At 58.3% G+C, this 57,671-nt stretch carries 47 protein-coding genes (1 of these 47 running past the window's edge); 32 read left to right on the top strand and 15 right to left on the bottom strand.

Annotation, left to right across the window (positions count from 1 at the left end; genetic code table 11):
• The 11 genes from J0X15_RS16715 to arsB form a co-directional block, all read left to right on the top strand.
• On the top strand, nucleotides 1-1,933 hold the 3' portion of the coding sequence (locus J0X15_RS16715) for a mechanosensitive ion channel domain-containing protein (protein WP_206943190.1). It extends 365 nt beyond the left edge of the window; the window shows 1,933 of its 2,298 coding nt (coding positions 366-2,298); its start codon lies beyond the left edge, outside the window; it ends in the stop codon at nucleotides 1,931-1,933.
• A 316-nt stretch (nucleotides 1,934-2,249) separates the two neighbouring features.
• Entirely contained in the window at nucleotides 2,250-3,743 is a 1,494-nt protein-coding gene (glpK, locus tag J0X15_RS16710; protein ID WP_206943181.1) for a glycerol kinase GlpK, read from the top strand.
• Nucleotides 3,744-4,060: 317 nt separating this feature from the next.
• A complete protein-coding gene (locus J0X15_RS16705; protein ID WP_206943172.1) occupies nucleotides 4,061-5,665 on the top strand; it encodes an ABC transporter substrate-binding protein in 1,605 nt (534 codons plus the stop codon).
• Nucleotides 5,666-5,782: 117 nt separating this feature from the next.
• A complete protein-coding gene (locus J0X15_RS16700) occupies nucleotides 5,783-6,790 on the top strand; it encodes an ABC transporter permease subunit (RefSeq protein ID WP_206943170.1) in 1,008 nt (335 codons plus the stop codon).
• Nucleotides 6,791-6,882: 92 nt separating this feature from the next.
• Nucleotides 6,883-7,737: an ABC transporter permease subunit gene (locus J0X15_RS16695; RefSeq protein WP_231710477.1), complete on the top strand. Its 855-nt coding sequence runs from the start codon at nucleotides 6,883-6,885 to the stop codon at nucleotides 7,735-7,737.
• Between the two features lie 4 nt (nucleotides 7,738-7,741).
• Nucleotides 7,742-8,578, top strand: coding sequence for an ABC transporter ATP-binding protein (locus J0X15_RS16690; RefSeq protein WP_206943166.1), 837 nt, complete (start codon nucleotides 7,742-7,744; stop codon nucleotides 8,576-8,578).
• Nucleotides 8,578-9,414, top strand: a complete 837-nt coding sequence (locus J0X15_RS16685) for a dipeptide ABC transporter ATP-binding protein (RefSeq protein WP_206943164.1) — start codon at nucleotides 8,578-8,580, stop codon at nucleotides 9,412-9,414. Before J0X15_RS16690 ends, J0X15_RS16685 begins: the two co-directional genes overlap by 1 nt.
• A 164-nt stretch (nucleotides 9,415-9,578) precedes the next feature.
• A complete protein-coding gene (locus tag J0X15_RS16680; RefSeq protein WP_206943161.1) occupies nucleotides 9,579-10,076 on the top strand; it encodes a hypothetical protein in 498 nt (165 codons plus the stop codon).
• A gap of 88 nt (nucleotides 10,077-10,164) precedes the next feature.
• Nucleotides 10,165-10,524 carry an ArsR/SmtB family transcription factor gene (locus J0X15_RS16675; RefSeq protein WP_206943159.1) on the top strand — a complete coding sequence of 120 codons (360 nt, stop codon included), beginning with the start codon at nucleotides 10,165-10,167 and terminating at the stop codon, nucleotides 10,522-10,524.
• 34 nt (nucleotides 10,525-10,558) lie between these two features.
• Nucleotides 10,559-11,047: an arsenate reductase ArsC gene (locus tag J0X15_RS16670; protein ID WP_206943157.1), complete on the top strand. Its 489-nt coding sequence runs from the start codon at nucleotides 10,559-10,561 to the stop codon at nucleotides 11,045-11,047.
• Nucleotides 11,048-11,117: 70 nt separating this feature from the next.
• Nucleotides 11,118-12,158, top strand: a complete 1,041-nt coding sequence (gene arsB, locus J0X15_RS16665; RefSeq protein WP_331461937.1) for an ACR3 family arsenite efflux transporter — start codon at nucleotides 11,118-11,120, stop codon at nucleotides 12,156-12,158.
• A 72-nt stretch (nucleotides 12,159-12,230) separates the two neighbouring features.
• On the opposite strand, the gene J0X15_RS16660 is transcribed toward arsB, so the two are convergent.
• Nucleotides 12,231-12,887 (bottom strand): GntR family transcriptional regulator, encoded by a 657-nt coding sequence (locus J0X15_RS16660; RefSeq protein ID WP_206943153.1) that lies wholly within the window; start codon nucleotides 12,885-12,887, stop codon nucleotides 12,231-12,233.
• A gap of 242 nt (nucleotides 12,888-13,129) precedes the next feature.
• On the opposite strand from J0X15_RS16660, the gene J0X15_RS16655 reads away from it, so the two are divergent.
• The 8 genes from J0X15_RS16655 (at nucleotide 13,130) to J0X15_RS16620 (ending at nucleotide 21,199) form a co-directional block, all read left to right on the top strand.
• A complete protein-coding gene (locus J0X15_RS16655; RefSeq protein ID WP_206943151.1) occupies nucleotides 13,130-14,371 on the top strand; it encodes an NAD(P)/FAD-dependent oxidoreductase in 1,242 nt (413 codons plus the stop codon).
• Between the two features lie 17 nt (nucleotides 14,372-14,388).
• Nucleotides 14,389-15,420 carry a 4-hydroxyproline epimerase gene (locus tag J0X15_RS16650; RefSeq protein WP_206943149.1) on the top strand — a complete coding sequence of 344 codons (1,032 nt, stop codon included), beginning with the start codon at nucleotides 14,389-14,391 and terminating at the stop codon, nucleotides 15,418-15,420.
• Between the two features lie 130 nt (nucleotides 15,421-15,550).
• Nucleotides 15,551-16,525, top strand: coding sequence for an MliC family protein (locus J0X15_RS16645; RefSeq protein WP_206943147.1), 975 nt, complete (start codon nucleotides 15,551-15,553; stop codon nucleotides 16,523-16,525).
• Between the two features lie 233 nt (nucleotides 16,526-16,758).
• Nucleotides 16,759-17,514 carry an autoinducer binding domain-containing protein gene (locus tag J0X15_RS16640; RefSeq protein WP_206943137.1) on the top strand — a complete coding sequence of 252 codons (756 nt, stop codon included), beginning with the start codon at nucleotides 16,759-16,761 and terminating at the stop codon, nucleotides 17,512-17,514.
• Between the two features lie 230 nt (nucleotides 17,515-17,744).
• Complete coding sequence (locus J0X15_RS16635) at nucleotides 17,745-18,503, top strand: siderophore-interacting protein (RefSeq protein ID WP_206943135.1); 759 nt, start codon at nucleotides 17,745-17,747, stop codon at nucleotides 18,501-18,503.
• Between the two features lie 131 nt (nucleotides 18,504-18,634).
• Complete coding sequence (locus J0X15_RS16630) at nucleotides 18,635-19,759, top strand: ATP-dependent DNA helicase (protein WP_206943133.1); 1,125 nt, start codon at nucleotides 18,635-18,637, stop codon at nucleotides 19,757-19,759.
• A gap of 106 nt (nucleotides 19,760-19,865) precedes the next feature.
• Complete coding sequence (locus J0X15_RS16625; RefSeq protein WP_206943131.1) at nucleotides 19,866-20,420, top strand: sigma-70 family RNA polymerase sigma factor; 555 nt, start codon at nucleotides 19,866-19,868, stop codon at nucleotides 20,418-20,420.
• On the top strand, nucleotides 20,417-21,199 hold the full coding sequence (locus J0X15_RS16620) for an anti-sigma factor (protein ID WP_206943129.1): 783 nt from the start codon (nucleotides 20,417-20,419) through the stop codon (nucleotides 21,197-21,199). The genes J0X15_RS16625 and J0X15_RS16620 overlap by 4 nt, the downstream gene beginning before the upstream one ends.
• Nucleotides 21,200-21,422: 223 nt before the next feature.
• On the opposite strand, the gene J0X15_RS16615 is transcribed toward J0X15_RS16620, so the two are convergent.
• The gene (locus J0X15_RS16615) at nucleotides 21,423-21,995 is read right to left on the bottom strand and encodes a fasciclin domain-containing protein (RefSeq protein ID WP_231710468.1); all 573 of its coding nucleotides are present in this window, start codon (nucleotides 21,993-21,995) and stop codon (nucleotides 21,423-21,425) included.
• Nucleotides 21,996-22,316: 321 nt separating this feature from the next.
• Between J0X15_RS16615 and J0X15_RS16610 the strand changes: the two genes are divergently transcribed.
• The 4 genes from J0X15_RS16610 (at nucleotide 22,317) to J0X15_RS16595 (ending at nucleotide 29,190) form a co-directional block, all read left to right on the top strand.
• A complete protein-coding gene (locus tag J0X15_RS16610) occupies nucleotides 22,317-24,401 on the top strand; it encodes a putative bifunctional diguanylate cyclase/phosphodiesterase (RefSeq protein ID WP_206943127.1) in 2,085 nt (694 codons plus the stop codon).
• A gap of 164 nt (nucleotides 24,402-24,565) precedes the next feature.
• Nucleotides 24,566-27,025, top strand: a complete 2,460-nt coding sequence (locus tag J0X15_RS16605) for a Tex family protein (RefSeq protein ID WP_206943125.1) — start codon at nucleotides 24,566-24,568, stop codon at nucleotides 27,023-27,025.
• Nucleotides 27,026-27,337: 312 nt separating this feature from the next.
• A complete protein-coding gene (locus J0X15_RS16600; protein ID WP_206943123.1) occupies nucleotides 27,338-28,339 on the top strand; it encodes a fatty acid desaturase in 1,002 nt (333 codons plus the stop codon).
• Nucleotides 28,340-28,356: 17 nt separating this feature from the next.
• Entirely contained in the window at nucleotides 28,357-29,190 is an 834-nt protein-coding gene (locus tag J0X15_RS16595; RefSeq protein ID WP_209015414.1) for a phosphate/phosphite/phosphonate ABC transporter substrate-binding protein, read from the top strand.
• Between the two features lie 7 nt (nucleotides 29,191-29,197).
• Here J0X15_RS16595 and J0X15_RS16590 read toward each other — a convergent pair whose 3' ends face one another.
• Together J0X15_RS16590 and J0X15_RS20315 are read right to left on the bottom strand one after the other, a co-directional pair.
• Nucleotides 29,198-29,920: a hypothetical protein gene (locus tag J0X15_RS16590; RefSeq protein ID WP_206943121.1), complete on the bottom strand. Its 723-nt coding sequence runs from the start codon at nucleotides 29,918-29,920 to the stop codon at nucleotides 29,198-29,200.
• 232 nt (nucleotides 29,921-30,152) lie between these two features.
• A complete protein-coding gene (locus tag J0X15_RS20315) occupies nucleotides 30,153-30,278 on the bottom strand; it encodes a hypothetical protein (RefSeq protein WP_269439429.1) in 126 nt (41 codons plus the stop codon).
• A 195-nt stretch (nucleotides 30,279-30,473) separates the two neighbouring features.
• Here J0X15_RS20315 and J0X15_RS16585 point away from each other — a divergent pair, with 195 nt between their 5' ends.
• Nucleotides 30,474-31,391, top strand: a complete 918-nt coding sequence (locus J0X15_RS16585; protein WP_206943119.1) for a LysR family transcriptional regulator — start codon at nucleotides 30,474-30,476, stop codon at nucleotides 31,389-31,391.
• A gap of 48 nt (nucleotides 31,392-31,439) precedes the next feature.
• Nucleotides 31,440-32,486 carry an ABC transporter ATP-binding protein gene (locus J0X15_RS16580; protein WP_206943117.1) on the top strand — a complete coding sequence of 349 codons (1,047 nt, stop codon included), beginning with the start codon at nucleotides 31,440-31,442 and terminating at the stop codon, nucleotides 32,484-32,486.
• 22 nt (nucleotides 32,487-32,508) lie between these two features.
• Here J0X15_RS16580 and J0X15_RS16575 read toward each other — a convergent pair whose 3' ends face one another.
• On the bottom strand, nucleotides 32,509-34,284 hold the full coding sequence (locus J0X15_RS16575) for an ABC transporter permease (RefSeq protein WP_331461935.1): 1,776 nt from the start codon (nucleotides 34,282-34,284) through the stop codon (nucleotides 32,509-32,511).
• 221 nt (nucleotides 34,285-34,505) lie between these two features.
• Nucleotides 34,506-35,480: an ABC transporter substrate-binding protein gene (locus tag J0X15_RS16570; protein WP_206943115.1), complete on the bottom strand. Its 975-nt coding sequence runs from the start codon at nucleotides 35,478-35,480 to the stop codon at nucleotides 34,506-34,508.
• 231 nt (nucleotides 35,481-35,711) lie between these two features.
• Here J0X15_RS16570 and gndA point away from each other — a divergent pair, with 231 nt between their 5' ends.
• Nucleotides 35,712-37,145 carry an NADP-dependent phosphogluconate dehydrogenase gene (gndA, locus tag J0X15_RS16565; protein ID WP_331461934.1) on the top strand — a complete coding sequence of 478 codons (1,434 nt, stop codon included), beginning with the start codon at nucleotides 35,712-35,714 and terminating at the stop codon, nucleotides 37,143-37,145.
• A gap of 92 nt (nucleotides 37,146-37,237) precedes the next feature.
• Here the strand turns inward: gndA and J0X15_RS16560 are convergent, their stop codons facing one another.
• Nucleotides 37,238-40,159 carry a calcium-binding protein gene (locus tag J0X15_RS16560; protein ID WP_206943113.1) on the bottom strand — a complete coding sequence of 974 codons (2,922 nt, stop codon included), beginning with the start codon at nucleotides 40,157-40,159 and terminating at the stop codon, nucleotides 37,238-37,240.
• Nucleotides 40,160-40,439: 280 nt separating this feature from the next.
• On the opposite strand from J0X15_RS16560, the gene J0X15_RS16555 reads away from it, so the two are divergent.
• A complete protein-coding gene (locus tag J0X15_RS16555) occupies nucleotides 40,440-41,477 on the top strand; it encodes a zinc-binding dehydrogenase (protein WP_206943112.1) in 1,038 nt (345 codons plus the stop codon).
• A 19-nt stretch (nucleotides 41,478-41,496) separates the two neighbouring features.
• Here J0X15_RS16555 and J0X15_RS16550 read toward each other — a convergent pair whose 3' ends face one another.
• Nucleotides 41,497-42,672 carry an alpha-D-ribose 1-methylphosphonate 5-triphosphate diphosphatase gene (locus tag J0X15_RS16550; protein WP_206943110.1) on the bottom strand — a complete coding sequence of 392 codons (1,176 nt, stop codon included), beginning with the start codon at nucleotides 42,670-42,672 and terminating at the stop codon, nucleotides 41,497-41,499.
• A gap of 63 nt (nucleotides 42,673-42,735) precedes the next feature.
• Complete coding sequence (locus tag J0X15_RS16545; protein WP_209015413.1) at nucleotides 42,736-43,341, bottom strand: TetR/AcrR family transcriptional regulator; 606 nt, start codon at nucleotides 43,339-43,341, stop codon at nucleotides 42,736-42,738.
• 139 nt (nucleotides 43,342-43,480) lie between these two features.
• Between J0X15_RS16545 and J0X15_RS16540 the strand changes: the two genes are divergently transcribed.
• Complete coding sequence (locus J0X15_RS16540; RefSeq protein WP_206943108.1) at nucleotides 43,481-43,876, top strand: RidA family protein; 396 nt, start codon at nucleotides 43,481-43,483, stop codon at nucleotides 43,874-43,876.
• A 57-nt stretch (nucleotides 43,877-43,933) separates the two neighbouring features.
• Here the strand turns inward: J0X15_RS16540 and J0X15_RS16535 are convergent, their stop codons facing one another.
• From J0X15_RS16535 to J0X15_RS16525, 3 genes are all read right to left on the bottom strand, one after another.
• The gene (locus J0X15_RS16535) at nucleotides 43,934-44,752 is read right to left on the bottom strand and encodes a sugar phosphate isomerase/epimerase family protein (protein WP_206943106.1); all 819 of its coding nucleotides are present in this window, start codon (nucleotides 44,750-44,752) and stop codon (nucleotides 43,934-43,936) included.
• Between the two features lie 114 nt (nucleotides 44,753-44,866).
• Entirely contained in the window at nucleotides 44,867-45,829 is a 963-nt protein-coding gene (locus J0X15_RS16530) for a 2-hydroxyacid dehydrogenase (protein ID WP_206943104.1), read from the bottom strand.
• Nucleotides 45,826-46,239 (bottom strand): VOC family protein, encoded by a 414-nt coding sequence (locus J0X15_RS16525; RefSeq protein ID WP_206943102.1) that lies wholly within the window; start codon nucleotides 46,237-46,239, stop codon nucleotides 45,826-45,828. Before J0X15_RS16525 ends, J0X15_RS16530 begins: the two co-directional genes overlap by 4 nt.
• Before the next feature lie 505 nt (nucleotides 46,240-46,744).
• Here J0X15_RS16525 and J0X15_RS16520 point away from each other — a divergent pair.
• The 3 genes from J0X15_RS16520 to J0X15_RS16510 all read left to right on the top strand — a co-directional run bounded on the left by J0X15_RS16520 (nucleotide 46,745) and on the right by J0X15_RS16510 (nucleotide 49,745).
• Nucleotides 46,745-47,740 carry an ABC transporter substrate-binding protein gene (locus J0X15_RS16520; protein WP_206943100.1) on the top strand — a complete coding sequence of 332 codons (996 nt, stop codon included), beginning with the start codon at nucleotides 46,745-46,747 and terminating at the stop codon, nucleotides 47,738-47,740.
• 96 nt (nucleotides 47,741-47,836) lie between these two features.
• Nucleotides 47,837-48,721, top strand: coding sequence for an ABC transporter permease (locus J0X15_RS16515; protein WP_206943098.1), 885 nt, complete (start codon nucleotides 47,837-47,839; stop codon nucleotides 48,719-48,721).
• On the top strand, nucleotides 48,714-49,745 hold the full coding sequence (locus tag J0X15_RS16510; protein ID WP_206943096.1) for a quaternary amine ABC transporter ATP-binding protein: 1,032 nt from the start codon (nucleotides 48,714-48,716) through the stop codon (nucleotides 49,743-49,745). The genes J0X15_RS16515 and J0X15_RS16510 overlap by 8 nt, the downstream gene beginning before the upstream one ends.
• A gap of 104 nt (nucleotides 49,746-49,849) precedes the next feature.
• Here J0X15_RS16510 and J0X15_RS16505 read toward each other — a convergent pair whose 3' ends face one another.
• The 3 genes from J0X15_RS16505 to J0X15_RS16495 form a co-directional block, all read right to left on the bottom strand.
• On the bottom strand, nucleotides 49,850-51,184 hold the full coding sequence (locus J0X15_RS16505; protein WP_206943094.1) for an HlyD family type I secretion periplasmic adaptor subunit: 1,335 nt from the start codon (nucleotides 51,182-51,184) through the stop codon (nucleotides 49,850-49,852).
• Nucleotides 51,185-51,251: 67 nt separating this feature from the next.
• The gene (locus J0X15_RS16500) at nucleotides 51,252-53,429 is read right to left on the bottom strand and encodes a peptidase domain-containing ABC transporter (RefSeq protein ID WP_206943092.1); all 2,178 of its coding nucleotides are present in this window, start codon (nucleotides 53,427-53,429) and stop codon (nucleotides 51,252-51,254) included.
• A 22-nt stretch (nucleotides 53,430-53,451) separates the two neighbouring features.
• The gene (locus J0X15_RS16495; protein WP_206943083.1) at nucleotides 53,452-55,239 is read right to left on the bottom strand and encodes a peptidase domain-containing ABC transporter; all 1,788 of its coding nucleotides are present in this window, start codon (nucleotides 55,237-55,239) and stop codon (nucleotides 53,452-53,454) included.
• 191 nt (nucleotides 55,240-55,430) lie between these two features.
• Here J0X15_RS16495 and J0X15_RS16490 point away from each other — a divergent pair.
• The coding region (locus J0X15_RS16490; protein WP_206943072.1) for a cadherin repeat domain-containing protein at nucleotides 55,431-57,671 on the top strand (2,241 nt) is incomplete at its 3' end.

The raw sequence follows: 57,671 nt of genomic DNA, 5'->3' as shown, positions 1-57,671 counted from the left end.
GATTGCCCAGGGCGACGTAACCCTGCGCTGGAGCCGGTTCTCCGATGCGTTGTGGCAGGTCGTGCAAATCATCGCGGCGGCTTCGCTCAGTTTCTGGGTTCTGCAAAGATTGGTTGCGGTGCTGTATCGCAAGATCGCTCCCAAGGGTGTCGGGCGCGGGATTATCTGGCGCTTGAAGTATCTGGTGCCGCTGACGCTTCTGGATGCGCTGACTCTGGCGCTTGCAACGCTCGTAGGTGTGACCGTCGCCTTCTATCGCGAATTCGAGCTGAACACGGAGCTGACCAATTTCCAGACGTTTGCTCTGAATGCGTTCTTTTTGACCCATCTGTTCGTTATTGGATTGCGCCTGATCTTTGCGCCGGCCCGGTCCGGGCTGCGTTTGCTGCCTGTCCAGGACAGCACGGCAACCTATTGGAGCCGTCGCCTCGTCGCCGTCACTTTGTGGTTGGGCTATGGCGTCATGCTGGCGGTGCCGATTGCCAATGTCGGCGTGTCCTTTGTCGTTGGAAATACCGTCAAGTTCGTCGTGGTCTTCGGCGTGGTGATCTATCTGCTCGGTCTGATCCGCAGCAATCGCGGGCCGGTGCGACGCGGCATGAAAGCCTATGCGCAAAATATGTCGAGCGAGATTGCCTCGCGGGCACTGGATGGGGTAGCGCGGATCTGGGATCTGCTGGCAATGCTTTATGTGCTGACCGTGTTCGGCATCTGGCTGTCGCGTCCGCTTGATGCTTTCACCATCGCCATTCAGTCGACAGGATTGACGCTTGTCACCGTTGCAGCCGGTTTCCTGCTTTCGGCTGTGGCAACGCGTGCAATTGTCGGCGGGGTTCGCTTGCCGGAGGAACTTCGCGTCAAGCTGCCCGCCCTGCAAGGTAGGATCAATGCCTTCGTGCCGCGTATCCTCAAGATTTTCCGGTTCCTGGTGGCGTTGGTAACCATCCTGTTGCTGCTGGATATCTGGGGTGTCGTGTCATTCATCTCCTGGGTGTCGAGCGCCGGCGGGCAGCTTTTCCTGGGGCGTTACTTCTCGGCCTTCCTGGTGGTGATCGTCGCTTTCTGCATCTGGCTGGCGGTGATGGCCTGGATCGATCTGCGTCTGCGGGAACACTCCGGCTATGTGGTGACGGCTCGGGTGAGGACGCTGTTCCAGCTGTTCCGCAATGCCTTTACAGTGATCATTCTGGTGATGGGCACGCTTTTGTCCCTGTCGGAAATCGGCGTCGATATCGGGCCGTTGATCGCTGGTGCCGGTGTCGTCGGTCTGGCCATTTCGTTCGGTGCGCAAACGCTGGTGAAAGACATCATCACTGGAGCCTTTATCCAGATTGAAAATGCCATCAACGAGGGCGATGTGGTGACTGTCGGCGGAACCACCGGTGTGGTCGAACGGCTGACAGTCCGGTCGGTGCGGTTGCGCGATCTTGATGGGGTTACCCACATTGTGCCGTTCTCTGCTGTCGATACCGTTTCCAATTTCATGCGGGACTTTGCTTTCCACGTCGCCGTAATCGGGGTGTCCTACGACACGGACATCAAGCAAGCAAAGGCAGCCATGACAGAGGCCTTCAACCGCTTGAAGGCGAGTGAGCTTGGGGTCTCGATCCTGGAGGACCTGGAAATGCACGGGGTGACGGAATTTGCCGACAGCTCTGTCAATATTCGGGCGCGGATCAAGACGTTGCCGGGCGATCAGTGGAGCACCGGACGCGCCTACAATGAGTTCGTGAAGGAGGTCTTCGACGAGCAGGGAATCGAGATCCCGTTCCCGCAGGTAACTTATCACTCAGGAATGCCGCCGGCTGTGGTCGAGAGCTCTTCGAAAATGGCCAAGGCGCATGACGATGTGGACATGGGCGAGAGCGATGCGGCACCAACAGGCGCCCAAAGCAAGCCTGATACGGACATGCCCGACGGCTCAGAGGATTGAGCGTCTGAGCCTCGTCCGGTCTGAAAAGATGATAGTGAAGTGTGAAAGGCGACCCCGGGGTCGCCTTTCGTTTATGCGTATTCGAAAGAATTGTATTTCGATTGGTTTCGTAATAGCTTCGTTTTTCTGGATTGAGTGGCGGCTTTCAGGGCTTTGGTTGGCTACGCGCCAGTGCGATGAGGTTTTGGTGTTGACCTGAGGATGCTCTTGCGTGGGCAGCCCTGGTCGCCGCATAGATAGACGAGGTCAGGAACCGGCGGACACGGGAGAGGACGCCGGTTTCTTCAAGAACAACAAGATTGATTGGGAGGAACCAATGGCGGGATTCATTCTAGCCATCGATCAGGGGACGACCTCGAGCCGGGCAATCGTATTCGACAAGAATATGGAAAATTGCGGTGTCGGGCAGGAAGAGTTTCCGCAGCACTTTCCGCATTCCGGCTGGGTGGAACATGCGCCGGATGATCTCTGGCAAAGCACGCTTCGGGTCTGTCGTGCCGCGTTAGAGGCCGCAAGCCTCGAAGCGAGCGAAATCTCAGCTATCGGCATTACAAACCAGCGTGAAACCGCTGTGGTTTGGGACCGTAAAACCGGCGAGCCCGTCTACAACGCCATTGTCTGGCAGGATCGCCGCACGGCGGCCTTTTGCGAGAAGCTTCGTCAGGATGGGCGCGAGCCCCTGGTGTCGGAAAAGACCGGGCTGCTGCTTGATCCTTATTTCTCCGGTACCAAAGTTGCCTGGGTCCTCGACAATGTGAAGGGCGCGCGGGCGCGCGCGGACGCTGGAGAACTGGCGTTCGGCACGGTCGACAGTTGGTTGATCTGGAACCTCACCAAGGGGGCGAGACACGTCACCGATGCCACCAATGCCTCGCGAACATTGCTCTTTAATATTCACAGCAACAGCTGGGACGAAGAGCTCTGCGGATTGCTTGGCGTTCCAATGTCCCTGCTGCCAGAGGTGCTGGACAGCGCTGCGGACTTCGGTACCAGTGTCGAGAGCCTGTTTGGCGCGCCCTTGCCCATTTGTGGTGTTGCGGGCGACCAGCAGGCTGCCACCGTGGGGCAGGCGTGTTTTGCGCCGGGCATGGTAAAATCGACATACGGAACCGGGTGCTTTGCACTGCTCAACACGGGCTCTGAACCGGTTGCCTCAAGCAATCGGCTTTTGACCACCATTGCCTATCGGTTGAACGGTGAGACGACCTATGCTCTGGAAGGCTCGATCTTCGTGGCGGGTGCTGCGGTCCAATGGTTGCGTGACGGGCTTGGAGTGATTGGAGCGGCGAGTGACACGCAGGCTCTGGCCGAACAGGCCGCTGATCGTGATCCGCTGTATCTCGTGCCGGCCTTCGTCGGGTTGGGGGCGCCGCATTGGGATCCGGACGCACGTGGCGCGGTTTTCGGACTGACCCGCGACAGCGGCCCGTCGGACTTTGCAAGGGCTGCGCTGGAGAGTGTTGGCTATCAGACACGGGATCTGATCGACGCCATGCAGGCCGACTGGGCTGCGGACGGTGAGACCGTCTTGCGGGTTGATGGTGGTATGACGGCGTCGGATTGGACCATGCAGTTTCTCTCCGACATTCTGGCTGCTCCCGTGGACCGTCCGGAAGTTCTGGAGACCACGGCACTAGGGGCTGCCTGGCTTGCAGGCCATCACGTCGGAGCCTGGCCGGGGATGGAAGAATTTTCCTCCCACTGGCGCTTGCAGAAACGCTTTGCTCCAGGGATGCTGCAGGATAAGCGGGAGAAGCTGCTCAAGGGGTGGCGAGAGGCCGTTTCCAGAACCCGGAAATCGCTGTTTTAAACACCGAAAAACAAGTGCCCTTTCGTCATGTTTGAGACAAAAGCAGTGGCGGCGGAAGGTACTTGGCTGGAAAGTGTTTCCTGATATATCTGCAGGCTCGCTCTAGGAATGGTTTTGCGTTGGGTAAACCCTTTGAACTTTTTGAATATCTCAATGGCAGGAGTGCTGAGAAAGAAATTCCCTGAATCAACAAAATTAGGAATGTTTCGCCTATTGATTTAGGCGAAAAAACGGACTTAGTGTGGCGTGCCCGGGTAAGAAAGCTGCCCTCAACTGGAGCGGCGCTCCGGGCGTTTCATCAAGGGGAGAACAGTTTGATGAATACTCGCAAGTCCCTAAAGGCCGCCCTTCTCGGTGTCAGTCTGGCCGTGATCGCTGCATCCGGCGCATCCGCCAAGACGCTGGTTTACTGCTCAGAAGGTTCGCCAGAAGGTTTTGATACCGCGCTCTACACCGCCGGTACGACATTCGACGCTTCTTCCAAGCCTCTGTACAACCGCCTTGTCGAATTCAAGCGCGGCACGACTGAAGTGCAGCCTGGCCTGGCCGAAAGCTGGGATGTTTCCGAAGATGGTCTGGAATACACCTTCCACCTGCGTGAAGGCGTCAAGTTCCATACAACCAGCTTCTTCACGCCGACGCGTGAGCTCAACGCTGATGACGTCATCTTCTCGTTCGAGCGTCAGCTGGATTCATCCAGCCCTTGGTATGAGTACACACCAGGTGCTGCTTGGGAATATTTCAACGGCATGTCAATGCCGGACCTGATCAAGGAAATCGTCAAGGTTGACGACTACACGGTCAAGTTCGTGCTGAACCGTCCGGAAGCTCCGATGATCGCCAACCTGGCAATGGACTTCGCTTCCATCTTGTCCAAGGAATACGCGGACACGCTGGATGCATCCGGCACCAAGGAAATGTTGAACCAGGAGCCTGTTGGCACCGGTCCGTTCTCCTTCGTCGCTTATCAGAAAGATGCGGTCATCCGCTATGCAGCGTTCGCTGACTATTGGGATGGCAAGCAGCCGATCGACGACCTGGTCTTTGCCATCACTCCTGATGCAGCCGTCCGTCTGCAGAAGCTGAAGGCTGGCGAATGTCATGTGATGCCTTACCCGGCACCGGCCGACATTGCGTCCATCCAGGCTGACGACAGCCTGTCGATTGAAGAGCAGCAGGGTCTGAACGTCGGTTATCTGGCGTATAACACCCAGATGGCACCGTTCGACAAGCCTGAAGTTCGCAAGGCTCTGAACCATGCGATCAACAAGCAGGCCATCCTGGATGCCGTGTTCCAGGGCTCGGGCATTGCTGCCAAGAACCCGATTCCGCCGACGATGTGGTCCTACAACAAGGCTGTTGAAGACGACGCCTTTGATCCGGAACTGGCCAAGAAGATGCTGGCTGATGCCGGCGTTGAAAACCTGTCCATGAAGATCTGGGCAATGCCAGTTCAGCGTCCGTACAACCCGAACGCACGCCGCATGGCGGAAGTGCTTCAGGCTGACTTCGCTGAAGTTGGTGTTGAGGTCGAGATCGTTTCCTACGAATGGGGTGAGTATCTCTCCCGCTCGAAGGATAAGGACCGTGATGGTGCCGTGCTCCTGGGTTGGACCGGCGATAACGGTGATCCCGACAACTTCCTTGCCGTTCTCCTTGGCTGTGATGGCGTTGGTGGTTCCAACCGTGCGCAATGGTGCAACGACGAGTTCGAAGCTCTGATCCAGAAGGCCAAGGTTGTCTCCGACAAGGCTGAGCGCACCAAGCTTTATGAAGAAGCTCAGGTTGTGTTCAAGCGTGAAGCTCCTTGGGCAACCATCGCTCACTCCACGGTCTTCATGCCGATGTCGTCCAAGGTTTCGGGCTACGTCATGGACCCGCTGGGTGGTCATTGGTTTGACGGCGTGGACATCGCGGAGTAAAAGCTCCCCCAAATTGGACGCCGGCGAGATCCTCGCCGGCGTTCTTCCTTTTACAGCCGGCGGAAACCCTAGGTAGATCTTACGGGTTACGCTGGTTATTCGTATCCGGACCAGAAAATGTTTCGTTTTCTTATCGGCCGTCTCGGCCTGTTGATCCCGACCTTCTTCGGGGTCACGCTTGTTGCCTTCAGCTTTATCAGGCTGCTTCCTGGCGACCCGCTTGATCTGCTTGCCGGCGAACGGGGGATCGACCCTGAGCGCAAGGCGCAGCTGATGGCACAGATGGGCTTTGACCAGCCCCTGTGGCACCAGTATTTCGACTATCTGATCGATATCTTCCACGGTGATCTTGGAATTTCCTTCGCTTCGAAGAAGCCGGTCCTGACCGAGTTTCTCACCCTGTTTCCCGCCACGGTGGAGCTGGCGCTTTGTGCGATCATTCTGGCGGTTTGTCTCGGCATTCCGGCGGGTATCTTCGCGGCGGTCAAGCGCGGATCGGTCACCGACCAGGCCATCATGGGCACGGCTCTCGTGGGCTACTCCATGCCGATCTTCTGGTGGGGGCTGCTGCTGATCATCCTGTTCTCGGGCATTCTGCAATGGACGCCGGTCTCGGGTCGGATCGGGATCTTGTACTATTTCCCGCAAGGCACGGGCTTCATGCTGATCGACAGTCTGATGTCGGGACAGAAGGGGGCGTTCACCTCGGCTGTCAGCCATCTGGTGCTGCCATCCATCGTTCTGGCGACCATCCCGCTTGCGGTGATCGCGCGTCAGACCCGGTCGGCCATGCTGGAAGTGCTGGGTGAGGATTATGTGCGGACCGCACGGGCGAAGGGGCTGTCCCCGTTCCGGGTCGTCGGCCTCCATGCCTTGCGCAATGCGCTTATCCCGGTGGTGACGACGATTGGTCTTCAGGTCGGTGTGTTGCTTGCGGGCGCTATCCTGACGGAGACCATCTTCTCCTGGCCAGGCATCGGCAAATGGCTGGTCGACAGCATTTCGCGGCGTGACTACTTCGTGGTTCAGGGCGGTTTGCTGCTGATCGCCGGTATCATCATGCTGGTGAATCTGATCGTGGATCTTCTCTACGGTCTCATCAATCCGCGTATCCGCCACAACTGACGCGGGGAGACAATAAAATGACAAAAACATCTTCGGTCGACACGGCCAAGACGACTGCCGTGGAGAAAGAAAGCCGCAACGCCACCAAGGCGATGCTGGTTGAATTCTGGTACTATTTTTCTCAGAACAAGGGGGCTGTTCTCGGGCTGGCGCTCTTCGTCCTGCTGGTGAGCGTGGCAATCTTTGCCCCTCTGGTGGCTCCGCATCATCCCGACATGCAGTTTCGTGATGCGCTTCTGTCGCCTCCCTTCTGGGAAGCTGGTGGCAGTCTTACCTATCCTCTGGGCACCGATGCGGTTGGCCGGGATATCCTGTCGCGCCTGATTTTCGGGGCGCGATTCTCGCTGTTTATTGGCGTGGTCGTCGTAACCATCGCGCTGGTCGGTGGCATCGTCATCGGTCTGGTGGCTGGCTACGTCGGTGGTGCGGTCGATACGTTCATCATGCGTATCATGGACATCATTCTGTCGTTCCCGTCTCTGCTGCTGGCCCTTGTTCTCGTCGCCATTCTGGGGCCGGGACTGATGAATGCGATGATCGCGATTGCAATCGTGCTGCAGCCGCATTTCGTCCGTCTCACCCGCGCTGCGGTCATGGCGGAGGTTAATCGGGACTATGTGGTCGCCGCACGTGTGGCAGGTGCCGGCCATTTTCGGTTGATGTTCAAGACCATCCTGCCGAACTGCCTGGCACCGCTGATTGTTCAGGCCACCCTGTCTTTCTCGAATGCCATTCTCGATGCGGCCGCCCTTGGCTTTCTCGGCATGGGCGCACAGCCACCGACGCCGGAATGGGGCACCATGCTTGCCGAGGCACGTGAGTTTATCCTCAGTGCGTGGTGGGTCGTGACCTTCCCGGGTGTTGCTATCCTGGTCACGGTGTTGGCGATCAATCTGGTCGGTGATGGTCTTCGTGACGCACTCGACCCGAAGCTGAAGAGGAGCTAAGCCCATGCCGCTTCTTGAAATTCGTAACCTCAAGGTCGAATTCGCCACTGCCAAGGGCCCGTTCAAGGCGCTTGATGGGGTCGACTACACGGTCGAAGGCAGTGAAGTTCTGGCCATCGTTGGCGAGTCCGGCTCGGGCAAATCCGTGGCGATGCTTGCCGTGATGGGGTTGTTGCCTGATACGGCAACGATCACCGCCGACAAGATGGAGTTCGAGGGACGTGATTTGCGCACCCTGTCGACGCAGGAGCGTCGGAAGGTGATCGGCAAGGACATCTCGATGATCTTCCAGGAGCCTGTCGCAAGTCTGAACCCGTGCTTTACAATCGGTTATCAGCTGAATGAAACGCTGAAGACCCACACCAATCTCTCCGGCAAGGGGCGCAAGGCGCGGGTCATCGAACTGATGAAGTCCGTCGGCCTGCCAAAGCCAGAAGAGCGGGTAAATGCTTTTCCGCATCAGATGTCGGGTGGTCAATGTCAGCGCGTGATGATCGCCATGGCAATTGCCTGCTCGCCGAAGCTGCTGATCGCCGACGAGCCGACAACCGCGCTTGACGTGACGATCCAGAAACAGATCCTCGATCTACTGGTTCAGCTGCAACAGGACAGTGGCATGGGGCTGATCATGATTACCCATGACATGGGCGTTGTGGCCGAGACCGCCGATCGGGTGATTGTCCAATACAAAGGCAACAAGATGGAAGAGGCGGATGTTCTCTCCCTGTTTGAAGATCCCAAGCATGCCTATACGCGGGCGCTGCTGTCGGCGCTGCCGGAGAACGCCGATGGCGACCGGCTGCCGACTGTCAGTGACTTTGCATCGGAAGGAGGCTTCTGATGAGCGATATCATCCTGAAAGTGCGTGATCTCTACCGCACCTATGACATCAAGGGCGGGCTGTTCAAAAAGCCGGGCAAGTTCACCGCCGTCAAGGGCGTCAGCTTTGATGTGGAACGCGGTTCGACCCTGGCCATCGTCGGTGAATCCGGCTGCGGCAAGTCAACCCTTGCACGTATGCTGACGATGATCGATGCCCAGTCCGAAGGCGGGATCGAGATTGACGGCTTGCCGATCGATATTGCCAAGACCGGGATTTCGAAAGACATGCGCCAGAAGGTGCAGATTATCTTTCAAAACCCCTATGGCTCGCTCAACCCGCGCCAGAAGATCGGCCATGTGCTCGAAGAACCGCTGCTGCTCAATACGGACATGGGAGCGGCCGAGCGTCGCGAACTGGCTCTGGAAATGCTGCAGAAAGTCGGCTTGCAGCCGGAGCATTACGGGCGCTACCCGCACATGTTCTCCGGTGGCCAGCGCCAGCGCATCGCCATCGCCCGTGCGATCATGCTGAAGCCGAAGCTGCTGGTGCTTGATGAACCGGTGTCGGCGTTGGATCTTTCGGTTCAGGCGCAGATCCTCAATCTTCTGAAGGACCTTCAGGACGAAATGGGCCTGACCTACATCTTCATTTCCCACGATTTGTCGGTGGTGAAGTATCTCGCCGACAAGGTGATGGTGATGTATTTCGGCGAAGTGGTGGAATACGGCACGCGCGACGAAGTCTTCGACGCCCCGCAACATGCCTATACAAAGACGCTGTTTGCGGCGACGCCACGCGCTGATGCGGACAGCATCAAGAAACGTCTGGCGGCCAAAGCAGCAAGCGCTGCCTGAAGCATTGCCGGGTGCAGAGTTTGAACAGGCGGGGCGCTCGGCGCTCCGCCTGTTTTCGTTGCGTCATTTTCCGGGACAAAATCGCCGATACAAGCTAAAGTTACTTGCTTTTGATATGTAGACTTTAAGTATATTCCGCTTTGGGTGTCGAAAGGAGGTTGCTTATGGATATTGATCCCCTGTGGTTTGCGGGAGGGCTGCTGATGTTGCTCGCCGCCCTGACCATTCTTTTCAAACGGGACATCTCCTCCGGCCAGGCTTTGATTTTTGCCTTTGGCGGGGCTTTGATCGCACTTCCACAAGTTGCTGATTTCCAACTTACCGACGGTGGGATCAAGTTCACAACCCGCGAGGAATCAGGGCAGCTGACGGAGGAAGTCGCTTCAGTCACCGATCAGCAGCTTGGCCTTGCTCAGACTGTTGCTTCGCTGACAGAGAAGGTCGAACTCCTCCAGACACAATTGGAGACCGCCCAAGCTGCGCCTGAGGAATTTTCCTGGGACGGGGCAACACGGCCTCCGACACCAGCTCCTTTGGTCATTGCTCCCTCCTTGCCGAACTATGCGACGCTGAAACAGGAAAATCAGGACATTATCGACCGGGCTTCGCGCAGCCTGAAAAATCTGAATACGTTGCAAGATCAGATCGAGAAGGGCTCATAAGCTGCTCAGATTGGATGATGCCGTGAACGGGAGAAACCCAACTGGCAATTCGGCTTGAATAATTCGATAATTCGGTTATTATCGAACTATGGATAAGAATAATGCTCTTGATGCGCTCGCGGCGCTGGGTCAGGAAACCCGTCTGGATGTGTTTCGCCTGCTGGTAAAGGCAGGCCCGGATGGGCTGTCCGCCGGTGCGGTGTCTGAAACCCTCGACGTGCGTCCCAACACGCTCTCGACCCACTTTGGCCTCTTGACCCGTTCCGGAATGATTTCAGCTGAGCGGGATGGGCGTTCGATTGTTTACCGCGCAGATCTTTCCGCGATGCAAAAGCTTGTCACATACCTGCTGCAGGATTGCTGTGGCGGAAACCCGGAGCTCTGTGCGCCGCTGCTCAATGTGCTCAGCTGCGTGCCGCAAAAGGACACAGAGCCGACACCGGCCTAGCCACCTTGCCATTTCCAACTTGGAACACCCTCACATGCGTAACGTCTTGTTCGTCTGCACAGCTAACTCTGCCCGCTCCGTTCTGGCCGAGGGCCTGCTGGGTCACCTCGGCGGTGATCGATTCAAGAGCTTTTCCGCAGGTTCGACGCCACGCGGACAGGTGAACCCGGACGCTCTTGCATGCCTGGAGCGCCAGAAGGTGAGCTCGGAGGGGTTTCGCTCCAAAAGCTGGGAAGAGTTTTCCGGTCCCGATGCGCCGAAAATGGATCTCATCGTCACGGTTTGTGACAATGCGGCCGGGGAAGCGTGTCCAATCTGGCCGGGGCACCCACTGGTGGTGCATTGGGGGATCCCGGACCCTGCAGGCGTTGAGGGCGACGACAGCGTGCGCGCAGCAGCGTTCGATCTGGCTTACACGCAGATGAAAAGGCGCGTCGAGGATCTTCTGGCTCTGCCCGACACAGTTTTCGACGCGGCGGATGCAAAGCTCCAGCTTTCAGCCATCGGGCGCACCGACGCATAGGTTCCGTCCCTCGTTTTCATGCCTCCTTCGGGCGCTTATCGCCCACCATTCTCATTCCAGGAGATCAGACGTGACTTCCTCTGACGTTTCCCCCCTCGGCTTGTTCGAGCGCTATTTGTCGCTCTGGGTTGCCATTTGCATCGCCGCCGGCGTTGGTCTGGGCTTGATGGCACCGGGCGCTTTCCAGGCGATTGCCGCTCTGGAGATTGCCAACGTCAACCTGGTTGTTGCGGTCTTCATCTGGGTGATGATCTTTCCGATGATGGTCAATATCGACTTCTCTTCCCTCAAGGATGTGGGACAGAAGCCGAAGGGCCTGTGCATCACTCTGGTAATCAATTGGCTGGTGAAGCCCTTCACCATGGCGGCGCTGGGGATACTGTTCTTCGAATATATCTTCGCCGGGCTGGTGAGCCCGAGTGATGCCAAGGAATATATAGCGGGGATGATCCTGCTGGGTGTCGCGCCTTGCACGGCGATGGTCTTTGTCTGGAGCCAGCTGGTCCGAGGGGACGCGAATTACACCCTGGTTCAGGTGTCGATCAACGACCTGATCATGGTGTTTGCTTTTGCACCTCTTGCCGCATTGCTGCTTGGGGTGACCGATATCGTGGTGCCTTGGGAGACGCTGTTTTACTCGGTGCTTCTGTATGTGGTCATCCCGCTGGTGGCAGGTTACTTCACGCGAAAGGCTCTGGATGCCAGTGGCGATCCTGAACGGGTGGCTGAGTTCACCGCCAAGATGAAGCCTTATTCGGTCATTGGACTGCTGGCGACGGTCGTTCTGCTGTTCGGTTTTCAGGCTCAGACCATTGTCGATGAGCCGCTGGTGATTGTGCTGATCGCGGTTCCCTTGCTTCTGCAGAGCTACGGGATTTTCGCCATAGCCTATGTCTGGGGCTATTTTTGGCGGGTTCCTTTCACGACGGCTGCTCCTGCGGCCTTGATCGGCACATCAAACTTTTTCGAGCTGGCCGTTGCGGTGGCGATCAGCCTATTTGGCCTGGAATCGGGCGCCGCGTTGGCCACAGTGGTTGGCGTGCTTGTCGAGGTCCCGGTGATGCTGTCGCTGGTTGCTCTGGCGAACCGGACAAGGCACATGTTCGCCTGATCAGGCGAGGCCGCACTGAGCTCTGGAGGCGCAGGCTCCTGCGCCTTTATTGCTGTGATTTCACCGAAACAGTCAGCTTGAAAAACTGACCTCGGCAATCAGTGACACGGCCTGACGGCGCATGTAGCGCATGAGCTCTTCTGCCATTGCGCGGGTTGCCTGTTCATCCCCCTTGCCGATTGCCTGCATCAGGTCCAGATGACAGGCGGCAGCGGCCGTCAGATCGCTCTCGCCCATATAGCGGAACCAGAAACGCCGGCTGAGGGTCTGCAGCGGGGCGACCGCCTTGGCGGCGAAGGGATTGCAGGAGGCACGGCCGATGATCTCGTCGAATGTCTTGTCCATCCGCATGAAGGCCAGCATGTCCTTTGCTGCAGCAGCATCGCGCATGGCGGAGGTGCAGTCGTGCAGGCGATCACGCTCCGTCCGGCTGGCCAGGCGTGCCGCACTGGTTGCCAACAGAACCTCCAGCGGATGCCGTGCATCCATGACACGGGTGTAGTCACCGGGGTTCAACTCGGAAATCACCATTCCAAGTCGCGGGCGGATCGATACCAGACCTTCCCAGGACAGGCGTTGAACGGCTTCCCGGATCGGTGTCCTGCCCATGTTCAGCGTTTGGGACAGGCGTGTTTCTGTCAGCGCTTCGCCGGGCTGGAGCTTCAGGGTGACGATGTCCTCTTCCAGCCGCTTGTAGGCGACCTCGGCGAGGCTGTATTCTTCATTCATTGGCCGACTTGAGCCTCCTTAACATGTTCAAGCATCCGGGCTTGAATGGTACGGGATGCTGTCGCTGAGATAGGAAAGCCAAAAGCGACGCTAGGTCATAGTGCCGCACGGATACTTAAGAAAATATATCTGATATATCAAATATTGACACGACGGGCGCTCGCGGACATCTTAATCTCGAACGCTTCCAGCGTGAGTTTTCGTCGTTTTCCCTTCACTCGCACGGCAATCTAACAGGGACCATGAGCAAGCCATCCGTTACCATTATTGGGGCCGGTATCGTCGGCCTGGCCACAGCCTGTGTTCTGGTTGAACGCGGCTCTTCCGTCACCATCATTGATCGGGAAGGGCCGGCAGCAGGGGCCAGTCAGGGGAACGCCGGTGGTATCGCCTGGACTGATGTTGCTCCACTGGCTTCGCCGGGTAAGTGGAAGGATGCGCTGAAGTGGATGATGGATCCACTTGGACCTTTGACCGTGCGTCCGGCCTATGCCTTGAAAATCATGCCCTGGATGTTGCGGTTCATGGCGGCTTGTTCCAAAGGACAGGTGGCGCGCAGCACAGTTGCGCTGGCAGCGTTGAACGGTGGAGCGCTGCCGTCGTGGGAGCGGGTCTGGCGGCTGACCGGCACGCATAATCAGGTGCGGCGCAACGGCTGCCTGGAGATCTTCGACAATCAGGCCAAGCTTGATCAGTATCGGGCAGGCTGGGCGGAGCAGCGCGACTACGGCATCGAAGTGCAAGAAATGAGTGGCGACGAAATCCGCGACATCGAGCCGGAACTGACGCCGAATATCGTCGGTGGCGGCTACCTGCCCGGCTGGGCGCAGATGGATGATCCGAAGAAGCTCTGTCTTTCTCTGGCTGACTGGCTGGTGGCCCAGGGCGTCACATTCGAGGTGGCGTCTGTGGAGGGCGTGCAAGCCATCGCCGAGGGAGCTGAAATTCGATTTGCGGATGGAAGCAGTCGCTATTGCGAGAAGCTGGTCATCGCCTGTGGTGCCTGGTCAAAGAAGCTGACCGCGCAGCTGGGCGACGCCATTCCACTGGACACGGAGCGTGGATACAACATCACCGTGCCGGATCCGGGTGTGAAGGTTTCCAACTTCATCATGTTGCCCGGTCACGGGTTTGTTCTGTCGCCGCTGGAGATCGGGCTGCGCATTGGTGGAGCGGTGGAATTCGGCGGACTGGATTTGCCGCCGAACTGGAAGCGCATCGATGCGATGATCGCCAAAGCCAAGACGATCTATCCCAAGCTCGATGCCTCGGTCGGCAAGCGCTGGATGGGCTTCCGCCCTTCGTTGCCGGACAGCCTGCCGGTGATCGGCAAGTCCTCGGCCAGCGAACATATTCTCTACGGCTTTGGCCATGCGCATCACGGGCTGACGGAATCCGCCGTGACCGGTGATATGCTGGCCGCGATGATTTACGGCGAGACGCCGGTCGTTGATCCCGAACCGTTCCGAGCAACGCGTTTCTGATACCTGCGGAGGCCTTCATGGCGCGGCATACGTTCTTCTGTATCGACGGTCATACCTGCGGCAATCCGGTGCGGTTGGTGGCGGGCGGTGGTCCGCGTATCGAGGCAACCTCGATGTTCGAGCGGCGACAGAAATTCATCGCCGACTATGACTGGATCCGCACGGGCCTGATGTTCGAGCCGCGTGGTCACGACATGATGTCCGGTTCCATTCTCTATCCGCCTTCATCAGAGGACTATGATGTCGGCGTGCTTTACATCGAGACCTCTGGCTGTCTGCCTATGTGCGGGCACGGCACCATTGGCACAGTGACGATGGCGATCGAGGAAGGCCTGTTGCGACCAAAGACGCCGGGCCTTGCGCGGTTGGAAACGCCCGCCGGCCTCGTCCTGGCGGAGTATCGGATGGAGGGCGAGTATGTCGCCTCGGTCAAGCTGACCAACGTGGCATCCTTCCTTGCCGCTGAGGGGCTTGAGATCGACTGCCCGGTGTTCGGGCGGTTGACGTTTGATGTTGCCTATGGCGGAAATTTTTATGCGATCATCGAGCCGCAGGAGAACTTTCCCGGCGTTGGGGGCATCCCGGTCGACATGCTGGTGCAAGCCAGCCCTGGGCTGCGGGTTTTGATGAATGACGCCTATGAGATGGTGCATCCGGAGAATCCGGGCATCAAGGGGATCACCCATTTGCAATGGACTGGCCCAGCGGCTGATCCGACTGCGGATGCGCGTAACGCGGTTTTTTATGGCGACAAGGCCATCGACCGCAGTCCCTGCGGCACCGGGACATCGGCCCGTATGGCGCAGCTGCACGGCAAGGGCAAACTCAAGGTCGGTGAGAGCTTTGTGCATGAAAGCGTCATCGGATCTCTCTTTACCGGAGGGGTGAAGGAGGAGGTGCTTGTCGGCCACAAGCGCGGCATCATCCCGACCATCGAAGGCTGGGCAGTGAAGACGGGCACCAGCACGATCTCGCTGGATGAACGCGACCCCTACATGGCGGGATTTTCCGTCACCGGCTCGGGCGTCAAGCACTACCCGCGGCCCTAGAGTCTGCTACTGGTTAAAATAACCTGTTCATCCTGCGTTCAGCCGGGATACCTTAGTGACCTAACGGTAATTTGTTGAGCGTCACATCCTGTCTGATTTGGGTGTGTTCGGTTTTTTGAACGAGGCTTTCATGCGCAATTTTTCAGGACTTCTGATTTTCGGCCTTTTGGCTTTTTCCACTTCCGTCCAGGCATCGCCGGATGTCGACTTTCCGCAAAACGGTCAATCCTATGGCGGCAAGGTTCGCAGCGGGCCAGGTCTTCAATACCGGCAGGTTGGAAGCCTGGGCGAGGGCAATCAGATTCTCATCCTCAACGGAACGGGCGTGTTGATGGATGGCTACGAGTGGTTTCAGATCCGCTATGGCCGAGGGCGGACGGGTTATCAGTGGGGGGGTATCTTCTGCTCGCAGACTGAGTATCCGGGTATCCTGACGACGTGTGCGCGTGGCCTGAACAACATCTTGCCGCCAGTGCAGCAGGGAGCACGGCAACCGGCTTCGGGCGGGCAGAACACCTCGGTCCAGCAGGTCACTCCAGCCTTCAATGGTCTGGGCAATGGGGTGAATGGTCTGACGGTTGATCAGGTCTTCCACTCCAGGGGCAGTTTCTCCAATGCTGGCGGCGGGCAGTGGGAAGAGCTAAATGAGCAAGGCCGAGTATCGTTCCGGTTTGAAGAACGCGGTCGCAGTGATACGGCGGTTTACCTGTTTGATGCCTCGCGCAATGTCGGTCTGCAACTGAATCTGCAAAGCAGACAGGTGCTATATGGCCAGGGCAATGATCCCATGCAGCCGCTTTACACCATTACCAACGCCATCGCGGATGTTGCTGCGGGCGGGTCAGCTCCGGTGGCGTCGCCGGCTGCGCGCACAGTTCATTACACATGTCCTGAGGGGTTGCCGCTGGCGGTTACATTTTCAGACATCGGTGGTGCCAACGAGCATGTCACCTTCAACATGGATACTTTCGAAGGCAACCGACTGGCGCGGGTTCGGTCCGGATCAGGCGCGCTATATACCGATGGCGTCTTCTCTATTCACACGAAGGGCAACGAAGCGGTGTTTCAGGGGCCGTCGGGAAGCGACCGGTGCTTTGAGCGCTAGGCCTCGGGAGCCGTTGTCTCTTTAGCGTGTGCTGACGATGTGCAGGTTCAGGTGAGTTCGCTGTGCGGATCCTCTGCATTCAAAGAAAAAAGGCGACGGGTTGCCCCGTCGCCTGATCTAAAAAATCTTAAAAAATATAATTCCCTAAGAGGGAACTAACATTGCCAGAAGTATCACGTTGCGTCATTTTGTGGACCTAGCAGAATTGATAGGTCACTGGGAGGCGATAACTGGTGTTTGACTTGGGTGGGGCAATCGAAGGCATTCTTGGTGCTCAAACTGCCGCTGAGGCATTTGAAAGTTTCTGTCTAGATACACGCCGTCTTGGCTATAATCACGCTTGTCTCACTCTGATCACGGAGCACCCGTCCGTCGGGTTGACCCAGTTTCACGGATTTGCGACGGACTACCCCGAAGACTGGATGAAATACTATATGGCTGAGGGCTATTTCGCCGTCGATCCGGTCATCCATAGTTGCCTGTCAGGCCGCTTACCGTTTTTCTGGGATGATGCTGTGGCAAAGCAGAAGCGAGATGCCGGTCTGAGTGAGGCGTTGCTGAACACGTCGCGGCAGTTGATGCATCAAGCAGCAGATGCCGGACTTGCCAGCGGTATCGGGATTCCACTGGTCAGCCGGGCAGGAGAAGTGGCCGCGGTGGGGGTATCTCGTGAAATGAAAAGCGAGGCGTCATCCTTTCAGGAGCTGGCTGAGGTCAACCTGATGGCAGGCGCGTTCTACGAGCGGTTCATGAGCTTTTACTCTGCAGAAAATGCAGTCAGCTACACCCCTCGCGAAGTCGATGTGCTGTCCTGGTCGGCAGAGGGCAAGACTGATCAGGACATTGCGACTATCCTGGGAATTTCCACGGCAACCGTCCGGTACCACTGGGCGAACATCTTCACGAAAATGAATGTTGCCAATAAGATTCAGGCAACTTGTCAGGCGGTTCGGCTTGGCGTGATCGCGGTGCAGAGGTTCAAGGCCTAGGCGGTGCCACATGGCCGCGGGGCCAGCTTCGGTCCGACTAAGTGCACTGCGCCTCTTGAAACTTGAGTTTTATTATCATATTTGATCTAGGCGCTGATCTTTCATCAAAGATGCCGTCAGCGCTTACGTCAACCAACGCGCGGATCTCGAGAACTTGCTCTCGGTCTGTGTGCTTGCGCACCCTGTGTTGCACGATTGAAGTGACGCAGGGCGCAAGACAAGGACATCTGATGACGGTCGAAACCCTTCAAGACGACACTTCCTCGCTCCCCTTTGCCGAAAGGCTGAATATTCCACTGAAACGCCGGTCCCTGACGGTTGTTGCAAGTGTCAGACTGACCCCGCACATGCAGCGCGTCACCTTGACGGGGGAAGATCTTGCTGATTTTCAGAGCCCCGGTTTTGATGACAACGTGAAGCTGCTGCTTTCCGCCGACGATGAAGACCCGATACGCCGGAGCTACACGCCGCGGAGTTTCGACGTGGCAACTCGCGAACTGGTCCTCGATTTTGCATTGCATGATGCAGGCCCTGCAACGCAATGGGCGCTGAGTGCCGAAGTCGGGAGTTCCCTGGTGGTCGGTGGGCCGCGCGGCTCCCGGGTGGTGCGTGGCAATTTCATCAACTGGTTGCTGATTGGTGACGAGACGGCGCTGCCTGCCATCGGACGGAAGGTCGAGGAAGCAGGAGAGGCGGACCGGATCACCGTGATTGCGGGTATTCCGACGCCGGAAGACCAGCAAGCGTTTGAGACGCCGGCAGACGTGACTTGCCACTGGCTCTGTCGCACGGAAGAGCATGCAGCTGACCCGGCGCCTTTTCTTGCGGCGGTGAAGGCTCTGGATATTGCGCCTGAGACCTTCATCTGGATTGCTGCGGAGGCGCAGGTGGCGCAAACGCTCAAGTCCTATGTGCTTGACGATCTGGGGGTGAACCCGGCCTGGATCAAATCTTCCGGCTATTGGACCAAGGGGCATGCTGGAAAATAGCCGTTGCTCCGACTGAAGCTTCTGGATGGTTGCGGGGGCTGTGCTTTGCCGGCGGTCGCTCGGCTGGCCATCGTCGACAAAACCAGCTATGTCGTTTCTCAGGATGAAGAGAACGAAACGGGAATCGCTGCATGGCTTGGTCGCCGGAACAGGACAGGGCACTTGAGGAGGTCTCCGCGTGGTTCAAGCGGGGAGACAAGCAGGTCTTCCGGTTGTTCGGATATGCCGGAACCGGAAAGACGACCCTGGCGCGGCATCTGGCCGAGGGCATTGATGGCGACGTCTGCTTCGGCGCCTTCACTGGCAAGGCGGCTCACGTCTTGCGCCAGAAGGGCTGCGTGAATGCCGGCACGATCCACTCCCTCATCTATCGCCCACGCTCTTCCAAGGAGGAAGAGGAGACCGACGATGACGCGGACGATGGTGGTCCGCAGTTTGCGATCAAGCGCGACAGTGATGCAGCGACTGCCAAGCTGATCGTCATCGATGAGTGCTCCATGGTGGATGAGGACCTGGGACGGGATCTCCTGTCGTTCGGCACGCCGGTGCTGGTGCTGGGTGACCCGGCGCAGCTGCCGCCGGTCAAGGGCGGCGGTTTTTTCACCGAAGCCGAGCCGGATGTGATGCTGACGGAAGTTCACCGCCAGGCACAGGATAATCCGATCGTGCGGATGTCGATGGACATTCGAGGCGGCGGAACGTTGCAGTTCGGAGATTACGGCGAGAGCAGAGTGATCCGCCGCAACCAGATCGACAAGGAACAGATCCTCGCTGCCGATCAGGTGCTGGTCGGGACCAACCGCACGCGGCGGCTTTATAATGGTCGAATTCGCGAGCTGAAGGATTTTGGCACACCGATGCCTGCGGTGGGAGACAAGCTGGTCTGTCTGCGCAACGACAAGACCAAGGGACTGCTTAATGGTGGCCTCTGGTCGGTCAAGCGTCTGCGTCAGCCGCGTGGCAACACCCTGCGGTTCGATGTGGTGCCGGAGGAGGACCTCGCCTCCAAGACCCTCGTGAAGGTGAATGTTCTGCCAGCGATGTTCGAGGATGGCGCGGAACAGATCCCCTATGCGATTCGGCGCAAAGCGGATGAATTCGACTACGGTTATGCTTTGACGGTTCACAAGGCTCAGGGCTCGCAGTGGAATGACATCGTCCTGTTCGACGAAAGCTATGCGTTTCGTGAACATAAGGAGCGGTGGCTATATACAGCCGTGACGCGCGCTGCTGAACGCATTACCGTGGTCCGTTGAGGCCTGCAGTGATCTGACGTGGGGTATCCTCCGTATTTCAAGCGATGGCCTTTCGGTCGCTCGGGGTGGGGCGAACGATTTGGCGGACGACAGCGGGAGGACTTCCTTGTCCCAAACCATGGACCTTGTTGATCTAAGTGACCTTCTGGGCCTGGTGGCGGGCCAGGACAAACGTGCCTTCAAGTCGCTTTATTCGGCGACCAGCGCGAAACTTTTCGGCATAACCTTGCGTATCTTGAAAGACAGAGATCTTGCGAGCGAAGCCTTGCAGGAAACCTACATCAAGGTTTGGCAAAACGCGTCCCGTTATGACGAGGGGAAGAGCCGGCCCATCACGTGGCTGGTGGCCCTTGCTCGCAATACGGCGATCGATTCACTGCGTCGCCGTGAGCCTGCCCGTATGGGTGGTGACAATGACGAGGACGCGCTGGAGCGTGTCGCCGATCCGCAATTTGGTCGGGTTGATCCTGCCCATCGCCAAACCCTGAAAGGCTGTCTGGAAGAGCTGGACGAGGTGCAACGACGGTGTGTTATCCTCGCCTATTGTGAAGGGTACTCACGGGCCGAACTCGGGAAAGCCACTGGCAAACCGGAAGCGACCGTGAAAACATGGCTAAGGCGCGGACTTCTTCGTCTTAAAAGCTGCATGGACCGGGAATGACAGACACGTTTACCCCTGATGAAGAGCGCCAGACCCTTGCCGGGGAACTTGTGCTTGGAACATTGGACGCATTGGAGCGGCAGCGAGCGGATAGGCTCCTGGAATCCGATCCGCGTTTTGCCGCCGAGGTTGAATCCTGGCGCGGCCGTCTTTCCCCTCTCGATGAAGCCGTGGCCCCCGTGACCGTTCCCGATAATGTGTGGATCCGGATCGAAGCCGGCATCAAGGGCCTGGAAGCCCAGGCTGAAGCGCTTGGGGCGCAAGCTGAACCCGGGCAGGTCCTGCTGTTCGATCAGATGCGACGACGTGTGGCCTTCTGGCGCCGCAGTGCCTTGGCAGGAGGGGCGATTGCCGCTTGCCTTGCGGCTCTTGTCGTCAGCTCGCCGCCAACGTTCCTTCTGCAGCCACTCGGGCTGACGCCGGAGGTTGTCCGTGGTCAACAATTTGTTGCAGTGGTAAACCGCGATGGCATTCTGCCGGCGCTGCTGGTGCAGGTTGATGCTGCGGCTGGAACCATCGAAGTGCGGTCTGTCTCCGCAGAGCGCCCGACCGACAAGAGCCTTGAGGTCTGGTATCTGGAAGATGATCAGCCTGTACCGGTGTCGCTCGGGCTTGTCGATGCCACGGCAGATGTTACACGCCTGGCGTCTTCGCGTCAGGATGTCCTGAAAGGCCGCAATCCCCTGATCGCTGTTACTCTGGAGCCGCTCGGCGGGTCGCCAGTGGAGGGACCGACAGGGCCTATTGTCTATTCGGGCAAGCTGATCCCGGTCGAGTGAAGGTCATCCATCTGAAAATGATCTGAAGCAGGGTTTCCCGGCGCGAGCCGAGCGTGGCTGGGTGCGACCAAGTCGCTGAGACTTAAAGAAAGAGGAGCTGTCTCGGCCGTTCAACAGATGGGGAGGCTGGGACCGAGACAGCCCAAGGGCCCTGCTTTGGATAAAGCCGGGCCCTCGGTTCTTTCGGAAGGGTAAGTCGATGGGGAGCCCTCCCTTGTTATCTTCAGGATGCGGGAAGCAGAACTGAATCGATCACGTGGATGACGCCGTTGGACTGGTCCACATCGGCGATGGTCACGTGGGCCTTGTTGCCCTGGCCGTCTTCAATCACGATTGTACCGTCGTCCATGGTGCTGGCGGTGAAGACACAGCCACCGACGGTCTTGACCGGATGTGCGCCCTTGTCATCTGCAACCATCTTCTTGATCGCATCGGACATGGCGTCGGCTGCAACCACATGGCAGGTGAGAATCTTGGTGAGCTGATCCTTGTTCTCCGGCTTCAGTAGTGTTTCGACAGTCCCGGCAGGAAGCTTCTCAAACGCTGCGTTGGTTGGCGCGAAAACGGTGAAGGGGCCTTCGCCGGACAGTGTCTCGACCAGGCCAGCGGCCTTGACGGCTGCGACCAACGTGGTGTGGTCGGCGGAATTGACTGCGTTTTCGATGATGTTCTTGGAAGGATACATGGGCGCGCCACCCACTTCCTTGGTCATTTCGGCATGGGCTGCCACACCGGCCAGTCCGAGAACGGAAGCTGCGACGGTGGTGCGGATAAAGGATTTCATAGAAATGTTCATGTTTAACTCCTCCTTGAAAAGCCACGCGATTGAAATTGACTTCAATCAGTGGCTGTCAGAGTGGAGTTACGAGGCCTTGCAGCGGAAAGTTTCAGCGCGAGTCATTTTTTATCGATCTGGCGAAAATAACTTTTTCGAGTGCCTGCAATTCTGGATAGGCGGTTTTGAATCTACGTTACGTCAGAATAACTTGCGAACCTTGGTGATGGCTAGAAATATCAAGTTTCGGAAAATCTACCTACCTCGGAAACTAGGCGTTAAGTCATGCTCGTATAAGCAGGAATTATAAGAGACCTGACTTCGATTGGCTAAGCTTCAAAAATGCTCAATAGGCTGCGCGTCAAAACCAAGATTCATTTGCCGATAGTCATCGTTGCAATGTTTGCATTGGCGGTTGGCTCTTACAGTCTTTACGCGTTGAACAGCAATCTTCTGCTCGGTCATGTTTCCAAGGTTCAGGCGCTCGTCGAAAGCGCTGTGTCGATCGCCGCAGAAAATCACAAGCTGGCCGAAACAGGCGTCCTCACGCAAGCCGAGGCACAGACACGGGCGCGTAATGCAATTCGTGCCATGGTCTTCGATGATGGTTCGCGGGTTTTTGCTTTCGACCGGGACGGCGTCCGGGTCGTGAGCAACAAACTTTACGACGAGGGGACGAAGGCCACATCGCGCCAGACGGTCTCGATGATCGATCATGCGCTGGCAGGTGGCGGTATCACCTATTACAACGGCGCGCGGGTTCTACGTGGCGTTGAAACCCATTCGGTTCCCAAGGCGGCATGGTCGCAGTTTTTCGAGCCGTGGGGCTGGGTCATCGCCTCTGCGGTCTATCTGGATGATGTGAACCGGGCGTTCTGGTTCAATCTGGTTGAGCTTGTCGCCTTTCTCGGCGTGTGCGGTGTTATCGTCATGGTGCTGGCCAATGCCATCATCCGTAATCTGACAGAGCCGCTCTCGGACCTGACCGCCAGTATGCGGGAGCTGGCTACGGGCAACACCCGGATCCGCATCTCGGGAACTGGGCGTGGCGATGAAATCGGTGAAATGGCGGGCGCCATGGTGACCTTTCTCGATCACGAAAAGCAGCGCCATGCCTTGCAGGCGCAGTTGCGCGACCTTGCCTATACCGACAGTCTGACCGGGCTGGCCAATCGGGTGAAATTCTACGATCTGCTGAGCGAGAGCATCGATCAGGCGGTTCAAAGCGGCAACAAATGCGCCTTGATGATTTTGGATCTCGATCGCTTCAAGGCGGTCAATGACAATCTGGGCCATTTGGCCGGTGACCGGATTCTGGTCGAGTTTTCCCGGCGGCTGGAAAAGGTCATCGGTGACCGCGGTTCCATTGGCCGTCAGAGTGGGGATGAGTTTTTCGTCATTCTCAACGACATTTCCGACGTAAGCGAGGCGGCAGAGGTGGCGCGCGCGATCCTGGTGGAATCGCTGGTGCCGATTGATCTGGATGGACGCCCGACGCCGATTGCAGCAAGCATCGGGATCGCCTTCGGACCGGATGACAGTGAGACGCAGTCAACGCTCTACCGATTTGCCGACATGGCTCTCTATGAAGCGAAACTCGCGGGTGGCGGGTGCATTCGGCATTACTCTCAAGAGATGAGTGAAAAGGCCGAAAAGCGCTTCGAGATGGAAGCGCTGATCAAGGAAGGACTGCTGGCGGACGAGTTCATTGCGCATTTTCAAGCCAAGGTCGACTTGAAAACAGGCCGCGTCGCCGGCGCGGAAGCGCTGTGTCGCTGGCACTCCAGCAAGGGCACTATCGGCCCGGTGGACTTCATTCCGGTGGCCGAAGAGACGGGCCTGATCGTCGAGATCGGAAGCCGCATGCTGTTGCAGGCCTGTACGTTGGCTGCCAAGTGCAACAACCGCAGCGTGACACCTTTCGTGGTCGCCGTGAATGTTTCGCCGAAGCAGCTGCACGACACAAGGTTTCTGGCGACGCTGGACCGGTGTTTGTCCGCCAGCAATTGTCACCCGTCGTGGATCGAACTGGAAATTACCGAAAGCCTGTTGTTGAGTGATTTGACGGAAACAGTGCAGCTGCTGGAGATGATTGCCGGTCGTGGGGTTTTGATCACCATCGATGATTTCGGCACCGGCTATTCTGCCATGAGCTATCTGTCCCGTTTTCCAATCAAGTGTCTGAAGATCGATCAGTCGTTCGTGCGGGACATGATCCCCGACCGGCAGAAGGAAATCCTCGTGACCGCAATCCTTGCCATGGCACGCGGACTGGGCCTGAAGACGGTTGCCGAAGGAGTTGAGACGGATGACGTAGCGCGGCGTCTGAGCGCTTTGAATTGCGACTACGGCCAGGGGTATTTCTGGCACCGACCTGCCCCTGCGCAGGAATTCATGGAAAAATTGAAATCCGATATGGCAGCCTGATCGGAGCCTTTCAGCAGCTGCCCGGGTCGCCTTGCGGCCAGCGGGGCGCTACAGTGGGGCCCCCAAGGGGGAAACCGGTGGATCACGCGATGAGGTCTCTTTTTTGCCTTATCCCGGCGCTCTATCGTCGCCACCCCTGATCAATGTCTCCGGATACCACGTTCATGACACACCTTGATGCTGCCCGTCCAAGCCCTGCAAAGCTGACCGCCACGGCGGCGGAAGTGGCGGTCCGCATCGCGCGGCGCATCGCAGACGAAGTTGGCTGCCAGCCGAGCCAGGTCAGTGCGACGGTTGCCTTGCTGGATGAAGGCTCGACGGTTCCCTTCATCGCGCGCTACCGCAAGGAAGCGACGGGCGGGCTCGATGACACGCAACTTCGCAAACTGGACGAGCGGCTGATCTATCTGCGTGAGTTGGAAGACCGCCGGGTGGCGATCACCCAGTCGATTGATGAACAGGGCAAACTCACAGACGATCTGGCGAAATCCATTGCCGGTGCCGATACCAAGGCGACGCTGGAAGATCTTTATCTGCCTTACAAGAAGAAACGCCGCACCAAGGCGCAGATCGCTCGGGAAGCAGGTCTGGAACCTTTGGCCGATGCCTTGCTCTCGGATCCGATGAAAGATCCGGAAGCTGAGGCGGCTGGCTTTGTCTCGGGTGAAAAGGGCATCGCGGACACCAAGGCGGCGCTGGATGGTGCCCGGCAGATCCTGATGGAGCGCTTTGCCGAAAATGCTCAGCTGGTCGGTCGCTTGCGTTCCCACGTCAGCAGCAAGGGTGTGGTGCAGGCGAAGCTCGTTGACGGCCAAGCTGAAAAAGGCGCGAAGTTCTCCGATTATTTCGACTATTCGGAACCTCTGTCGAAGATCCCGAGCCACAGGGCACTGGCGCTTTTCCGGGGACGTAACGAGGGGATTCTCTCGGTTGACCTGACGGTTGATGCGGATGACGTCTCCCCGGTCAAGCCGGCGGAAAAGATGGTGGCGGACACCTATAGCATCGCCGACCGGGGGCGCCCTGGCGACAAGTGGCTGATGGAAGTCGCGCGTTGGGCTTGGAAAGTGAAGTTGGCCCTGCATCTGGAGCTGGATCTGATGGGCGGCTTGCGCGAACGGGCGGAAGAAGCCGCCATCGACGTGTTTGCCAAGAACCTCAAAGACCTGCTGTTGGCAGCGCCGGCTGGATCTCGGTCGACCCTAGGTCTGGATCCGGGCATCCGCACCGGGGTCAAGGTGGCTGTGGTTGATGAGACCGGCAAGCTTGTCGATACCGCCACGATATATCCGTTCCAGCCGAAGAATGACGTCGTCGGTTCGCGTGCTGTCCTGCTTGCGCTGATTGCCAAGCACAAGGTTGGCCTGATCGCGATTGGCAACGGCACGGCCAGCCGTGAAACCGATCGCCTGACCATCGATGCTCTGACAGATGTGCCGCCGGCGAACCGGCCGATTAGGGTCATCGTCAATGAAGCGGGGGCCTCTGTTTATTCCGCCTCGGAGCTGGCGGCCAAGGAAATGCCGGATGTGGATGTGTCCCTGCGCGGGGCGGCCTCGATTGCACGTCGCTTGCAGGATCCGCTGGCCGAACTGGTCAAGATCGAGCCCAAGTCCATCGGCGTTGGGCAGTATCAGCACGATGTGAACCAGACCAAGCTGGCCCGAGCTCTGGACGGCGTGGTGGAAGACGCGGTGAATGCTGTCGGCGTAGATCTCAATACGGCGTCGCAGGCCTTGCTGTCGCGTATTTCGGGCCTGTCGGACACATTGGCGCGTGCCGTGGTCGAGCACCGGGAGAGCATTGGTCGGTTCAAAAGCCGCAAGCAGCTCAAGGACGTCCCCCGTCTTGGCGCCAAGGCATTCGAACTATGTGCCGGGTTCCTGCGGATTGCCGAGGGGGACGAGCCGCTTGATGCTTCCTCTGTTCATCCGGAAGCCTATCCGTTGGCCAAGCGGATCGTGAAGGCTTGTGGACGCGACCTGCGCCAGATCATGGGAGACGAAGCGGCTCTCAGCACGCTTGACCCGAAGGAATTCACTGACACCAACTTTGGTTTGCCGACAGTGAAGGATATTTTCAAGGAGCTGGAGAAACCTGGCCGGGATCCGCGCCCAGAGTTCAAGACGGCGACGCTGCAGGATGGCGTCGAGGAAATCTCCGACCTGAAACCGGGGATGAAGCTGGAAGGCACGGTGACAAATGTGACCAACTTCGGCGCCTTTGTGGATGTCGGAGTTCATCAGGACGGCCTGGTCCATGTGTCACAGCTTGCCGATCGCTTTGTCGACGACCCGCACAAGGTGGTGAAGGCCGGTGACATCGTGAAAGTGACGGTTCTGGAAGTGGACGCCCGGCGCAAGCGCATCTCGATGACGATGAAGTCGCAGGTGGATTATCAGGGGCAGCGCGAGCGGGCAGAGCAGGACAGCCGTCCCGCAAACAATGGGCCGCGCGGCAATGCGTCCAAGAGTGGGGCTGGTCGTGCTGTCGGTTCTGGTGGCCGGGGACCCTCGTCAAAAGGGTCAGGTAACAAATCTTCCGGTGATAAGGGCGATACGGGTGGTGGCAATAGCGCCATGGCTGCAGCGCTGGCTGCTGCGATGAATCGCGGCAAGAAATAACATCAGGATGCAGACTTGGCCCGCTTTCTTCCTGTCTGGATCGTAAAATCGGGCGGGTCTCTCTTTTTTTCGCCATCATTCGGCCAGGAAACCACGCTGAAAATGCGCTTTTCATTCCATAATGATGATCGAAAGATCATAAGCTGGTGACCAAAACTGGATTACGGGGATCAAATGTCGCGGTTGTAGATAAAAGCTCTCATCGTCGCATTTTTCGCCAAAACTCACTCCTTGTTGCAACCGTGGTGTCTCTGGTACCTCGAAATACGGCCCTCGTATGGGATTTTATTTTGAGACTTCAAGGAGATATCTGTGCCGCAGGCAAAAGTTTGCGAATGGCCGACGCTTGCGCTCATTCTCGCCGCAACGTTCTTTTGGGGCATTGGGATTTTATCTCTGGTCGAGGTGACTGCGCTGGGCGGTTTTGCGCTGGCTGCGGTCATGGGGACGCTGCACAGTTCCCTGCAGCATGAAGTCCTTCATGGCCATCCGACTCGAAACACGTTTCTCAACGAAGCGCTGATCTATTTTCCTTTAAATCTGTTTGTGCCCTATCGTCGCTTCAAGAAGCTCCACTTGCAGCATCACAACAATGATCTTCTGACCGACCCTTACGACGATCCGGAAAGTTTTTATATGATGTGGCGGGACTGGGACCGCTTGCCGGCTGTGCTGAAGCTGGTTCTCAACGCCAACAACACTTTGATCGGGCGGTTGAGCATCGGTCCGCTGGTCTCGATGACCGGATTTCTCGGGGCCGAGGCCAAGTTGCTTCTGCGCGGAGAGGCCGGGGTGCGAGAAGCTTGGGGCCATCATCTGCTTGGGCTGATACCGGTGCTGGTTTTCGTCACGCAGATCTGTGAATTGCCGCTATGGATGTACATTGTTTGTGTCGTTTATCCGAGCATGAGCCTGTTGATGCTCCGTACCTATGCGGAGCACCGGGCGCATGAAACGCCTGAAGGCCGGACGATCATTGTCGAGTTTTGCCCGGTGTTTTCGCTGCTGTTTCTGAACAACAATCTGCATCTGGTACATCATCTGCATCCGCGAACTGCCTGGTATCAATTGCCAGCGATGTACCGTGCGAGGAAAGCCCATTGGGCCGAGCTGAATGACGGCTACGTTTTTTCCAGCTACTTTGATCTGGCGCGACGCTACCTGTTCAAGCGCAAGGAGCAGATCCCGCATCCGCTGATCTCAGATCCGCTTCGTGGCCTTTCGGCGGCGCAAGCCTCCAGTGGCGTGGCGGTTTCGATGAAGGTGCCGCCTATCACAGCTGCAGATGCTATGGTTCCAGCGTCCAAATCCTGACATGAAAGTTCATCTGCTTGTTTGAATTGCCCACGCCTTTCCGCCCCGTTCGTCTTTCCATGTACGACTGGCCGGAGGTGCATGATGCCATCTGGGTGCTTGAGCAGGCGCTCCAGGCCGAGGCCGAAAATGTCCTTGGTCTCGCGCCCGCAAACTTCGAGCCTGCGCCAAGCGGCCAGTCGCTGTTTGAGAGCTGGGAAGATCCGCGCCTTCTGCTGACACAGACCTGCGGGTATCCGCTGGTCAGCTTTCTGGCCGGCAAGGTGCAGCCCATCCTGACACCGCATTACGACGCGCCAGGATGTGATGGTCCGAACTATTGCAGTTATGTGCTTGTCCATCGCGACAGTGATGTGCAGTCGCTGGAAGCGCTTCGTGGCAAGCGCGCTGCCTTCAACAGTTCCGACAGTCAATCAGGCTACAATGCTTTCCGCCATACGCTTGCGCCTGTTGCCGATGGTGCGCCGATGTTCAGCCAACTGGTTGAGACGGGCGCGCATTTGAAGTCGATGGCGGCGGTCGCAGAGGGAGAGGCTGACGCGTGCTGCACCGATGCAGTCTGTTACGACCTCGTCCGCACGCACCGGCCTGAGCTTTTTGCCGCTCTACGCCCGATTGCCACCAGCCGACAGGTGCCAGGTCTGCCGCTGATTACCTCGTCGCAAATGCCGCTCGAGGTGCTGGAGGCGTTGCGCGCTTCGGTCCTGCAGGTTTTCAAAGACCCGCAGACAGTCGCAGCGCGCACGCATGTCGGCATCACAGGTTTTACGGCGCTGTCGATTGAAGATTATGCGCCGCTGACTGTGATGCGCCAGGAAGCTGAAGCTCTCGGATATCCCGACCTAGCTTGACAGGCTGCTATCCGGCCTCCGCCAGTCGTTCTTCCTCATCCTTCTGGAAGGCGGCCATGATGATGGCAGCGAATGCGACGATGGCCATGCCCCCGAGAAGCTTGACGACGAAGGTCACCAGCAATTCGTTGGGTGAAAAGATCATCGTTCCGGCGGGCGCGTTGCCGAACAGCCCGGTCGCCGCTGCGGCAACCGAGAGGGCGAAGGCGGCGACGCTGAACGGTGCCATGAAGAAAAGCAGTCGCGGGAGCGTGAAACTCGCCTGACGCTTGCCGCGCTGGAAGGCTTCACCAATGGTGTCTTTCGGTTCTCGCAGGGCGCCTGGAAGGCTGAGGCCAAAGAGCGTCGCAAGGATAAAGAAAATCAGACCGGAGACGACGCCCAGAACCAGGTATGTGGCTTGGATTTGCAGAGCGTCGCTCATGCCGAGGAGAGTTATCGCCAGTGCCAGAATGACGAAGGAGAGCGCCGACGGCCCGCCGATCAGCAAGACGTAGCGCATCAAGGCGGATGTCGTCGTCTGCGGATGTTTCTTCGTCACAGCCTTCAGCCCGCCAATCGCAATGCAGGCATAGAGGCACAAGGTCGCCTCCAGAAAGATCTCGACAACGCTGAAGCTGCTGGAGCTGTTGAGCTGAAGGTAATCGATGGCGGCGATCAGGCCGGTGTAGGCAAGGGCGAATATGAGAACATAGAGAGCCAGTTGGCCCTTGGGAAAGACAGTCGGCATGGGGATTTATCTTCAGCTCCGGTGGGCATGTGTTTGCCGCGGGAGCTTTGCACGAATAGGCGCGGAATGCGACCTGTCACCGCGCGCTCGAAGCGAAATCCGGACAGCAAAAAGCCGCGAGCGGATCAACCGTCGCGGCTTTAAGATTTCGACCGGGAGCAGGAGCGCTCCTCTGACCACCGTTCAACCCGCAAGCGGGGTGTCGGGGCTTCCAGCCAGGTGGCTGAATGAATCAGCGACGACCCTTGCGAATCTGGGCAGTGCGCAGTGTCGAAGTCATCTGGCTGATCTGTGCAGCAGAGTGGCCGTTGATGATGCCCAGCAGGGAATTGCCGAGGATCTGAGACAGGTAGTTCATGGCGTTTCCAGTCCGAATTGGAGTGTTTTATAATCGGCGTCTCTGCTCAAAAATCAGGCGCCTTGACTGCTATATGTGCTCCTTTAGGCTTTCAATCAATCGAATAGTTCTTATGTATGAGTTCAATTTTATTGAACGATGAAGTGCCGTGTCTGACGTTGCGTTTTCAGCAATTTTGAAAAGAGGATGTTCCTGATGGAGCGAGCCAGTTCAGCCGGTAGTATCCTGATCGACATGGAGCTCTACCGAACCTTTCTCGTGATTGCGGAAACCGGGAGCTTTTCCAAGGCTGGCGAGCTTGTTGGGCGGACCACATCTGCGGTCTCCATGCAGATCAAGAAGCTGGAAAATCTAATCGGCGTGCAAGTGTTTGCAAGGGAGGGGCGGACAGTCCGTCTGACCTCCGAGGGCGAGGCCTTGCTCGGCTATGCGCGGCGCATCCTCATGCTGAATGATGAAGCCGTTGCGTTGTTCCTGTCGCCTTCCGTCGAGGGGGAGGTCCGCTTTGGTGCCCCGTCTGATTTCGGCACGCGTTTCCTGCCGACATTCCTCTCGCGCTTTGCCCGTTCCCATCCGGGGGTGAATGTCGATGTGCATATTGATGGCAGTCCGAAGCTGCTGGCTGAAATGCAGAATAGGGATCTGGATCTGGTGCTTTACACGGCACGGCCCGACAGCGACCTGGCCAAGGGCGGCGATATTGTTTTCACCGAGCCGCTGGTCTGGGCGGGGCTTGAGGGCGGCGTTGCCTATGAGCGCGATCCGCTGCCGCTGGCGGTTGCCACATCCGGGTGCCCCTGGCGGCGGGCGGCGCGCATGGCGCTGGACGGGATGCAAAAGCCCTACCGGATCTCCTATACCAGCTTCCACAGCGCGGGGCAGGAGGCGGCTCTGCTTGCCGATCTCGCAGTTGCGCCTTTTCCCGCCAGCGTCGTCGAGCCGCCGTTGCAGATCCTCGATGAACGCCACAACCTGCCGGACATCGGCAACTACCACATCATCATGAAACAACGTCCTCGGGCCGGCAAAGCCGTCAGGGCGTTTGCCGAGCATGTGGAAGAGTGTTTTCGCGAGATGAGCCTGTCTTCGACAAGCGCTTCATCAGCCCCATAAGTCTGGATGGTAATCAGCTTGTCATGTTGGACAGGTATTGGCCCGCCCATGTCTATCCGTCTGAAATCCGTCACCAAACGCTTTGGGTCTCACGCTGCGCTGAAGGACGTCAGCCTTCTCATCGAAGAGCGGGACTTCTTTGTTGTGCTGGGCCCTTCCGGCTGTGGCAAGTCGACCTTGCTGCGCTCGATTGCCGGGCTTGAGCGCATCGATGGTGGCGAGATCCACCTGGGCTCGACCGTCGTTGCCGGACCGCAACGGCATGTGGACCCGGAAGAGCGCAATGTCGGTGTGGTGTTCCAGTCCTATGCATTGTGGCCGCATATGAGTGTGCGGCAGAACGTGGCGTTTCCACTGGAAGCGGCCAAAGCCTCTCGGCAAAGGGTTCTGGGGCGTACGGCGACCTGCCTGGAAACGGTGCAGCTGACGCCTTATGCGGAACGCAAACCGGCCGATCTGTCGGGCGGTCAGCGGCAGCGTGTGGCTCTGGCCCGGTGCCTGGCGCAAGGCGCGACGACCGTTCTGATGGACGAGCCCCTGGCCAATCTCGATCCGCATTTGCGCTCCTCGATGGAAGAAGAGCTGGCGGAGTTTCATGCCCGAAGCGGTGCGACGACGTTGTTCATCACCCACGATCAGCGCGAGGCCATGGCACTGGCCAGCAAGGTGGCGCTGATGTGGAAGGGGGAGGTGCTGCAAGCCGATGCGCCTGAAGTGCTGTATGACCGCCCCGCCAACGAGCGGGTGGCGAGCTTCATCGGCCGCAGCACGATCCTGCCGGCAGAGGTCGTCCGGGTTCGCGGAGATCGGGCGCTGGTGAGCATTGCGGGGCAGACGTTTGAAATGCCCTGCCGGACAGATACGCAGGAGGGGCCTGCAAAGGCGATGATCCGTCCGGAGCATGTGCGCACCTCCGGCGAGGGACGAAGGCTGGAGGGACATGTCGACCGGGTGACGTATCGCGGCGGGTACTGGGAAGCCAATCTTCGCGTGGCAGGACAAGACCAACCGGTTCTGGTCAACCTCGGCCACAAGGCGACCGTGGGTGAGCCCTTGGCGATTTCCCTTGAGAGCGGCTGGCTGCTGCCGGAGTGAGGGGCGTGCCCAGCTGAGAACTTCAATCCCGCCAGGGGATCGTGCCTGAGGGGACGTGACGGCTCAGCAGGTTCATGGCCGACATGATGGCCACGGTGGCCGCCACCACGACGACGGACATGGCCGCTGCCAACGTCGTGTAGCCACCATCTTCGTAGTTGAAGATGGTGGTGCCGATTGTCTCGCTGCCCGTCGACCACAGCAGGGCGGAGACCGTGACTTCGTTGTAGGCGGTGAGAAACACCAGGATTGCACCGGAGGCGGCCGAGGGGGCGACCAGGGGCGTGAAGATAACCCGCATGCGCTGGGCGAAGCCTGCGCCTGCCACTCTGGCCGCATCTTCCAGCGCGCCATCCATCTGCAGAAAGGCTGCGGTCACCGGTTTCAGCCCGACGGCCAGGAAGCATGCGAGATAGGCCGCCAGGATGATCCACAGCGTGCCATAGAGCGAGATGTTGAGCAGCGGCAGTGGCTTGATGAAGGCCAGAATGAAGGCAATCGACATCACCAGTCCGGGAACGGCAAAGGCAATCTCGGCCTGGCCGACGCCAAAGCCGGAGAACCGCCGGACAAGGCGGTCCTTAGAGGTGAGGAAATAGGCCAGAGGCACGGACAATCCGGCAATCAGCAGGGCAGCAGCCCCGGCGACCAGGGTCGAATTGCTGAAGGCGCGTAGCGTCACGGACTGGCGCCAGAGGATCTCGGTGAAGTTTTGCAGGGTCAGGCTGTCCGCCGTCAGATCGAGACCATAGGTTCTGACCAATGCGGTGGCGATCAGCGAGGCTGCGGGCAGCACCAGAATGAGCGCGATGAACCCCCACAGCAGGGCTTCAACCAGTGGGCGTTTTTTTCTTAGAGAAATGCTCAGCGGTGCCTGCGGCAGGCCGATCAGGCTGGAGCGCATCCTTCGTTGCAGCATGCCTTGCAGCAGCAGGGCTGCCAGAGTGACCAGCGCCAGGATGATGGAGATGACGGCGACGTTCGGCAGCACATCCGGGCCGAAAGAGGCCAGCCGCCGCCAGATCAGCACGGGCAACGTGGTGTAGCGTGCCGGAATGCCGATCAGGGCGGTCATGCCGAAGTTGCCAAGTGCTGCAACGAAGGCCAGCGCGAACCCGGCCAGCAGGGACGGCGCCAGCAGCGGCAGCGTGATGCGTGTAAGCAGGCGCCATGTGCCAGAGCCTGAGACGCGCGCCGCATCCGAGAGTTCTCGGGGCAGGGATCTTAGAGCTGCGCGAACCAGAAGAAACACCAGCGGGCTGTTCTGCATGGTCAGCAGCAGCACCAGTCCTTCGCGGGAATAAAGCGGATGGGTCGAGCCGATTTCCGGGGCGATGCCGAGCCAGCGCAGCACCGGGCTGGCAGGGCCGAGGGCCTGGATCCAGGCAATCGCCGTCACATGCGGCGGGATCATCATCGGCAACAGCACGAGAAACACCAGGATGCCCTTGGCCCGCACGTCGGTCAGCCCGATGACGAGCGCCAGCAGCGTGCCGACGAAAACCGCTCCCAACGCCGACAACGTGCTGCTTTCCAGCGAATGCCAAAGGGCCCGCAGAACCGAGCGACTTTGCAGGGCCTCTATCAGCGGGCCGACATCAAGGCTGCCGGTCGTGGTCAGACCGACCTTGAACATCAGTGCCATCGGCAAGCCGCAGATCGCTGTCAGTGCGATCACCAGAAAGCACAGGGTCAGACGGTCGATTCTGAGGAAGGCGGTACGAAGGGTGGTGATCATGGCATGACGGGTGATGAGGACGGGGGAGAGGGGAGCTTTGCCTTGGGACTGGTGGTTCACCGAGCTTGGGTCTTCGCTCTTGCTCCGTCCGGAATGACAAGCGAAAGGGCTGCGGTGGTGGCAAGGTCACGGCATGGATGCCATGATCAAGTCATGGCATGACGAAGAGGTAACACGGGCTTGCAGGACGCGCGGTGGGGGCACAGCGGACAACTGCGCCAGAAAAGCATCAGCGGCGCAAGGAGGTCTCGCGCCGCTGGCATTGGTGATTGCACGCAGGCTTAGCCGCCGAAGATTTCGGAGAACTTCATCTTGTTGGCGGTGTCGCCTTCCAGAGCGGCCTTCGGATCAAAATCCATCAGCTTGATCTGGTCGCGGGCCGGGAAACCTTCCGGGGCTGCGACGGTCGGGTCGGCCGGCAGGTAGCCCATGGTGGAGGCCAGCTGCTGACCTTCCTTGGAGATCAGGAAGTCGATGAAGGCCTTTGCGGCATCCGGGTTCTGCGCGGTGGAAAGGATCGCGGCGGGCTCGGTGACGGCGGACACGCCTTCGGTCGGGAAGACGAACTCAACCGGAGCGCCCTTCAGCTTTTCGCGGACCGGCAGGAAATCGACGACGAAGCCATAGAGCTTTTCGCCACCGGCAATCGCCTTGTAAGTGCCGCCGTTGCCGCCCTTCGGGTTGGCGCCCTGGTCAGCCAGGCCTTCGTAATAGGCCCAGCCAAGGTCCGGATTGGAGGTCAGCGCGGTCATGTGAATGGTCGCAGCACCAGAAGTCAGTGGCGACGGCATGGCCAGCTTGTCCTTGGCTTCCGGCTTCAGTAGGTCCTTGTAGGAAGTCGGCTTCATCGGTGCGTTGGTGTTGTAGATGATGCCGGTGGTGATCAGCTTGGTGGAGAAATATGTCTTGTCCGCATCCATGATCTTCGGGTCGTAGGCGGAGACGTCTGCGCCTTCATGGGCCATCAGACGGCCTTCAGCCTTCAGGCCTTCCATGGTGACCATGTCGGCGATGAGCAGAACGTCGGGCTGGGGCGCACCGGCTTCAAATTCGGCCCGCAACTTGGCCATGATCTTGGTGGTTCCATCACGCACCCACTCGACGTCGACATTCGGGTTGGCGACCTTGAAGGCATCCACGGTTGCCTGGGCGTCGGCGTTCGGCTGAGAGGTGTAAAGCACCAGCTTGCCGTCAGCGGCGATGGCCTGGCTGGCGGTGGCTGCCAGAAGTGCGGCAGCAATCAGAAGTTTCTTCATGACGAAAGTTCCTTGTGATCTCTGGCCGCGACAGGATTGCGGCTCGCGCTTCCCCTAACAGGCTTTCATGACAGTTTTGGCAAGCCGCCGCGTGACAGGGGGATCTTCCAGCTAGCGGGGAGATGTTCCAGCCCTTCGGGAATTGGCAAATGGGGCTAGCGGCAGGCGGCGGCATGGGCTATCAGACCGTGTTTAATCCATTCAGATATTTCCCGAGTAAGGAGGCATACCGTGTCCGAGGCAACGACAAAGGCGGCCGAGATCGGATTGATCGGGCTTGGCACCATGGGCGGCAATCTGGCCCTCAACATTGCCGAAAACGGCTTCCGAATCGCGGTCTATAACCGCACGGTTGAAAAGACGGACAGCTTCTTTGCAAAAGCGGGAGAGCTGGCCGACAAGCTGGTTCCCACCAAAAGCCTGGAAGACTTTGTCGCTGCCATCGCCAAGCCGCGCGCGATCATTCTGATGGTTCCGGCGGGCGATGCGGTCGATGCACAGATCGAGGCGTTGAAACCGCTGCTGGATGCCGATGATCTGATCATCGACGCGGGCAATGCCAACTACCACGACACCAACCGTCGCGATGCAGCCTCGCAGACCAGTGGTCCGCGCTTCATGGGAATCGGCGTTTCGGGTGGCGAAGAAGGCGCCCGCTTCGGTCCGTCGATCATGGCTGGTGGCCCGAAAAGCGCCTGGGACCAGGTGGGCCATATTCTGGAAGCGATTTCCGCCAAGCACGACGACGTTCCCTGCGCAGCGCATCTGGGCGACGCGGGTGCCGGCCATCTGGTGAAAACGGTCCACAATGGCATTGAATATGCCGACATGCAGATGATCGCCGAAGTCTATGGCGTGATGCGTGACGGTCTGGCCATGTCGTCGGAAGAAATCGGCAAGGTGTTCGAGACCTGGAACGGCGGCATTCTTCAGTCCTACCTGATCGAGATCTCCTACAAGGTCGCCGGCACGGCGGATCCCGAGACTGGCAAGCCGATGCTCGACATCATCCTCGACAAGGCCGGCCAGAAGGGCACGGGCCGCTGGACAGCCATCGAAGCGCTGATGCTGGGCACGCCGGCCAGTGCCATCGAGGCAGCGGTCGCATCGCGCAACATGTCGGCCCGTCTCGACGAGCGTAAGGTCGGCGAAGCAGCCTTCGGCGCGGCTCCTGTCGCGTTGGACAAGGCGGCGATTGCCACGGACATGCTGGAAGCCGCTCTGGTGGCCGGCAAGATCGTCTGTTACGCGCAGGGCTTTGGCCTCATTCTCGAAGCCGCCAAACAATATGGCTGGTCGATGCCGCTGCCGGAAATCGCCAAGATCTGGCGCGAGGGCTGCATCATTCGCTCTGCCATGTTGAACGACATGGCCGACGCTCTGGCCGAAGACCCGAGCCGCAACCTGATGCTGGCGCCGTTCTTTGCCGACAAGTTGAAGGAAACCCACGGCGCGCTGCGCAAGGTGGTTGCCGTCGGCGCACTCAACGGCCTGCCGGTTCCGGCGCTGTCTGCGGCGCTGTCCTACTTCGACATCATGCGGACGCAACGCTCGACCGCCAACATGCTTCAGGGCCAGCGCGACTTCTTCGGCGCCCACGGCTTTGAACGCACCGACAAGGACGGCTCCGGCTTCCATGGCCCCTGGGCGATGAACACGGTCTGATCGGACTTCGTTAATCTGAACAAGCAAAAGGCCGGGTGTATTGCCCGGCCTTTTTTGTGTTTTGCGTAGATACTACGCAGCGTGTGTGCTGCTTACTGGAGGGTAAAGGTGCTGTCGCCAGTGATGGCCGTCTCGGACAGATCGATCAGTCCGGTCAGCTTGACGACCGCATCGACGCCGTTGGAGATGCTTTGGTTCGCAGTGTCGTTGTCCTGCACCACATAAGTGTTGCCTGCGAACTGAAACCAGCCGATGACGTTCTGATCGCCTGGCGCGGTCGATGACAGCTTTGCAGCTGCTGCGAGATATTCGTCAAGGGAGTTCGCCGAGACGGTGACGGCAACCAGACCAGATGAGGCTTGCGCGTTGCTCATCCGGATCGCATCGCCGGAAGAAAAATCGGTGATCGTGTCGATTTCCAATGTTGATCCGGCCACGGGCGTCACGATGAAGAGGTCATTGCCTGCACCACCGGTCAGCACATCCACACCCTTGCCGCCGGTGATCGTGTCCGCGGCGTCATTGCCGGTCAGGTGATCGTCACCTTCTCCCCCGGTGATCGTGACCTGCGCGGCCTGATCGGCGTTGTCGGAGACAAATGTCACTCCGAGCGCAGAGCCGGTCAGGGTCTCTGAAGCGGCTTTGACGCCGCTGGCATCGAAGGTCGTGATCGCAGTGTTGCCGGTGTTGGTCAGCTCAAGGCCGGTGTCACCTGACACTGTGACCGCCGTCGCGGAGGTGCTGATGAGCGTGGCTTTGGCCGGAATGAGAGGTAGTGCCCCTCCAGTAGCGTTGGCCGTGACCAGATTAACAGTCTCGACATTATCGACCTGCAGAGTGCCAGAGTTGTCGTTGCCTCGACTGCTCGACACCTTGAATGTGAAGACGTCGTCACCGCCAGTGTCATCTGCAAGTGACACGTGAGCTCCGGCACCGCTGGACGTCAGCTCGAGGGTTCCATCGTTCGCATAGTTGATGAGGTTAAGTTGACCATCATCACTGGCCTGTGGAGGCTTTGCACTTTCCAAGATAATGAGATTTGTTAGGCGGTTTTCAATTTCAATCAGTCCTACGTCACCTGCACTTGCAGGGAAGTAGATGTAAACCCCGCCACCGTCGTACTCGGCTCGGACAGGTTCTATAGAGTCCGGCGCTGTGAGGATTTGTCCGTTCAGGGCCTCTGCGATTGGTCGGTAAATTTCGTCCATTCGTTCAGTGCCGTCATAGACGACCTTGATGCCGCCAACGGTCATTTCTCCGGCGTAAACACCAGTCTCCAGTAATTCCGGGACATAGATATTTTGGGTTTCTCCGGTTGAACTTGCCCCCACTTCGGCATTGGGCGTCTGGACATAATTAATGCCGTTAAAATTCTGGAGATCGACAGTCGTGGTCGCATCTCCAGCGACGGCGCGGGAGAGGGACAGAATTTCGAAGTTTGCAATTTGACTCCGCAGAGCGGCTTCAGTTGAAGAAGCATTTTCCAGGGACATTTCCAGACGGTCCACACCGGTGCCGCCGTCAATCAAACCTGAAGTGCCGAGACTGGTTGAATCCAGGTAGAGGATATCGTCGCCGGCGTTCAAAGAGAGTGCCTGATCATAGGTTTCAGCTCGCACGATATCCTGGCCGGAACCTGCCAGAAAGGTTGTGTGGGCACCAAGCACCGAGCTGCTGATATCCAGTCCGCCGTTCGCCGCTGTTGCGTCGATTGTCACGGGAATATCCGTATTCAAGTGCCGCAGCTCGACAGAGGACCCGGCCGTCGATACGACGTCGACCTGACCAATTTGAGCGGTTTCGAACAGTGAAATTTGCAACGCAGCTTCGGCATTGATGGAGAGGCTTGTCGCGGTTTCGGTGCTTAGCGTCAGTGCGCTTTTCGTGCCCAGGGATTTGACCTCGACCGCTGAAGCCGTTGGATCTGTCACCTTTGAGTAGGTCGTTCCGTTGGTAACGACAGTCAAGGTTCTCGGCTGATCCGCGGCTTCGATCGTCACATTTATTCTCGTGTCATTGAGGTTCAATGTTGAGAACGCATCTGAACGGACAGTGAATTCAGCGGTGCCACCGTTGTTGGCGAATTTCGTGAAGGTGACTTCTTCAAGGGTGTCGGCATCACTCGTGTCGGTAATGCTGCCTGCGTGACCCGAGTAGACAGCGACTTTCTTGACGTTGGCGTTGGTTTCCAACGTCGTGACTTCGGAATGGGGCGCGCTGTATTTCTGGCCGAACCTGTAAACGATGTCGACGGCGGTGAGACCGTCGTAGCCTCCGACATTCGCTGTGACATCGCCATAGGTCGACCAGATATCGAGTTTCTCGATGCCGGAAATATCAGCTGCCGGAACAATGACGTTCTGGCCACTCACTTCGCTTTTGACACGGAGAATGTCGTCGCCAGCGCCACCATCCAGAATGTCTGTTGGATTTAATGTGGCCTGAGCGACGCCGTTGAGAGAAACATAGTCCGCGATGAAGAGGTCGTTGCTAATGGTTCCGGTCACAGTATCGACGCCCGCGGTGAGATTGAAATCATCGCCCCTCAGCTGTGAGCCAATGTCGCTGAGGTCGAGGCCGGCAGCAGACCACATGGCGTCCCGGCCCTCAAACTGGCCGTACAAGATCCAGTGGTTGTATCCACTGACAAAGCCGCCGGGTATTGCCGCCGCGACATCAGGGTTGGCGTCGAGGTAGGCGGCCTCATCAAAGGCAGTGGATGCCTGGCCGGGCAACGGGTTGTTCAGCGCCGTTGCAACTGCCTGACTGGGTGTTCTCCCTTCGCGGGCTCCATGCACGACAAAGTGCAGAAGCGGGTCTATATCGGCATCGGCTACATCCGGGTTCTGTTCAAGATAATAGGAGCTGTCGAACCAAGCGTTCGGGTCTCTCCCTTCGCGCCAGCCGTGCTGTTCCCAATGTTCATAGGCCGAGGCGAATTGCCCGTTCGCTACCGCTGATTTTACGTCCGGATTACTTTCTAAATAAAACTCGGGGTCAAAATTGTAGCTCATTCCTAATCTCCGGAGATACTTAACTAAAAAGGGCAATTTCAATCAGAGTACTTTTTTCAAGTGCACCTATTGAGTGCATAGAGAATGAGTACAGTGAATGCTGTTGCGGTCAAGTTAAATTTGCGACGCGCCGCCGCACCGGCCCTGCTCTGGCCAGCTCCTTTGCTTCTCCCTTGAGACAGTTTCAATGCGCCAGCGCTTTACTGCGAAAGGCAAATCCCGGCATGCTGTGCGCAAAGCCTTTTGAGTGGAAAAGGGCTGTGGGAGGAGTTTCAAGATTATGCGTGCTGCGGTCATTCGCGAGTTCAATCAGGATCTGTCGATTGAGACGGTCGAGGATCCAGTCTGCCCGGATACGGGTGTTGTTTTGAAGGTGTCTGCCTGTGGCGTGTGCCGGTCCGACCATCATGGCTGGTCGGGGGAGCATCCACGCATCAAGCCGGGGCGGATCCTGGGGCATGAGTATTGCGGTGAGGTGGTGGAGGCCGGCCCACTGGCGAAATACAAGGTCGGCGACAAGCTGATCGCGCCGTTCATTCTGGCCTGCGGAAGCTGCCATGCCTGTCAGTCGGGCGTTTCCAATACGTGTCCCGATCAGGTGGCCCCCGGCTTCAGCTGCCAGGGCGCTTACGCTGAATATGTTGCAGTGCCGTTTGACCACAATTTGGTGCCGCTGCCAGACAACCTGTCACCGAAACTGGCGGCCGGCCTTGGCTGCCGGGTGACCACGTCCTGGCATGCACTGAATGACCGGGCGGCGGTGCGGGCCGGCGAGTGGGTCGCGGTGCATGGCACCGGCGGCATCGGACTTGCCGCCGCCCTGCTGGCCAAAGCCATGGGCGCCAAGGTGGTGGTCGTCGATATCGTTCCGGAAAAGCTGGAGCACGCGCTCAAGCTCGGCGCAGATGCTGCCGTGAACGCAGCTGATGGCAGGGCGGCTGAGGCCATCCGCGAGATCACCAAGGGCGGGGCGAATGTCTCGGTGGAAGCGCTGGGCATTGCTGCGACGACCAATGCGTCCATCGAATGTCTGGCGCCGCTGGGCCGTCACATCCAGGTGGGCATGCCGATCGGCAAGACGGCGGTCATGGAAATCAACATGAATGCGGTTTACATGAAGAACCTGGCGCTGTTCGGATCTCGCGGCATGCCGGCGTGGCGCTATCCGTCGCTGCTTGACATGATCGAGCGCGGTCAGGTGGATCTGACGCCAATGGTGGCTCGTGAAATCGGGCTGTCGGGCGCAAGTGCCGAACTGAAGGCGATGGACGGACCAACGCCTCCAGGCACAGCCGTGATCACCGATTTCCTCTCCTGAACCTGAGCCCTCTGGCGGGTTAGCTCACCCTGGCCCCGGCTCGCCAGACGGCCCGCAGGACGGGCTGGTCGCGGATGGTTTCGACAACCAGAAGGTCTGCCCGTCTGCCGATGGCGAGTTCGCCGCGGTCGTTCAGGCCGGCGGCTTCTGTGGGCGCCTTGGTGACCATGCGCACGGCGGCAGGCAAGTCTTGGGCGAAGCTATCGTCCCGGGCGATCAGGAAGGCCGCGTCGAGCAGGGAGCGTGGCACGTAGTCGGAGGCGAGAATGTCGATCAGGCCTTCTGCCATCAGGTCAGCGACAGCAACGTTGCCGGACTGGGATCCCCCGCGCAGCACGTTCGGCGCACCGCCGACAGAGAGCATTCCGTGCTCGCGAGCAAGACGGGCAGCTTCCAGAGTGCATGGGAACTCTGAGATCTTGATGCCATCGGCCAGGGCTTCGGGAATATGCTCCGGTTCCGTGTCGTCGTGGCTGAGAACCGGTAACCCGTGCTGCTTTGCCAGGGCGATCACTTGCGGACGGACGTTGGCGATGATTTCGTCAAAGCCGGAGGACAGCTTTGCCAGCTCGCTTTCGGATTCGGCGCGGCTGACCTGAAATTCCTTCATATGCCGATGCAGCCAATGTTCTACATCGCGGCTTTGGCGACGACCGGGCAAATGCTCCATAACCGACAAGATCCGGACGATGTCCCGGTCGAGATACGGCGTGATCAGTTCCGGCGTGTCCTGCCCGGTCAGTTCGCAGCGCAGATGGATGAAGTGCTCGGCCTTCAGCATGCCGTTTTCCTGAGCTGTCGTCAGGGCCTCGATCATTGGCCCGAGAATTTCCCGGCGCTGCACGTCCTTGTGGACCGACCCAACGGCAAGACTGTCGAACACCGTCGTCGTCCCGCTGCCGATGATCTGGGCATCATGGGCGAGGGCAGCACGCATGGCGTCCCAGCGCACATGAGCGCGGGGCAGGATGTGCTTCTCGAAGTGGTCGGTGTGAATGTCGACCAGTCCGGGCAGGACATAGGCCCCTGCGAGGTTCATGGCGGAGCGCGGGGCGGACCCGGTCGAGATGTCGGTAATGATGCCGTTGGAGACTGTAAGGTGGCCCTGAAGACACTCGTCGGCCAGGACCAACGTGGCATTTGCCAGTACCAGTTCAGCGCTGGAGATCGTCGCCGTATTTGACATGTCGTTCATGATTGGATCCGCAGTTCGTCTGTGAAAAAGGATAAGGGGTCGGGCGTGCTGGTGGGCGGCGTGTCAGCTGTCGGGCTGCTCCCGCAGGACGCCCGATGCCAGACATTCAAAAGCCTCGATGGCCTTGCTGAGCACGGTTTCAGGGTCCTCACTTGCGGCGACCCAGAGCGCGGCGTTTAGTGCAGCCCCAGTCAGCAGGCGCGCGGTGGCTTCAATATCGATAGGCTTGATTCCGCCGGCTTTGTTGATGCGCTCCAGTGTGGTGATCGTTGCCGACAGGCAGGTGTTTTGGCTTGGCCATTGGGCTGGATTTCCCAAAAACGCCGGGCCGTCCAGCAGCACGATGCGCTGAACCTCCGGTTCGAGCGCCAGCTCGATATAGGCGCGGCCCTCGGCCAACAGCTTTTCCCAATCGGAGCCTCCCTTGCGGTTGGCCTGCTCCTGAGCGCGGGCGGCCATTTCACCGTCAATTTGGTCGACGACGGCTGCCAGAAGGCCGCGCTTGTCACCGAAGTTGTGATACAGCGCACCCCGCGTCAGACCGGCAGCGGCCGTCAGATCGTCCATGGAGGCGTCGGCGTAGCCTTTGTCGGCAAAGGCTTTTCGGGCGGCTGCGATCAGCTTGGCTCGGGTTTCTTCCATCATTTCGGCGCGGCTCTTCTGGGCCATCTGATCTCCGAATAAAAACATACGCTTCGTATGTTAATTGACATACGTGACGTATTTGAATTATATGACATACGCAGCGTATCCGAGATTCCAGCGTGATGCGAGCAAGATACGAACCTATGGATCCTGGAGTGAGATCATGTCGCAATCCGAACCCGTCTTTCCCGAAAACCGTCACGATCTTTATGAGCAACATGGCTATTCCGCGGCCATCCGCTCAGGCGATCTGCTTTTCGTCTCCGGTCAGGTTGGCAGCCGTCCCGATGGCTCTCCCGAAGTTGACTACAAGAAGCAGGTCAAGCTGGCCTTTGAAAACCTTGTGGCGGTCTTGAAGGCGGCTGGGTGCGGCCTGAAGGATATTGTCGATGTCACGACTTTTCACACCGATCCTGAAGCGCAATTTGGTGACGTGATGGATGTGAAGGCTCAGGTCTTTCCCAAGGCACCTTACCCCAACTGGACAGCTGTCGGCGTCAACTGGCTCGCTGGTTTCGACTTCGAGATCAAGGTCATCGCCCGCATTCCCGCAGCGTGAGCGAAACAAAGGACCGCGCCGGCATCCGGTCGACGCGGTCTCTGTCGCCAGGCCTTCCTATTTCGCGAGGCCCTGGTCCTGCAGGTATTTGATCGACAACGGGATTTGCGTCAGGTCGCGCAGCTCGATGATCAGACGGGGATTGCTGCTCAAGGTGTTGAGTGCATCAAACACTGCGTGCCAATTGACCGTGCCGCGTCCCAAGGACCAATGGCGGTCGGCATAGCCGTCGGCGTCCTGCAGGTGGATGTGGCGCAGACGATTGCCAGCGGCCAGTACATAGGCATCAACCGGCGGGGCTGCCGTGTAGCCATGGGCATAGTGGGCGTGGCCCGTGTCGATGGAAACCGCGACGGCTTCGGAGTTGAAGCTGTTGGCCAGGATAACGCGCTCACGCGGGTTCTTGTCCTCGATGTTCTCGATCACCAGTTCACAGCCGATTTCTTCGGCCCGCTTGACTGCATCAGCCATGGTCAAGTGACACAGCTCGATCATTGTCTTGCGCTCAGGATCGAAGAAATCGAGGTTGTTATTGTCCCAGCTGGTGAATGGGCTGTGGACCACCATATGCGTGGCGCCGAGGGCCTCGCAGACGTCCAGACCCTGCAGAAGCCGCTTCTTGACGATCTCGCGCACGTCCGGATCCGGAGTAGCGACGGAAAAGCCCCAGAACGGCCCATGAATGCCGAGGCGGCCTTCTTGACCGTCGCGCAGCTTGCGGGCGCGCTCGACCAGCGGCATCCAGTCGCGGTTGAGCACTTCTCCGCTGGTGAAATCCTGAAGCTCCAGGTCCCGAGGCTGTTCAAGCATCAGGGAGCGGTGGGCTTCCAGCGCATCCAGGGTCATGGCTGCGCCGACAATCGGCAGGTTGGACATGGGAGTGCCTCTTTCAAGCAGAAATGGTCCTGGAATCGGACCGTCGTACATCTGCTTACGAGGCTTGTTTGACAGACATGCGACGGCACACAGGATGCCGTCGCATGTGCGGGATCAGTATCCGCGATTGCGATCCACTAGGCTGCCGGGCAACTCTCCGGTCTCCCACCAGGTCTGGACATTCTCGGCGACGACTTCGGCAGATGATTTCTGTGTTGTCGGGCCAGAGACGTGCGGCAGAACGGTGACGCCCGGATGGGTCCAATAAGGATCATCCCGGGGCAAAGGCTCCTTGTCGAAGACATCCAGAACCGCATGCTTGAGATGACCGCTGTCGAGGCTGGCGAGCAGGGCAGCGTCGTCGATCAGCGGGCCGCGGGAGAAGTTGATCAGCTGAGCACCGGCAGGCAACATGGCCAGGCTCTGCGCATTGATGATGCCTCGTGTATCTTGGGTCAGTGGCATCAGGATCACGGCGATGTCGGTCTCGGTCAGGACCTTTTGCATTCCATCTTCGCCGGAATGGCAGTCGATGCCGGCCAGTGACTTCTGGGTGCGGCTCCAGCCACGAACGGAAAAGCCATTGGTCAGAAGCCTGTAAGCAGCGGCAGAGCCGAGATATCCGAGGCCGAGAATCGTGACCCTGCGGTCCTCCGGCAAGACATAGTCCGCCTCTGCCCAGATCTTCTGTTGCTGCTGACGGGCGTAGATCGGCATGTCGCGGTGCAGATAGAGCGTCCATGCCAGCACGGCCTCGGCCATGATGTCCGCCATGCGCGGATCCGACAGGCGGACGATGTCGAGATCCGGACGATCCAGTTCGCCGACGAGGCGTTCGACACCCGCCCAGAGACTGTGAACCCATTTCAAATTGGGCAGGTGCTCAAGCTGGGCCGGGTCCGGGTCTGCAACGATGGCGATTTCCGTGGCTTGACGTTCGGCTTCGGAGAGTTGTTCGAAAGCCCGCACTTCGGCCCTGCCGGCAAAGGCGGCTGTCAGGGCGTTGGTCCAGCTGGCGTCGCGATGTTCGGCGCGGCGTGCCAAAAGAGGCAGGACTGGCAGGAATGGCGTGCTCATGAGGCAAAGATCCCGCTGGTGTCTGCAAAGCCTTTGACCTCGATCGGATTGCCGCTGGGGTCGCGGAAGAACATCGTGCTTTGCTCTCCCGGTTCTCCGGCAAAGCGAACCGTGGGCGGTAGGACGAATTCGAGGCCGGTAGCGGTGAGTTTTTCTGCAAGAGATTTCCAGGTAGCCATGTCCAGAACCACACCCAGATGCGGCATCGGGACCATGTGGTCGCCGACTTTCCCGGTGTTTGTCGTCTTGAAAGGCTCTCCGAGGTGGAGGGAAATCTGGTGGCCGAAGAAATCGAAGTCGACCCAGGTGTCGGTGCTTCTGCCTTCGCGGCAGCCGAGCAGGTCGCCGTAGAAGCGGCGCGCGTCTTCAAGGTCGGTCACGTGATAGGCGAGGTGAAAACAAGACGGCATGTCATCAGTTCCGCAGGGGTTCATGGGAGATTTTGGTGCCGCCACCAGACATATAGGTCTAGAGTGGGAACCAAAGTCGCTCCGTGTTGAGGTCTAAGTTCCTGCAAGTTTTTGACACATTTACGGAACCTCTGCATTCTTCATGTGTTGAGAGCATGGAGAATATGCTGGAGGGTGCTCAAATTCGATGCAGCTATGGTATTGAAACGAGGGCGCTCTAGTGTAATGTGTCGATCAGTCAGATCCCGTTGCCGGATTGGAAATAAATTTCCACTCCGGCCATGTGCGGTTTTGATTTGACCTAATTGAATTCGAGTAAGACGAGGGAAAATGCGCTTCAGGGACGACCGATCCGGGTTCTCAAATCCATACGGAACTTCCCTTGAAATGATTCCCAGTCTCTCAATTTTTTCTGCAAAACAACTAAGCCTTTGAGAATACTGTCCGCAGTGTTCCCGGCTTTGTTTTGCCTTTAACTAAGTATCGACTGCTGAGGAGAATTCAGATGAAGAAACTGTTCCTGGCCGCTGCCGCGGCGACCCTATGTATGGGCGCTTCCAGCGCACTGGCCGCAGAAGATTGTGGCACAGTGACTGTGGCTGAAATGAACTGGGCTTCCGCGGGTGTGCTCGCTCAGATCGATAAGATCATCCTTGAAGAAGGCTATGGCTGCGACGTGGAGCTGGTGACCGGCGACACCATGCCAACCTTTACCTCGATGAATGAAAAGGGCGAGCCGGATATGGCTCCTGAGCTCTGGATCAACGCGGTTCGCGAGCCCCTCGACAAGGCTGTTGCCGAAGGCACACTGATCATCGGCGGCGAGTCGCTGGCTGATGGCGGCGTTGAGGGCTGGTGGGTCCCGACCTACATCGCCGAAGAACACAACATCAAGACAGTCCAGGACGCCCTTGCGCATCCGGAACTGTTCCCTGGCGCTGAAGACGACAGCAAGGGCGCGCTGTTCAACTGTCCGTCAGGCTGGGCTTGCCAGATCATCACTGCCAACCTGTTCCGCGCCAACAAGGGCGAAGAAGCTGGTTTCGAGCTGGTTGACTCCGGTTCTGCTGCGGGCCTCGACGGCTCCATCGCACGTGCGTTTGAGCGCAAAGAAGGCTGGCTCGGCTACTATTGGGCTCCGACTTCCATCCTCGGCAAATACGAAATGACCAAGCTGGATCGTGGCGTATCGCATGACAAGGAAGCTTGGGAAACCTGTACGGTTATTGCCGATTGTCCGGATCCGCAGCCGAACGACTGGGCGAAGTCCGAAGTGTTTACCGTCGTAACCCCGTCCTTTGCCGAAAAGGCTGGCGTTGCAATGGATTACGCCAAGACCCGCGCTTGGGGCAACGACATCTGTAACTCCGTCCTGGCTTGGATGTCTTCAAATCAGGCAACCAACGAAGATGGCGCTTACTACTTCCTGGAAAACCATGCGGACGTCTGGTCGAAGTGGGTTTCTGAAGAAACAGCGGAAAAGATCAAGGCAGCTCTCTAAGCTTTAGATCTTCGTCTTAATGTTGCTGAACCACTTGCCCGGGCAGACCTCTGTCCGGGCAAGTTTCAGGAACCTCCAGACAACCAGGAACACATCATGGACTGGATCGAATTTCCATCTCTAGGCCGTGCCGATCTTCGCGACCTGCGCGTTGCCATCGATGGCTCGTTTCGTGAATTCACGCGGGCCTACGGTCCCGCCCTCGAACGTATTTTTGAGCCGCTGGAAGATTTTCTGGTGTGGCTCGAAACCCTCCTTATTCAATCGCCCTGGCCTCTCGTCCTGATCGGGTTGGTGGGTATCGTGTTTCTCCTCAGCCGCAGCGTGAAGATCTCCCTCGGGGCGACCATCGCGCTTTTGCTCATTGGCTACTTCGGTATGTGGGAAGACACCATGCGCACCATTGCCGTGGTGACGGTATGTACGATGGTCGCGGTGGTGCTTGGTATTCCGGTCGGGATTGCCATGGCGCGGTCGGACCGGATGCAATCTGTCGTCAATCCGGTGCTCGACCTGATGCAGACCATGCCAAGCTTCGTCTATCTCATTCCGGTGGTGATGATCTTCGGTCTGGGCAAGGTTCCCGGCGTGATCGCCGTTGTGATCTATGCGATTCCACCGATGATCCGACTGACCAACCTGGGGATCAGACTGGTGGACCCGGACGTGCTGGAAGCCGCCGATGCCTTCGGCTCGTCAGGTCGGCAGAAGTTGCTGAACGTTCAGCTGCCTCTGGCTTTGCCGACGATCATGGCTGGTATCAACCAGTGCATCATGATGTCTCTGGCAATGGTCGTGGTGGCTTCGATGATCGGTGTGAAGGGTCTTGGCCAGCCGGTCTTGCAGGCAATTAACAACCAGTACTTCACCATGGGTGTGATGAACGGTCTGGCCATTGTTGCCATCGCCATCATTTTCGACCGGGCTACTCAAGCCTATGGCAAGCGCCTTCAGAAGCATTCAGAGGTGGTCCATGGCTGAGCCGCACGGAATTGAAATCAAGAACCTGTACAAGATCTTCGGGCCGGATGGCGCGTCGATGGTGGAGCGGGTTATCAATGGCATGTCGAAGCAGGAGCTCAACGAAAAGCACAACCATGTGCTTGGCCTGAACGACATCAACATCTCGATGCCGGGCGGCAAGATCACCGTGGTGATGGGGCTTTCTGGCTCCGGCAAGTCCACACTGATCCGCCACATCAACAGGCTGATTGATCCGACTGCGGGCGAAGTGCTCTACGGTGAGCAGGATGTCTGCAAGATGAGCACATCGGAACTACGGGAATTCCGTCGTCACAGAACGGCGATGGTGTTCCAGAAGTTCGCGCTGCTGCCGCATCGGACCGTCATGCAGAACACCGTTTATGGTCTGGAAATCCAGGGCATCAGCGGCAAGAAAGCAGAAGCGAAAGCTGCCCAGTGGATCTCGCGTGTTGGGCTGGATGGCTTTGAGGATAATTATCCGAACCAGCTTTCCGGCGGCATGCAGCAGCGCGTTGGTCTGGCCCGTGCCTTGACCAATGATGCGGACATTCTGCTGATGGATGAGGCCTTCTCGGCTCTCGATCCTCTGATCCGCATGGATATGCAGACGGTTCTGCTCGATCTTCAGCAAGAGCTGCACAAGACGATTGTCTTCATCACGCACGATCTGGATGAGGCCCTGCGCCTCGGCGACAAGATCGCCATCCTTCGCGACGGTGCCGTCATTCAGCAGGGGAGCGGTCAGGAAATCGTTCTTCGTCCGGCAGACGAGTACATCTCGAACTTTGTTCAGGAAGTGAACCGGGGCCGGGTGATCCTGGTGGATACAGTAATGGACAGAGGCGAGGTGGCTGAGACCGATATGGTTCTGCAACAAGGCATCTTGCTGGAAGAGGCGGCGAAGCAGTTTGCCGAATCCGGTCACGCCATCGCCAATGTGGTCGATAAATCCGGCAAGCCGTTGGGCTCGCTAAGCATGCAGCAGGCGATTTCGGCCATGGTGACGCCCAACAGCCACTAGGCTGTGTCCGTTGTCGCAATGAAGATGCAAAAAACCCCGGAGGCGCAAGCCCCCGGGGTTTTTCGTTTGCACTACATTACGGTCGATGGGGCCTGATCTTGTCGTCAGCGTTCCGTAAAGATCGTGCGCATGGCGCGGGTGACAGGGTTCAGGATGTATTGCAGGATAGATTTGGACCCTGTGATTATTTGGGCGTTCACCTGCATTCCGGGCCTGACTGGACGGGTATTGGAGCCTTCGCCGATGGTGTTTCCGGTGAAGTTGATGATCGCCTTGAAGTAGTAGTCACCGTTTTCATCCTCGAAACTGGAAGCGGAGATTGTGCCGACCTTGCCGGTGATCGTCCCCTGGATGTTGGTGTCGTAACTGGTGACCGTTATGTCGGCCTCATGACCCACTTCGATATGGCCGATGTCCTTGGGATTGACCCTTACCTCTGCGACGAGGTTCTCTGAATCCGGGACGATTTCGGCAATCAGATCGCCCGGATTGACCACCGCGCCGCGTCCGGACTGACCGACAAGCTGGATATAGCCGTCAATCGGCGCCTTCACGAACAACCGGTTCTGACGATCCTTGGCTTTTCTTGCTTCCTGGTTGAGCTCATTGCGCTCCTGAGCAATCCGCGAACGCTCATCGGCGACGTCGCGATTAACCTGCGCACCGGCGTGGGACAGGCTGGCCAGGGCTTCTGCCAACATTTCACGACTGGAAGCCAGGTTGCCGGAGGTCTGCTGCTGGGTCAGAAGCGCGCGTTGATATTCGCTCTGGGCATCAAGGAATCGCCGACGGGAGGTGAAACCGTCTTCCAGCAACTTAGCCTGGATGTCGAACTTTTCCTTTTCCAGCGCCACCTGACTTTCTTGCAGTGTGAGCTGACGTTCGAGGCTGAGGATTTCGGCTTCTTTTTGGGCGACGCGGGCGGCAAGCGTTGCCTGTTCGTCGGACAGAGCTTGTCGGTTGGCGCGCAAGGCGTCGCGTTGCTGACTGCTCAAGTCATTGAGGCCGGACTGCAGTCGCAGGCCGATCTGGGCATCACCATTGTACTCCTGGGCAAGCAGTCGCTCTTCTTCCAGGGTGAGGTAGCGCAGGCGGCTTTCAATGCGGGCCAGTTCGGTGGTGGTGTCTTCCTTTTCAAGGCGGGCCAGAGGTTGGCCGGCTTTGACCCAGTCTCCCTCCCGCACCAGAAGCTCGCGAACGATACCGCCTTCAAGGTGTTCCACCGACATCAGGTTCCCCGTCGGCTTGATGTCGCCAATCGTGTGGGCGACTTCCCTGATCTGACCGATCGAGGCCCAGATCAGAAGGGCAACCGTGGTCCCCGCGAGTGCATACAACAGGCGGGAATAGAGCTCGGGCGGAGCTCCGTCTTCTAGCTCAAGCGGCAGTCCAACACGTCCGTAGACTGCCTTGTGCAGGGTATCCTTGCTGTCACTCATAGTACTAACCTTTGTTACGCTGCCCTTTTTGGGGACTTTGAACCTGGCAATTGGGAGGACGGGCTTGTCAGTTCTTTTGCATGATCTCGTCCAGGACTTCGCCCGGAGGGCCGTAGATCGAGACCTGGCCGTTTTGCAGATAGGCGACATTTTCAGCCATCTTCATGTGGCTGGGCCGGTAGGTCGTCATGATGACTGTCGAGTGACCACGCACACGCTCGATCTTTTCCATCAGCAGGCGGTCGCCGTCCCGGTCGAGGTTTCCGGCGGGGTTGTCCAGCAGGTAGATCGGGGCAGGCCGAAGAAATGCGCGGGCGAGCAGAATGCGCTGCTTGACGTTGTCGGGAACACGCTGCAACAGACCGGCGGTCAAACGGGTTTCCAAACCTTCGGGCAGCAGGTCCGTATATTCATCCAGGCCAAACTCGGAGAAGCACTCCAGAAGCTGCTGCTGGTCGGCCTGCGGATCCGCCATGCGCAGGTTCTGGGCGATGGTGCCATAAAAGAAGTCATAGTCGTCCGGTGCGTAGCCGATGCAGTAGCGCCATTCGCCGGGGTCAAGCTGGCGGGTGTCCAGATTGTCAACGAGGATTGCTCCCATCTGGGGTCTGTACAGGCCCAGAAGGGCGCGGATCAACGTGGTCTTGCCGGAGCCACTGGGCCCGGTCACTGCCAATACTTCACCCTTTTCAACCGCAAGGGTCAGGTTGCGAAGCGCGGGTTCCTGGCGGCCTGGATAGCGTAGAACCAGAGACGACATGCGCAGTGTGCCCTGCAGCGAGCGCTGAAGGCTGGGCAGGGCGCCGGGCTCCCGCTCAAGCGGGATTTTCAGCAAGCCGTTGATGCGTTCGATCGCCTGTTGCGCCAGACCAAGCTGGGTCAGGCTGAGGAAGGCCTGATGCATCGGGTTGAGGGAGCGCCAGGACAGAGCCATGACGGCGATCAGGGCGCCGGGGGTCAGGTTGCCATCAATCACCTGGACGGCGCCAAGCGCCAGCACGCCGATGCCGCAGGCGGTCATCGATGTTTGCGACAGGATTTGCATGACGGTGGAGAACATCCGGGTGTGGAGGTTCTTGCGGGCGAACTCGGCGTAGACATTGCGGTACTTGTCCAGCCAGATTTCATTGGCGGACAGCCCCCGGATTTCCTTTGTCTTGTGCAGACTTTCTACGGTGAGGTTCTGCAGTCGCGACTTGGCTTCGCCGGTCACGTTGATGGCCTGTTTCATGCGAGGTACCAGCACAAAGGCGGCCAGCGTGTAGCACAGCAGAAGTCCGGCTGGAAGCAGAGCCAGCTTGCCGCCAATGATCGCAAGAGTGACGACGAAAATTGCAGAAAATGGCAGGTTAATCAGTGCGTTGGCCAGATTTCCGTGAAAGATGTCACGTACACCTTCGAACTGGCGAAGCCGTGTGATCTGCGAGCCGATGGGGGCATTGACCGTCAGCGGAAGTGGCAAATGCAGAAAATGCCGAAAGGTCGTGTTGGCAATGACGCTGTCGAGGCGCGTGCCGAAATACGCCTGTAGGCGCGACTTGGTGATCTTGGTCAATCCGTCGAGCACAAAGATCAGCGCGATGCCGATCAACAGCGTGACCAGCACCGGGATCGACTTGGCGCCCATCGCCTTGTCGTAAACCGTCATGACGAAGAGAGGCAGCGCCAGCGCAAGCATATTTGTGAGCAGACCGACGACGAAAATTCGGACCAGTGTGCCGCGAAACTGATGGAACAGCCTGGATGACCAATGTTTGAACTGGGCTGAACTCTTGAAGGACTGCCCAAGTTGGTCGATCAGGAATGTCTCGCCGGATTGGCTCAGTGGCAGGAGAACTTCCTTTTGCTCGGCGCCGCTATAAGCGCGCATGTAACCCTCACCCGTCTGGTTAAGGCAGACGTAGATGTTATCTTTCGTTGCCAGTAGGCATGGCAGGTTTTCTGCAGTCATGCTGCCCAGCCGACGTATCTTGCGATCCGTCTGGTAATTCAGTCGTGTCAGAACCGCCCTCAGCTCGTAGATTGTTTGGACTGGTTCCAGATGCGGCAGGGCTTCGAACAGGTGTCTTTCCAGCCCGTCCCACCGCAAAGCCTTCAGCAACGGCAGGATGCAGGCTTCGGCCGCGCTGATGGGGCCGTTGCCACTGGAGTGTTCGTGCAGCCGTGTTTCGAGGTCGGCTGGTTTTGCAGCACTGGGGGAGCCGGGCCTGATGGGAGTGTCTGAGGTGAATGCTGAAAGTGACATGGCGTTTTCCTTAGCTCACAGGCTACGCAACTGAATTGGCGGGCAGGGCCGTTTGAAAATGAGCTGGATGGACAGGCTTGTTTTGGCCGGCCTGGGCAGGATTGGTTGGAGTTGCGCTGACCTCGGTGATCTTGCCGGCATCCATGATGATTTGCCGGTCGGCGATCGCTCTGAAGGAGGGGCGATGACTGACCAGAATGAGCGTCATCTGTCCCTTGATGCGTTCCAGCGCTTTGATGAGCGCGGTTTCGCTCGGCATGTCCAATGCGCCATTGGCATCGTCCAGCAACAGGATCCGGGGTTCACCGGCAATGGCTCGGGCAATCGCGATGCGCTGGATGAAGGATGTTGTCAGGTTCTCGTCCAGTCCACCGCCAAGCATGGTGTCGTAGCCCTGCGGCAGCAGATGAATGTCCTTTTCCAGACCGATCAGGTCGGCCGCCAGCCGGGCCTTTGCCGGGTCTGCCTGAACACCGAATAGCGTCAGGTTCTGCAGGATCGTGCCGGTGAACACCTGGGCATCATTGCCGACATAGGAAATCTGTCGGCGCAATGCCTGGTGAGCGGGGCCAAACAGATCGTGGTCGTCGATCAGGACGTGGCCGCTCGTCGGCTTGAGGTCGCCGCTTATCAGACGTAACAGCAGCGATCTGCCGCTTCCGTCGGCCCCGGCAACAGCGATGCTTTCCCCTGCCTTGATCGTCAGTTCCAGATCCCTGATGTGAACGGTCGAGCCACTCTTGTTGAAGTACTCCAGATGCTGGATGGAAACCCGGCCCTGAACCGGGATCTGCTCTGTCGGCAAGGCGTCTTCGGTCGGCAGGGAGAAGAGATTGCAGGCTTCCTGATAGTCGTGATTGATCCGCTGCATGTCGGTCCAGTGATTGATGCCACGCAACAACGGCTGGACAGCCTGACCGGCGAGAAGCGTACAGGCTGCAACTGCGCCGATGCTCATCGATCCGGAGATCACCATGAAGGCGCCGACCGAGACCACACCGACGGTCGTCAGCGAGGTGAATACGGTCGAGGCATCACGGGCCCGATTGGAAAGCTCGATGTAATCGTAACCGAGTTCACTGTAGCTGCGTTGCAGTCGCTCGAAGCGACGCATGATGACAGGCTCCAGGGCCATTGATTTGATGGTGTCGAGGCCGGCAAGCACTTCGAGAAGGAAGTCGTACTTGCGTTGATCCTGGGTCGTGCGTTCCCCAACCATGCGGTGGAGCTTTTCGTTCAGGGATGCTGTGCGCAGAGCGAAAATCCCCAGCAAGACAATGGGAACGAACCCAACCGGGCCGCCGATAAGGAAGAGAATTGCGACGAATACCAGGCTGGCAGGCAGATCGATGATCAGCAGACGGGCCGGGCTGCCGTAGTGGTCGGCAAGCGACTGCAAAGCCTTCAGTTGCTCGATCTGCTTGGAAACACTGAGTTTGGAGCGCAGGTCTGAACGGGCGTACAGAATGCGCCGCATGGCTTCCAGGTGGGCCTTATGGCTGAAAGAGGCCGACAACCAGGAGACGATGAAGCTCCGCAGAATTTTCAGAACCGCATCGAGCACCAGCACGCAAACCAAACCAAGGGCAAGGACCAGAAGCGTATCTGTCGATTTGTTCGGCAAGATACGGTCATAGACCTGCAAAATGGTCAAAGGTAACGCCAACCCAAGAATAATACTGATCAAGGAGGCGACGATCACCGAAAGCGGCAGGTCGGGCGTCTTGATCGGCTCGACTCCGTGGGAGGCGGTGATCTTCAGCTTGGGAAGTGTGACATTCTTAAAAATGCCATTAGTAAATAAACGCATTCGTCTTCCTCCATTACTGAAGGTAAACACGTATTTGTTTCGGAATGGTTTAATGGAGGGTGTGAAAAAATTTACTACAATACATAATGTTTGGCGTTTATTGTCAGTATTTACGATGACTAGACTTGGTGGATTCTTTGTTTGTTAAATTTCAGTCGTGGTAATGGAGCCCAAATCTAGGAGGTACTCCCATGTCCACGAATGAGACAGAACGCCCAGACGCCAATAACACCGACAATGGTGCTGCAGGTCAGAACGCAAACGGCAACCAGAGCGGTGGTCCTGTCGTCAGTGACGAGGTGGCCCGTGCCGGCGCGCAATCGTCCGATCCGTATCGCGGGGACGAGACAAGCGATTATGCGGTCAGCGTGGACTCGGGAGATTCAAGCGAAGCGACCGTCTCGAACCTCTTTCAGGCGGTGCCGCTGGAACATGAAGGCTATGGTGAGGGCGAACTCGGCGATGAGAAAGTCGCAGGCAAGAGTGACGCCTCGGGAGACACCAATGGTCTCGATGGCAGCGGCGACCTTCAATCTACCGCGCAGGGACCGTTCTCATCTCTTGAGATTGTCGAGACCGCTGCCGAAGACGGCGGCGACGAGGACCAGGGACTGCAAAGCGACGGCCTGAATGACACCAGCCCGGAAACCTCCTTTCCCCGGTTTGCTCTGGGCGAGGGCGATGATGTCTCCGTCAATGATGGTCAGGCAGGCTCCGGTGCGGGCGGTGGCGGTAATGCCGCGGCCGCTGATGGCGGGGCTGGCTCCGGCGCCGGTGATGTCACGGACATTGATCCGAACGCAAACGGCTTTTCCGAAGATGCGGCTGCTGGCGACGTTGTCGGTCTGACGGCTTTTGCCAACGACCCGGACCTGGGCGATACAATCATCTATTCCATCGATGACCCGCGTTTCGATATCGATCCGGACACCGGCATCGTGACGATTGCAGATGGTGCCGAATTCGACGCGGAAACTGAAGACACGATCACTGTTGTGGTGACTGCGACTTCCACGGATGGCAGTGTTTCGGTTCAGACATTCGTCTTCAACGTCGATGATGCGAATGAATTCGATCTCACGGAAGTGGAAGACGTGGATGCGACCGCCAATGCGGTGACGGAGAACGCGACAGGTGGCACAATTGTCGGGATCACGGCTTTTGCCGATGACCAGGACGCCACGGACACGGTGACCTATTCCATCGACGACGCGCGCTTCGATATCGATCCGGAGACCGGTGTTGTAACGGTTGCCGTCGGTGCCGACCTGGATGCGGAGACGCTGGAAACCATCGACCTCGTGGTGACGGCCACTTCGTCTGATGGCTCGACGTCAACAGCGACTTTCACCATCACGATTGCGGATGACAATGAGTTCGCCATCACCCAGGTGGTGGATTCGGACCTGACAACGAATACCGTTTCTGAGGCTGCAGTGGCCGGCGATGCCGTTGGCATCGTTGCCTTTGCCGAGGACCAGGATTCCACCGATGACGTGACCTACACGATCGCCGATGCGCGTTTCGAAATCGACGCGGAAACCGGTGTGGTGACGGTTGCCGAAGGTGCTGTATTTGATGCGGAAACCGAGGCATCCATTGATGTTGTGGTCACTGCTACATCGTCAGACGGATCTTCCAGCAACGCTACCTTCACAATCACCGTGTCCGACGACAATGAATTCGACATCACTCCGGTGACGGATGTTGATCTGAGCGCCAATACAGTCGCGGAAAACTCCGCCGGTGGCGCTGTCGTCGGCATTACGGCCTTTGCTGAGGATCTGGATACCGATGATGACGTAACCTATTCGATCACCGACACCCGGTTTGAGATCGATGCTGAAACAGGCCTCGTGACGGTCGCTGACGGTGCTGTTCTTGATGCAGAAACGTCGCCGACCATTGACCTTGTGGTGACTGCAACGTCGACAGATGGTGCGACCAGTACAGGCACCTTCACAATCACGCTGTCGGATGAGAATGAGTTTTCCATCGGTCCTGTCTCGGATGCAGATGCCTCTCTCAACTCGATCGCGGAAAACTCTGCTGGTGGCACGGTTGTCGGCGTCACGGCCTTTGCCGAAGATCTGGATGTCAGTGATGATGTGACCTACTCAACCACCGATACACGGTTCAATGTCGATGGCATCACGGGTGAAGTCACGCTTGCTGATGGGGTTACTCTGGACGCCGAAACGACAGACAGTATTTCGCTCGTTGTGACGGCGACGTCCTCGGACGGCTCGACGAGCTCTGCGACGTTCACGATTGCGATCAGCGACGAGAACGAGTTTGCGATCACGCCTGTGAGCGACACGGATGGTGCTGCGAACACGATCACGGACACGGCGACTGCCGGGACTGTGGTGGGGATCACCGGCTTTGCCGAGGATCTGGATGTGAGCGACACGGTGACCTACTCGATTGCC

The organism is Roseibium limicola, from assembly GCF_017313085.1.
Classification (GTDB): domain Bacteria; phylum Pseudomonadota; class Alphaproteobacteria; order Rhizobiales; family Stappiaceae; genus Roseibium; species Roseibium limicola.
This window is presented reverse-complemented; position numbering and strand designations above follow the sequence as displayed.

What these genes read in the sequence shown, in the direction of transcription:
- glpK (WP_206943181.1), top strand. Translation starts at nt 2,250, where the DNA reads ATGGCGGGATTCATTCTAGCCATCGATCAGGGGACGACCTCGAGCCGG.
- J0X15_RS16705 (WP_206943172.1), top strand. Translation starts at nt 4,061, where the DNA reads ATGAATACTCGCAAGTCCCTAAAGGCCGCCCTTCTCGGTGTCAGTCTG.
- J0X15_RS16700 (WP_206943170.1), top strand. Translation starts at nt 5,783, where the DNA reads ATGTTTCGTTTTCTTATCGGCCGTCTCGGCCTGTTGATCCCGACCTTC.
- J0X15_RS16695 (WP_231710477.1), top strand. Translation starts at nt 6,883, where the DNA reads ATGCTGGTTGAATTCTGGTACTATTTTTCTCAGAACAAGGGGGCTGTT.
- J0X15_RS16690 (WP_206943166.1), top strand. Translation starts at nt 7,742, where the DNA reads ATGCCGCTTCTTGAAATTCGTAACCTCAAGGTCGAATTCGCCACTGCC.
- J0X15_RS16685 (WP_206943164.1), top strand. Translation starts at nt 8,578, where the DNA reads ATGAGCGATATCATCCTGAAAGTGCGTGATCTCTACCGCACCTATGAC.
- J0X15_RS16680 (WP_206943161.1), top strand. Translation starts at nt 9,579, where the DNA reads ATGGATATTGATCCCCTGTGGTTTGCGGGAGGGCTGCTGATGTTGCTC.
- J0X15_RS16675 (WP_206943159.1), top strand. Translation starts at nt 10,165, where the DNA reads ATGGATAAGAATAATGCTCTTGATGCGCTCGCGGCGCTGGGTCAGGAA.
- J0X15_RS16670 (WP_206943157.1), top strand. Translation starts at nt 10,559, where the DNA reads ATGCGTAACGTCTTGTTCGTCTGCACAGCTAACTCTGCCCGCTCCGTT.
- J0X15_RS16660 (WP_206943153.1), bottom strand. Translation starts at nt 12,887, where the DNA reads ATGAATGAAGAATACAGCCTCGCCGAGGTCGCCTACAAGCGGCTGGAA.
- J0X15_RS16655 (WP_206943151.1), top strand. Translation starts at nt 13,130, where the DNA reads ATGAGCAAGCCATCCGTTACCATTATTGGGGCCGGTATCGTCGGCCTG.
- J0X15_RS16650 (WP_206943149.1), top strand. Translation starts at nt 14,389, where the DNA reads ATGGCGCGGCATACGTTCTTCTGTATCGACGGTCATACCTGCGGCAAT.
- J0X15_RS16645 (WP_206943147.1), top strand. Translation starts at nt 15,551, where the DNA reads ATGCGCAATTTTTCAGGACTTCTGATTTTCGGCCTTTTGGCTTTTTCC.
- J0X15_RS16635 (WP_206943135.1), top strand. Translation starts at nt 17,745, where the DNA reads ATGACGGTCGAAACCCTTCAAGACGACACTTCCTCGCTCCCCTTTGCC.
- J0X15_RS16630 (WP_206943133.1), top strand. Translation starts at nt 18,635, where the DNA reads ATGGCTTGGTCGCCGGAACAGGACAGGGCACTTGAGGAGGTCTCCGCG.
- J0X15_RS16620 (WP_206943129.1), top strand. Translation starts at nt 20,417, where the DNA reads ATGACAGACACGTTTACCCCTGATGAAGAGCGCCAGACCCTTGCCGGG.
- J0X15_RS16615 (WP_231710468.1), bottom strand. Translation starts at nt 21,995, where the DNA reads ATGAACATTTCTATGAAATCCTTTATCCGCACCACCGTCGCAGCTTCC.
- J0X15_RS16610 (WP_206943127.1), top strand. Translation starts at nt 22,317, where the DNA reads ATGCTCAATAGGCTGCGCGTCAAAACCAAGATTCATTTGCCGATAGTC.
- J0X15_RS16605 (WP_206943125.1), top strand. Translation starts at nt 24,566, where the DNA reads ATGACACACCTTGATGCTGCCCGTCCAAGCCCTGCAAAGCTGACCGCC.
- J0X15_RS16590 (WP_206943121.1), bottom strand. Translation starts at nt 29,920, where the DNA reads ATGCCGACTGTCTTTCCCAAGGGCCAACTGGCTCTCTATGTTCTCATA.
- J0X15_RS20315 (WP_269439429.1), bottom strand. Translation starts at nt 30,278, where the DNA reads ATGAACTACCTGTCTCAGATCCTCGGCAATTCCCTGCTGGGCATCATC.
- J0X15_RS16585 (WP_206943119.1), top strand. Translation starts at nt 30,474, where the DNA reads ATGGAGCGAGCCAGTTCAGCCGGTAGTATCCTGATCGACATGGAGCTC.
- J0X15_RS16580 (WP_206943117.1), top strand. Translation starts at nt 31,440, where the DNA reads ATGTCTATCCGTCTGAAATCCGTCACCAAACGCTTTGGGTCTCACGCT.
- J0X15_RS16570 (WP_206943115.1), bottom strand. Translation starts at nt 35,480, where the DNA reads ATGAAGAAACTTCTGATTGCTGCCGCACTTCTGGCAGCCACCGCCAGC.
- J0X15_RS16560 (WP_206943113.1), bottom strand. Translation starts at nt 40,159, where the DNA reads ATGAGCTACAATTTTGACCCCGAGTTTTATTTAGAAAGTAATCCGGAC.
- J0X15_RS16555 (WP_206943112.1), top strand. Translation starts at nt 40,440, where the DNA reads ATGCGTGCTGCGGTCATTCGCGAGTTCAATCAGGATCTGTCGATTGAG.
- J0X15_RS16550 (WP_206943110.1), bottom strand. Translation starts at nt 42,672, where the DNA reads ATGAACGACATGTCAAATACGGCGACGATCTCCAGCGCTGAACTGGTA.
- J0X15_RS16545 (WP_209015413.1), bottom strand. Translation starts at nt 43,341, where the DNA reads ATGGCCCAGAAGAGCCGCGCCGAAATGATGGAAGAAACCCGAGCCAAG.
- J0X15_RS16540 (WP_206943108.1), top strand. Translation starts at nt 43,481, where the DNA reads ATGTCGCAATCCGAACCCGTCTTTCCCGAAAACCGTCACGATCTTTAT.
- J0X15_RS16535 (WP_206943106.1), bottom strand. Translation starts at nt 44,752, where the DNA reads ATGTCCAACCTGCCGATTGTCGGCGCAGCCATGACCCTGGATGCGCTG.
- J0X15_RS16530 (WP_206943104.1), bottom strand. Translation starts at nt 45,829, where the DNA reads ATGAGCACGCCATTCCTGCCAGTCCTGCCTCTTTTGGCACGCCGCGCC.
- J0X15_RS16525 (WP_206943102.1), bottom strand. Translation starts at nt 46,239, where the DNA reads ATGCCGTCTTGTTTTCACCTCGCCTATCACGTGACCGACCTTGAAGAC.
- J0X15_RS16520 (WP_206943100.1), top strand. Translation starts at nt 46,745, where the DNA reads ATGAAGAAACTGTTCCTGGCCGCTGCCGCGGCGACCCTATGTATGGGC.
- J0X15_RS16515 (WP_206943098.1), top strand. Translation starts at nt 47,837, where the DNA reads ATGGACTGGATCGAATTTCCATCTCTAGGCCGTGCCGATCTTCGCGAC.
- J0X15_RS16510 (WP_206943096.1), top strand. Translation starts at nt 48,714, where the DNA reads ATGGCTGAGCCGCACGGAATTGAAATCAAGAACCTGTACAAGATCTTC.
- J0X15_RS16505 (WP_206943094.1), bottom strand. Translation starts at nt 51,184, where the DNA reads ATGAGTGACAGCAAGGATACCCTGCACAAGGCAGTCTACGGACGTGTT.
- J0X15_RS16500 (WP_206943092.1), bottom strand. Translation starts at nt 53,429, where the DNA reads ATGTCACTTTCAGCATTCACCTCAGACACTCCCATCAGGCCCGGCTCC.
- J0X15_RS16495 (WP_206943083.1), bottom strand. Translation starts at nt 55,239, where the DNA reads ATGCGTTTATTTACTAATGGCATTTTTAAGAATGTCACACTTCCCAAG.